This is a genomic window from Mesorhizobium sp. P160187 (genome assembly GCF_057766425.1).
In genome coordinates, this window is sequence record NZ_JBYMDX010000002.1 from 1 (window position 1) to 57,671 (window position 57,671).

The 57,671-nt window shown below is 58.7% G+C and carries 50 protein-coding genes and 4 pseudogenes (1 of these 54 running past the window's edge); 18 read left to right on the plus strand and 36 right to left on the minus strand.

Going from position 1 to position 57,671, the window contains the following annotated elements:
* Positions 1-367 precede the first annotated feature (367 nt).
* From AC3CCE_RS01240 to AC3CCE_RS01255, 4 genes are read right to left on the minus strand one after another with little or no spacing between them, the layout of a single operon-like run.
* Positions 368-1,294, minus strand: coding sequence for an ImmA/IrrE family metallo-endopeptidase (locus tag AC3CCE_RS01240; protein ID WP_023731944.1), 927 nt, complete (start codon positions 1,292-1,294; stop codon positions 368-370).
* A 4-nt stretch (positions 1,295-1,298) separates the two neighbouring features.
* Positions 1,299-1,802 carry a helix-turn-helix domain-containing protein gene (locus AC3CCE_RS01245; protein ID WP_023686069.1) on the minus strand — a complete coding sequence of 168 codons (504 nt, stop codon included), beginning with the start codon at positions 1,800-1,802 and terminating at the stop codon, positions 1,299-1,301.
* A gap of 13 nt (positions 1,803-1,815) precedes the next feature.
* Complete coding sequence (locus AC3CCE_RS01250; protein ID WP_023808456.1) at positions 1,816-2,445, minus strand: hypothetical protein; 630 nt, start codon at positions 2,443-2,445, stop codon at positions 1,816-1,818.
* A 4-nt stretch (positions 2,446-2,449) separates the two neighbouring features.
* The gene (locus AC3CCE_RS01255) at positions 2,450-2,665 is read right to left on the minus strand and encodes a ribbon-helix-helix protein, CopG family (protein WP_031209255.1); all 216 of its coding nucleotides are present in this window, start codon (positions 2,663-2,665) and stop codon (positions 2,450-2,452) included.
* 135 nt (positions 2,666-2,800) lie between these two features.
* On the opposite strand from AC3CCE_RS01255, the gene AC3CCE_RS01260 reads away from it, so the two are divergent.
* The 5 genes and pseudogenes from AC3CCE_RS01260 to AC3CCE_RS01280 all read left to right on the plus strand — a co-directional run bounded on the left by AC3CCE_RS01260 (position 2,801) and on the right by AC3CCE_RS01280 (position 7,604).
* Positions 2,801-3,523: a multiubiquitin domain-containing protein gene (locus AC3CCE_RS01260; protein ID WP_023686066.1), complete on the plus strand. Its 723-nt coding sequence runs from the start codon at positions 2,801-2,803 to the stop codon at positions 3,521-3,523.
* A gap of 1 nt (position 3,524) precedes the next feature.
* Positions 3,525-4,046 carry a hypothetical protein gene (locus AC3CCE_RS01265; protein WP_023731941.1) on the plus strand — a complete coding sequence of 174 codons (522 nt, stop codon included), beginning with the start codon at positions 3,525-3,527 and terminating at the stop codon, positions 4,044-4,046.
* On the plus strand, positions 3,997-4,569 hold the full coding sequence (locus AC3CCE_RS01270) for a Mov34/MPN/PAD-1 family protein (protein WP_155927479.1): 573 nt from the start codon (positions 3,997-3,999) through the stop codon (positions 4,567-4,569). The genes AC3CCE_RS01265 and AC3CCE_RS01270 overlap by 50 nt, the downstream gene beginning before the upstream one ends.
* Entirely contained in the window at positions 4,566-6,068 is a 1,503-nt protein-coding gene (locus AC3CCE_RS01275) for a ThiF family adenylyltransferase (RefSeq protein WP_023731939.1), read from the plus strand. The genes AC3CCE_RS01270 and AC3CCE_RS01275 overlap by 4 nt, the downstream gene beginning before the upstream one ends.
* Positions 6,069-6,543: 475 nt before the next feature.
* Positions 6,544-7,604: pseudogene (locus AC3CCE_RS01280) on the plus strand (IS256 family transposase).
* A gap of 150 nt (positions 7,605-7,754) precedes the next feature.
* Here the strand turns inward: AC3CCE_RS01280 and AC3CCE_RS01285 are convergent.
* From AC3CCE_RS01285 to AC3CCE_RS01350, 14 genes and pseudogenes are all read right to left on the minus strand, one after another.
* Complete coding sequence (locus AC3CCE_RS01285) at positions 7,755-9,068, minus strand: HlyD family type I secretion periplasmic adaptor subunit (RefSeq protein ID WP_023808461.1); 1,314 nt, start codon at positions 9,066-9,068, stop codon at positions 7,755-7,757.
* Entirely contained in the window at positions 9,055-10,542 is a 1,488-nt protein-coding gene (locus tag AC3CCE_RS01290) for a type I secretion system permease/ATPase (protein ID WP_352521693.1), read from the minus strand. The genes AC3CCE_RS01285 and AC3CCE_RS01290 overlap by 14 nt, the downstream gene beginning before the upstream one ends.
* 500 nt (positions 10,543-11,042) lie before the next feature.
* Positions 11,043-11,834, minus strand: a complete 792-nt coding sequence (locus AC3CCE_RS01295) for a calcium-binding protein (RefSeq protein ID WP_352520210.1) — start codon at positions 11,832-11,834, stop codon at positions 11,043-11,045.
* 334 nt (positions 11,835-12,168) lie between these two features.
* Complete coding sequence (locus tag AC3CCE_RS01300; RefSeq protein WP_352580024.1) at positions 12,169-13,902, minus strand: type I secretion system permease/ATPase; 1,734 nt, start codon at positions 13,900-13,902, stop codon at positions 12,169-12,171.
* A 383-nt stretch (positions 13,903-14,285) separates the two neighbouring features.
* Complete coding sequence (locus AC3CCE_RS01305; RefSeq protein WP_352520210.1) at positions 14,286-15,077, minus strand: calcium-binding protein; 792 nt, start codon at positions 15,075-15,077, stop codon at positions 14,286-14,288.
* Between the two features lie 165 nt (positions 15,078-15,242).
* Positions 15,243-15,502 (minus strand): annotated as a pseudogene (locus AC3CCE_RS01310) (hypothetical protein); the annotation flags it as partial.
* Positions 15,503-15,510: 8 nt separating this feature from the next.
* The gene (locus AC3CCE_RS01315; RefSeq protein ID WP_023806356.1) at positions 15,511-16,485 is read right to left on the minus strand and encodes a LysR family transcriptional regulator; all 975 of its coding nucleotides are present in this window, start codon (positions 16,483-16,485) and stop codon (positions 15,511-15,513) included.
* Between the two features lie 64 nt (positions 16,486-16,549).
* Complete coding sequence (locus AC3CCE_RS01320; protein ID WP_023687364.1) at positions 16,550-17,338, minus strand: ABC transporter permease; 789 nt, start codon at positions 17,336-17,338, stop codon at positions 16,550-16,552.
* Positions 17,339-17,341: 3 nt separating this feature from the next.
* A complete protein-coding gene (nodI, locus tag AC3CCE_RS01325; RefSeq protein ID WP_023706355.1) occupies positions 17,342-18,253 on the minus strand; it encodes a nodulation factor ABC transporter ATP-binding protein NodI in 912 nt (303 codons plus the stop codon).
* A gap of 54 nt (positions 18,254-18,307) precedes the next feature.
* Positions 18,308-18,541, minus strand: a pseudogene (locus tag AC3CCE_RS01330) (carbamoyltransferase N-terminal domain-containing protein); the annotation flags it as partial.
* A gap of 35 nt (positions 18,542-18,576) precedes the next feature.
* Positions 18,577-19,185, minus strand: coding sequence for a nodulation methyltransferase NodS (gene nodS / locus AC3CCE_RS01335; RefSeq protein ID WP_352520143.1), 609 nt, complete (start codon positions 19,183-19,185; stop codon positions 18,577-18,579).
* A gap of 35 nt (positions 19,186-19,220) precedes the next feature.
* The gene (nodC, locus tag AC3CCE_RS01340) at positions 19,221-20,579 is read right to left on the minus strand and encodes a chitooligosaccharide synthase NodC (protein ID WP_023806352.1); all 1,359 of its coding nucleotides are present in this window, start codon (positions 20,577-20,579) and stop codon (positions 19,221-19,223) included.
* Between the two features lie 14 nt (positions 20,580-20,593).
* Positions 20,594-21,253 (minus strand): chitooligosaccharide deacetylase NodB, encoded by a 660-nt coding sequence (gene nodB, locus AC3CCE_RS01345; protein ID WP_023806351.1) that lies wholly within the window; start codon positions 21,251-21,253, stop codon positions 20,594-20,596.
* Positions 21,250-21,843: a NodA family N-acyltransferase gene (locus tag AC3CCE_RS01350; protein WP_023694280.1), complete on the minus strand. Its 594-nt coding sequence runs from the start codon at positions 21,841-21,843 to the stop codon at positions 21,250-21,252. Before AC3CCE_RS01350 ends, nodB begins: the two co-directional genes overlap by 4 nt.
* A 237-nt stretch (positions 21,844-22,080) precedes the next feature.
* On the opposite strand from AC3CCE_RS01350, the gene AC3CCE_RS01355 reads away from it, so the two are divergent.
* Positions 22,081-23,106, plus strand: coding sequence for a LysR family transcriptional regulator (locus AC3CCE_RS01355; RefSeq protein ID WP_023807977.1), 1,026 nt, complete (start codon positions 22,081-22,083; stop codon positions 23,104-23,106).
* A 735-nt stretch (positions 23,107-23,841) separates the two neighbouring features.
* Here the strand turns inward: AC3CCE_RS01355 and AC3CCE_RS01360 are convergent.
* Together AC3CCE_RS01360 and AC3CCE_RS01365 are read right to left on the minus strand one after the other, a co-directional pair.
* Positions 23,842-24,873 carry a LacI family DNA-binding transcriptional regulator gene (locus AC3CCE_RS01360; RefSeq protein ID WP_023672231.1) on the minus strand — a complete coding sequence of 344 codons (1,032 nt, stop codon included), beginning with the start codon at positions 24,871-24,873 and terminating at the stop codon, positions 23,842-23,844.
* 304 nt (positions 24,874-25,177) lie between these two features.
* The gene (locus AC3CCE_RS01365) at positions 25,178-26,506 is read right to left on the minus strand and encodes a dicarboxylate/amino acid:cation symporter (protein WP_352626906.1); all 1,329 of its coding nucleotides are present in this window, start codon (positions 26,504-26,506) and stop codon (positions 25,178-25,180) included.
* Between the two features lie 1,158 nt (positions 26,507-27,664).
* Here AC3CCE_RS01365 and nifA point away from each other — a divergent pair.
* The 7 genes from nifA (at position 27,665) to AC3CCE_RS01400 (ending at position 37,972) form a co-directional block, all read left to right on the plus strand.
* Positions 27,665-29,431, plus strand: coding sequence for a nif-specific transcriptional activator NifA (gene nifA / locus AC3CCE_RS01370; RefSeq protein ID WP_352626904.1), 1,767 nt, complete (start codon positions 27,665-27,667; stop codon positions 29,429-29,431).
* Positions 29,432-29,598: 167 nt separating this feature from the next.
* A complete protein-coding gene (uidA, locus tag AC3CCE_RS01375; RefSeq protein ID WP_257825605.1) occupies positions 29,599-31,410 on the plus strand; it encodes a beta-glucuronidase in 1,812 nt (603 codons plus the stop codon).
* Between the two features lie 19 nt (positions 31,411-31,429).
* Positions 31,430-32,851, plus strand: coding sequence for a levansucrase (gene sacB / locus AC3CCE_RS01380; protein WP_001022105.1), 1,422 nt, complete (start codon positions 31,430-31,432; stop codon positions 32,849-32,851).
* 178 nt (positions 32,852-33,029) lie between these two features.
* Positions 33,030-33,824 carry an aminoglycoside O-phosphotransferase APH(3')-IIa gene (locus AC3CCE_RS01385; RefSeq protein ID WP_000572405.1) on the plus strand — a complete coding sequence of 265 codons (795 nt, stop codon included), beginning with the start codon at positions 33,030-33,032 and terminating at the stop codon, positions 33,822-33,824.
* A gap of 1,418 nt (positions 33,825-35,242) precedes the next feature.
* Positions 35,243-35,467 carry a helix-turn-helix domain-containing protein gene (locus tag AC3CCE_RS01390; RefSeq protein WP_488376919.1) on the plus strand — a complete coding sequence of 75 codons (225 nt, stop codon included), beginning with the start codon at positions 35,243-35,245 and terminating at the stop codon, positions 35,465-35,467.
* Between the two features lie 235 nt (positions 35,468-35,702).
* Positions 35,703-36,842 (plus strand): histidinol-phosphate transaminase, encoded by a 1,140-nt coding sequence (gene hisC / locus AC3CCE_RS01395; RefSeq protein WP_352626902.1) that lies wholly within the window; start codon positions 35,703-35,705, stop codon positions 36,840-36,842.
* An 89-nt stretch (positions 36,843-36,931) separates the two neighbouring features.
* Positions 36,932-37,972, plus strand: coding sequence for an LLM class flavin-dependent oxidoreductase (locus tag AC3CCE_RS01400; RefSeq protein ID WP_352626900.1), 1,041 nt, complete (start codon positions 36,932-36,934; stop codon positions 37,970-37,972).
* 605 nt (positions 37,973-38,577) lie between these two features.
* Here the strand turns inward: AC3CCE_RS01400 and AC3CCE_RS01405 are convergent.
* The 11 genes and pseudogenes from AC3CCE_RS01405 to AC3CCE_RS01455 all read right to left on the minus strand — a co-directional run bounded on the left by AC3CCE_RS01405 (position 38,578) and on the right by AC3CCE_RS01455 (position 50,032).
* Positions 38,578-40,470, minus strand: a pseudogene (locus AC3CCE_RS01405) (ABC transporter ATP-binding protein).
* Complete coding sequence (locus tag AC3CCE_RS01410; RefSeq protein ID WP_352626898.1) at positions 40,470-42,338, minus strand: ABC transporter ATP-binding protein; 1,869 nt, start codon at positions 42,336-42,338, stop codon at positions 40,470-40,472. Before AC3CCE_RS01410 ends, AC3CCE_RS01405 begins: the two are co-directional and overlap by 1 nt.
* 73 nt (positions 42,339-42,411) lie before the next feature.
* Positions 42,412-43,317 (minus strand): SIR2 family NAD-dependent protein deacylase, encoded by a 906-nt coding sequence (locus AC3CCE_RS01415; RefSeq protein WP_352626896.1) that lies wholly within the window; start codon positions 43,315-43,317, stop codon positions 42,412-42,414.
* A 32-nt stretch (positions 43,318-43,349) separates the two neighbouring features.
* Positions 43,350-43,562, minus strand: coding sequence for a putative nitrogen fixation protein NifT (gene nifT, locus AC3CCE_RS01420; protein ID WP_023672220.1), 213 nt, complete (start codon positions 43,560-43,562; stop codon positions 43,350-43,352).
* Positions 43,559-43,879, minus strand: a complete 321-nt coding sequence (locus tag AC3CCE_RS01425) for a nitrogen fixation protein NifZ (protein ID WP_352626894.1) — start codon at positions 43,877-43,879, stop codon at positions 43,559-43,561. The genes nifT and AC3CCE_RS01425 overlap by 4 nt, the downstream gene beginning before the upstream one ends.
* Before the next feature lie 98 nt (positions 43,880-43,977).
* Positions 43,978-44,172 (minus strand): 4Fe-4S dicluster domain-containing protein, encoded by a 195-nt coding sequence (locus AC3CCE_RS01430; protein WP_023672218.1) that lies wholly within the window; start codon positions 44,170-44,172, stop codon positions 43,978-43,980.
* A gap of 31 nt (positions 44,173-44,203) precedes the next feature.
* Positions 44,204-45,682 carry a nitrogenase cofactor biosynthesis protein NifB gene (gene nifB, locus AC3CCE_RS01435; protein WP_352626893.1) on the minus strand — a complete coding sequence of 493 codons (1,479 nt, stop codon included), beginning with the start codon at positions 45,680-45,682 and terminating at the stop codon, positions 44,204-44,206.
* A 742-nt stretch (positions 45,683-46,424) separates the two neighbouring features.
* Positions 46,425-46,724, minus strand: a complete 300-nt coding sequence (locus tag AC3CCE_RS01440; protein ID WP_023750031.1) for a ferredoxin family protein — start codon at positions 46,722-46,724, stop codon at positions 46,425-46,427.
* 11 nt (positions 46,725-46,735) lie between these two features.
* Complete coding sequence (locus AC3CCE_RS01445; RefSeq protein WP_023712672.1) at positions 46,736-48,043, minus strand: FAD-binding protein; 1,308 nt, start codon at positions 48,041-48,043, stop codon at positions 46,736-46,738.
* Positions 48,044-48,053: 10 nt separating this feature from the next.
* The gene (locus AC3CCE_RS01450; protein WP_023685019.1) at positions 48,054-49,163 is read right to left on the minus strand and encodes an electron transfer flavoprotein subunit alpha/FixB family protein; all 1,110 of its coding nucleotides are present in this window, start codon (positions 49,161-49,163) and stop codon (positions 48,054-48,056) included.
* Between the two features lie 17 nt (positions 49,164-49,180).
* Entirely contained in the window at positions 49,181-50,032 is an 852-nt protein-coding gene (locus AC3CCE_RS01455; protein ID WP_352520149.1) for an electron transfer flavoprotein subunit beta/FixA family protein, read from the minus strand.
* Here AC3CCE_RS01455 and AC3CCE_RS01460 point away from each other — a divergent pair.
* Complete coding sequence (locus tag AC3CCE_RS01460; RefSeq protein ID WP_488377094.1) at positions 49,956-50,165, plus strand: hypothetical protein; 210 nt, start codon at positions 49,956-49,958, stop codon at positions 50,163-50,165. The genes AC3CCE_RS01455 and AC3CCE_RS01460 overlap by 77 nt on opposite strands.
* 52 nt (positions 50,166-50,217) lie before the next feature.
* On the opposite strand, the gene nifW is transcribed toward AC3CCE_RS01460, so the two are convergent.
* From nifW to AC3CCE_RS01485, 5 genes are read right to left on the minus strand one after another with little or no spacing between them, the layout of a single operon-like run.
* Positions 50,218-50,598, minus strand: a complete 381-nt coding sequence (nifW, locus tag AC3CCE_RS01465) for a nitrogenase stabilizing/protective protein NifW (protein ID WP_023687348.1) — start codon at positions 50,596-50,598, stop codon at positions 50,218-50,220.
* Positions 50,595-51,803, minus strand: coding sequence for a homocitrate synthase (gene nifV / locus AC3CCE_RS01470; protein ID WP_352626890.1), 1,209 nt, complete (start codon positions 51,801-51,803; stop codon positions 50,595-50,597). The genes nifW and nifV overlap by 4 nt, the downstream gene beginning before the upstream one ends.
* 25 nt (positions 51,804-51,828) lie before the next feature.
* Positions 51,829-52,995, minus strand: coding sequence for a cysteine desulfurase NifS (gene nifS / locus AC3CCE_RS01475; protein WP_352626888.1), 1,167 nt, complete (start codon positions 52,993-52,995; stop codon positions 51,829-51,831).
* Positions 52,996-53,031: 36 nt separating this feature from the next.
* Positions 53,032-53,382 carry a hypothetical protein gene (locus tag AC3CCE_RS01480; protein ID WP_155921674.1) on the minus strand — a complete coding sequence of 117 codons (351 nt, stop codon included), beginning with the start codon at positions 53,380-53,382 and terminating at the stop codon, positions 53,032-53,034.
* A gap of 55 nt (positions 53,383-53,437) precedes the next feature.
* Positions 53,438-53,758 carry a HesB/IscA family protein gene (locus AC3CCE_RS01485; protein ID WP_352626886.1) on the minus strand — a complete coding sequence of 107 codons (321 nt, stop codon included), beginning with the start codon at positions 53,756-53,758 and terminating at the stop codon, positions 53,438-53,440.
* Positions 53,759-54,302: 544 nt separating this feature from the next.
* Between AC3CCE_RS01485 and hemP the strand changes: the two genes are divergently transcribed.
* From hemP to AC3CCE_RS01505, 4 genes are all read left to right on the plus strand, one after another.
* Entirely contained in the window at positions 54,303-54,407 is a 105-nt protein-coding gene (gene hemP, locus AC3CCE_RS01490; RefSeq protein WP_023685012.1) for a hemin uptake protein HemP, read from the plus strand.
* A gap of 30 nt (positions 54,408-54,437) precedes the next feature.
* Complete coding sequence (locus AC3CCE_RS01495; protein WP_352626884.1) at positions 54,438-55,529, plus strand: hemin-degrading factor; 1,092 nt, start codon at positions 54,438-54,440, stop codon at positions 55,527-55,529.
* An 844-nt stretch (positions 55,530-56,373) separates the two neighbouring features.
* Positions 56,374-57,591, plus strand: coding sequence for a cytochrome P450 (locus AC3CCE_RS01500; protein WP_352626882.1), 1,218 nt, complete (start codon positions 56,374-56,376; stop codon positions 57,589-57,591).
* Between the two features lie 40 nt (positions 57,592-57,631).
* On the plus strand, positions 57,632-57,671 hold the 5' portion of the coding sequence (locus tag AC3CCE_RS01505) for a ferredoxin (protein WP_352461019.1). Its footprint extends 161 nt past the window's final position; only the first 40 of its 201 coding nucleotides appear in the window; the start codon lies at positions 57,632-57,634; the stop codon falls past the right edge of the window.

A 57,671-nucleotide genomic window follows, 5' to 3' on the forward strand; every position in this document is an offset into this window, starting at 1 on the left:
GAATCCAAGTGGAGAAAATCCCGCTTTCGTTTCAGAGACTTATGCGAAGGTTGGCCGCATCTGCTACCAACAGAAATACCAACAAAATATTTCTGTGGATTGGTTCGGTTCCTGATATTTCTCTCAATGCCTCGCACCTGCACCTTGTCTTTTCCGGTTCGGTCTAGATCCTTCTTGGTTATTTATCATCATGCGGGGGGGTCAAGTGAAGACCACGGCTGGCCAAGACGACTCAATGAAAACGATGGCCGCCTGCGACCCTAATGCGCCCTGGTATCGGCCGTTCGTTCACGCAGCTTAAGCCTGGAAGCTTCCGTTCCCTGACCAGCGGACGTAGCCGGGCGAGCTTATTAGCGCCGCAGCGGTATCACTTAACCGGTGTTATCAACGGAGCCGGGCGCCTGTGTACGGCATAAGTCAGGATCGCGTGGTGGTTGCAGAAGCATTCGATCGCGAACTCGTGTCGGACTCCGTTCGCGTCCGTCAACACGACGGTTCCGTCGAAAATCGGACCTCTCCTAGCCCGGCCGGCACTGGCCCTGAGAAAGTTCCAACAGAATTCCTGAGTGATCCCCGGAAACCGCGTCCTGAACGCGGGTGAGCGGATGAAGTATCGCACGTCCTTGCCGCCGGGGTCGCGGCCGATATCGTCGTGGTGCGGATGGGCGCTGACCATCCCGAATGCCGGCGTTTCGCCATCCCGCTCCTCGACCGTGCGCCATAACGTGGTGGTTATCGTATTGCCGTAGCGCTTGGCCAGATTCTGGATGGACTTGAAGGTAATCTCGACGTCGCGAGCCTCGCACGCGAAACGGTCCTGAAGGAACAGCAAGCGTGCGGCGGCGAAATTAGCCTCCGCCTCCACATTGGCGTGGCAGTTCGGATCGAGCGTGTACTGATCGTCGCCGAACAGGAAATCCTTGTGCCAGGGAATGAAACTATGCCCAACCTCATGGGCCTCGATCCATCGTTTCTTCGCGTCGGGAACCTGTTGGTCGATCAGGATGCGATTGCCGTCGGGTATCCATAAGGCGGAGAGGTTGGCCTTCTTGATCACGTCGATCAGAATGGTCGGACGGGCGATAACCTGCTTGCCCGCCACCTTCATCCTATGCGCGACTTCCTGCAGGAGCGTCGGATTGGACAAGCTATAGTACTTGAGGTCTAGCGCGAGCAACTGCCGGACCTCCGGGAGACGGAGGGGCGGTTCGGGATTGCCGAGTTCGCGGAGAATCCTGTCAACGAGTCCTCGGATGTCGTCCGCCTCATATGCTCCGACCGTCCCCTCCATCATCGGTTCATTTCTGCCCCAGCACCAGAAACTTGACGAAACTGTCCAAGACCTGTTGCTCGTGCTTACTGAGCTTGGACAAATCATCGGACTTAGCCGCGAACTTCTGGGCCTCTTCCTGCAGGACCTCGTCTCTAGTAACAGTAGCGCCAGAGAGCTTCATCAGCGCTCGTGGCGGCATCCTAAAAAACTCGGCCAACTGGTGAACGGTCCTCGGCCTGGGTTTGTAGTTGGGGTCCCGTTCGATCAACCTGATCTCGGCGGCCTCCACCCGCGCCTTTGCGCCCAAGGTTTCAACCGACAATTGGTCGCGTCGTCTCAACTGGCGTATGAAGACCCCGAAGGCGTGCTTCATTTCGACCACGTTGCCCGCGTCCGACACAAGTTCGGACGGCAGGAACATCCCTATATTGTCGATGGCTTCCAACGGCCATCCCGCGTCATGGTCCGTATCCGGATCGGACTCGATCTTTCGCCGGAGCCAGTCGCGTGAGATAAGCATCTCCATCATCTGCTCCTTCTGTTTAAGTGAGGAAGGCGCGCGCTTGTGCTTCGGTCATCTCAAAGTAGCGCATGCGCGTGTCGTCGATTTCCAGGTCGGTCATTCCAACCACATCTCGATACCAAGCTTCGGCCTGTGGCAAGGCGTGCAGGCCTACCCGTCCCCTGAATTCCTCTTGAACACTCAAGCTGATCGCGGCAACCATCATGATGCGCCCCACGCCCTTGAAACGAGGGGACGCATCGAAACGCGGTCTGTTCCAAGGCGCGGTAGCTAGCAGGTCCACCGTGACCAGCGGCTTGCCGCGTTGCGAGGGTTCTTTGGCAAAACCTGCAGTCGTCACGAGCATCAGGCCCTGTGTGGCACCTTCCGCCACGATCGCGAACGACTGCCGGTCAAGCCGGTTTGACGCCATGTCGACTTTCTCGGACCATCGCCAATGAGCGTCCTGGATGTCGTTATCGCCGAGGAATTGCAGGTTGTATTGGCCGGCGGCTTTCAGTTCCGCAATCCTGGCTTCCATGAGCGGGCGCCACGAGCCGTCTATATCGGCGACATTGCCGGCATCCGCGGGGCTGAGGAGATGGGATTCCGTGAACTTGCCGGTCCGACGGTCTAACAGGTCGTAGGTACCGATGAGGCTACCCGACATGGCTTCAGTTCAGCATCATGAGCTCGGCCTTTTCCTTGGTGGAAGGGTGTTCGAAGAATACCTTCTCGCCGCGTTCTATTCTGTCCGTGATGGATTGGTAGAGCCTGAGGGCCTGTCGGACTAGGGCGGTCTTGGACAAACCTTTTTCATCGGCGAGGCGATCGACCAGATCCATCTCCTGCGAACTCAAATTCAGCGTCATCGTACGTTTTTCAACCATAGGGTCCTCCTTGACGGTCGCGCGTTCATATCATTATCCACGAGGCTAGTCAACAATTAATAGCTACACATCACGTATTGACTAGCTAAGAAATAGCTACTATTTGATGTGATATCGAGACGCAGGAGAAACCAAATGAACGACAGCGATCCCATTCGCAGCATCCATATCGCCGGCACCGACCTGGTGTTCCGCGCGGTTCCCGTAAATGACCAGACCCCCTCAGGGGACCAGATCGCCCTCGCCGCGGGGTTTTCGTCCGACGATTACAGCTATGTCCTGCAGATGCGGGACAACGGCGAACTTGAGGACGTCCGCAGCCGCGAATCCGTGCCCTTGTCCGACGGACAGCGGTTTATCGTCGCCCTGAGCGACCGATCCTACCGGCTTGCCTTCGCCGGCGGCCCCCTGGATTGGCCCGCGCGCTTCATCACGGCCGGAACCTTGCGCAAGCTGAAGGGCGTGGCTGCCGACAAGAGCATCTATCTGGAAAAGACGGACGAGCCCGACTTTCCCCTCGATGAAGACGACGTCATCGACCTGGATGAAGATGGCGTCGAAAGCTTCAAGGCGGGCAAGCTTGCGGGGCCAAAGAAGCAGACGGTGCGCGTCAAGCACCTGGGTGAACTGGAAACGGTGCGCTTCAAGGTCGAGTCCGGTACTACTCTGCAGTCGATCTGGGACCGGGCCTACGAGGAGCTCGACGTCATGCGCAACGAGCGTGACGTGTTCCAGGCCGAGACGGACGTCGGGACAGTGAGCCTGATGGACCACCTCGGCCTTCCTCTCGAGACGGCCCAGCAGGAAGGTTTGTGCGACAAGAAGTTCGAGATCGCGGCCAGGACCGGGGGGGCCTGAAATGGCATCGCATGGCGTCCGGCCCACCATTGACCTGCAGGCAGGCACGCAAGTGCTAGGCCAGCACTTGCCGCGGGTGCTGTCCTTCAGGGGCCAGACGATAGAAGAGCTCGGCTGGAGCCGGCCATCGGACCGGACGCTGCTTGTCCCCATGCGCGGCACTTTCGGCGGAAATACCGAAGAGTATCTTCTCCGGCTCGATTTTCTTGCCGGTTCGGACTGGCCGCCCAGCGCCAGGTTCGTCAATCCGGCGACCCTTGACTACGCCGGCCTAGCCGAACAGCACCATCTGCCCCAACTGACCTCGCCGGAGGTCCACGTCCATCCGGCTTACCAGAACCCCAGCGGGCAAAAGATCCAGCTCGTGTGCTGTTCCGCTGTGTTCGAATACTACGACGTCAATCACGGCGGCGAAGACACCACCCTCTGGCGCACGGGCGATACCTTTAATCATACGTTGGTGGCGATCGAACGTGCTTTCCGCAACCACTATTCGGGAAGATTCGATCGTCATGCAGGATGAATACCTATTGTGGCGCGACCCGGCACCCGGGCCCTATGTGCCGATCGGATCCGTCCTTCGCTTACCTCCGACTGCGATTTCGGCGACAAGCGAACTGCTTCAGCGCGCAGGCCGCCGGGAATCGTGTGTTTTCTGGTACGGCGAGCGGGACGGCGATACCGCCCTTGTGCGATCGGTCCGGGCGCCCACGCAGCGATCTATGCCCGGAAACTATCATGTGGAGCCGGATGCGATCAGCGAAATGGTGCGCGATCTGCCCGAAGGGTGGAAGCCCTTGGCTCAGATTCACAGCCATCCCGGCATGGGCACGGAACACTCGCGATATGATGACCGCATGATTTCGAGCCGCCGGATTCTTTCGCTCGTATTCCCGATATACGGCGTCCCGGCCGCGCCCTGGCCGCAAGGCATCGGCGTGCACGAGTGGCAGAACGATTATTGGCACATGCTATCCCCAGGGCAGGTCCATGGCCGCCTTGAGGTGATCGCCGCACCGGCAGTGGACAGAAGGGATTTCCGATGAGTGGCTTGGCATTGGGGGATCGTCATTCCCGACCGTTGGATGGTTTGGGGGACGTCGCGTCGCCTAAAACGATCCTCATTCGTGCCGGCGACGTATCAGGGGCAGTCAATCGCCAACACCTTCTGGTCTGTCTCGTCAATCTACTGGCTAGGCTGCATGGCTTGGTCGGTTCGATCCGGGTCGCGGTAAAAGGCGAGATGACGGTCGTCACGCCGAACGGGGCCGGTCCGGCAAATGCCTTCCAGGCCGTCGAGAACCTCGCGTCCTGGGCCAACGGCGGGCGGATACCGGTGCTTCCACCCGATGGCGTGGAGGACTTGACCATAGATATGACCGGTCAGATGCGTGGAGGCGCGAGCATCTATGTTTGGGGAGAGGGGTGGAAAGCCTGGATCGGCTCCGCTCCGCGAGCCTTCGGTGGTTCTTTCGGCCGGCGCGATTGCCTCGGCCCATACCTGGCAGCGGCCTTGGCAGCAGGCGAGGTCTTCAAGCACGCCAAAGGCTTGAAGAAAGGACGCTTCGCCCGGGATGACGCGTATTCCCTGTGGTCGGGGGAATCCGGCCGCTGGGAAGTATTGGAAGACGGTCCAGCCGTATCGGACACGCGCTTGCCCCCTTTGTATGTCGTCGGGGCAGGCGCCGTCGGTCAGGGGATCATCCAGGTGTTGGGCGCCAGCGAATTGGCAAGCTCATTCCTCGTTACCATCGATCACGACCGCCACGACCTCGAGGGCACCAATCTTAACCGGTGCTTTTTGGCCGGCCTCGACGATCTCGACCGACCTAAGGTCGAGGCCGTGGAGCGATACAGGACCTTCAGCGGACTGGGGGGCTTGGAACATTCCGGAACGCTTCGGGATTACATCCTCTCGAGCCGGTCAGGCCTGCATCCGAAGCTCGATCTGGCGGAAGCGCGGGACTCGTACGAACTCGTGGTATCGGCCGTGGACATCAATACGTCCCGTCAGGACATCCAGGGTCTGTGCCCCCGCGTCGTCGTGGGCGGAAGTACAGACGGCTTAAGGGCTCAAGCGGTGATATACGGCCTCGTCGAACAAGCCGAATGCCTGGGCTGTTGGAACGTGCCTGACGACGGAAGGGCCAAGGCCGCTGCCCGGGAAGCGGCCCTACGGGCAATGTCGCCGGAAGAACGACGGAAGGAATTGGCCGGACAGGTCGAAAACCTTGATGCAGCCTTGTCCTATCTCGCTTCTGCCGAGCCCAGATGCGGACAGTTGGGAGAAAGCGATGTCAAGAGCTTCGTAGACCGGATGCCTCCGGAGTTTTCGGCTTCGTTCGTGTCCATGGCGGCCGCCACGATGGCCGCAGCCAGCCTATTTCGAGTTACATCGGGATTGTCTTCAGATGTGAACTTGCAACCCAAGACAATTCTCCAGTTCAAGAACTTGTCGATGGCTAAAACGGTGACTGCGCGACGGAGCGGTTGCGCGCATTGCTGTGTTGTCCGTGAGGCCGGTTCTCCGGCGAAACTCGGCTAGTACTTGGCCGCGGTCGATAACTCGGTCCCCTTGGACACTACCGAAACATTTGGGCCCTGATACGCCACCACCCGGGCAGGCACGCCACCCCAGAGTCGCGTCGGTACCCTCATCGCTGAACAGACAACTGACCTTCTGGACCTTTGGTACCGCAAGGTGAAGCGACACAGAGGGCGCTGCACTTGTTCAACGCTATCCATTCTTCGGCGGCTTCCAAGGCAAGGGTTGCCAAAAGTAGACGGTCGGCTCCCGGCCCCCCTCCTGAACGTTTGTGCTCTGGCCAATAGCGGCCTGAGGAGAAACGATATGGGACATTCGCAGTATGACCTCGCCGGACAAGGCCGTCCCGGTAGTGTGCTGAGAGTTCTGCAAATTCGCGGTAGTGTGCTGAGAGTTCTGCAAATTCGCTGAGAGAGGGCGGTCATGGCAGGCTGGTGATGTTCAACGTCACCGATTCCCTGGAAGGAACGCCACCATGACCAAGACAGAAGGTAAATCGACCAGCGCTGCCGTCAAAGACATTCTGCTTTCGAACCCGGAGGGGCTGCACGAAGTGATCCGTGCGGTAATGCAGGAGGTTCTCGAGGCCGAGATGGAGGAGGCGCTGGGTGCTTCGAAGGGCGAACGCACGCCTGAGCGCCTTGGGTATCGCTCGGGTTACTACGGCCGCACCCTGGTCACCCGGGTGGGCAAGCTTGAGCTGCGGGTTCCACAGGACCGGGCGGGTCACTTCTCCACCGAGCTGTTCGAGCGCTACCAGCGTTCGGAGCGGGCCTGAAGGCGTTTGCCGAACGACCGCTTCAGGAGCCATTCCCCTACCTCATTCTCGATGCCCGCTACGAGAAAGTGCGCGAAGCCGGCATCGTGATGAGCCAGGCGGTGCTGATCGCGGTCGGCATCGACTGGGACGGGCGCCGGCAGATCCTGGCCGTGGAGATGGCCAATCGCGAGAGCCGCTCGGCCTGGAAGGACTTCCTCGTCGGCTTGAAACGACGCGGTCTCAAGGGCGTGGAACTGGCCGTGTCCGACGACCATGCCGGCCTGGTCGCGGCGATCGGCGAGGTGATCCCGGAAGCAGCATGGCAGCGCTGCTACGTCCACTTCCTCAGGAACGCGCTCGATCACCTGCCCAGGAAGCACGGCGACGATTGTCTGCAGGAACTGCGCTGGCTCTACGACCGGCGCGATCTCGCCGAGGCCAAGGCCGATCTCGCCGCGTGGCTGTCCAAATGGTCCGCCCGCTACCCGCGGCTGACCACCTGGGCGGAAGAAGCCATAGAACAGACGCTGACTTTCTTCCGGCTGCCGCGTCAGCATCACAAGCACCTCAAGTCCACCAACATGCTTGAACGGCTCAACGAGGAAATCCGCCGGCGCACCTATGTCGTGCGCATCTTCCCGAACGCCGAAAGCTGCCTGCGCCTGGTCAGGGCGCTGGCCGTCGAAACCAACGAAAACTGGATGGAGGCCAACCGCTATATCAACATGGATGATCTGCGCGAGCACAAGAAGCTCGCTCTGCGCCAAGCCGCATGACCAGTTTCATGATCGCCCATTTTGCAGAACTTGACGCACACAACCAAATTCGCTGAGAGGGGGCGGTCATGGCAGGCTGGTGATTGTTCACTTCACCTGATTCCCGCGAAGGAACGCCACCATGGCCAAGACTCATTTCTCTGGGTTATTTCATTCCTCCCGGAATGTCCGACTGATTTGGTCCGACAGCGGCTTCACGAAATAGGAAAGCGCCGTACGCTCGCCCGTCTCGACCATCGCTTCGGCCGGCATACCGGGCACGAGCGTCAGGCCCTTGAGCTTCGTCAGTTCCGCCTGCGGAACCGACAGGCGCACCAGGTAGTACGAAATGCCGTTTTTTTCATCCGTCGCCAGATCGGCTGCGATCCGGCTGACATATCCGTTCAATATCGGCGTGGTTCTCAGATTGAAGGCTGACATCCGCAGCACGGCCTTGTGACCAAGCTGGATTTGGTCGATGTCCTTCGGGGTGATTCGTACTTCAAGCGCAAGATCGTCGCCTTCCGGCACGATTAGCATGATCGGATCGGCGGGCGTAATCACTCCGCCGACCGTATGAATTGCGAGTTGTTGAATGGCGCCTGACTGCGGCGCGACGATATCGATCCGCCGCAGTTCCTGCTCAACCGCCACCTTGCGCTCAACATACTCCCCGACCTGCGCCTGAACCTCTCTGAGCTCCTGGCCGACTTCCGACTTGAAATCCTGATCGATCTGCGGGATCTGCAGGCGCGTTTCGGCTATGCGGGCTGCCGTCTGTGCCTGATCTGCGATCTTCTCACCGCGCTCGCCACCGAAAGTGGCAACCTGGATCTTCAGGCTGTTCAACCGTTGGTCCGAGACAATGCCTTTCTTGCGCAGCCCACTTAGAACAGCAATTTCCTTTTGGAGAACCTCGATCATTTTTTCACAGGCAATTTCCTGCGCCTTGAGTCCTTCGATCTCGTGGTGATATTGAGTAATGCGTTCCGCCAATTGCGCCTGCTTCCCGTCGCGGGATTGCCTGCGGAATTCGAACAGCAGCGTCTCGCTATCTATTGCCGAAGCTACGTCTGGAACATCTCTTCGGGCGAGTAGCCAGTCCGGGAAGGCGATTTCAGCGAGATCGTCACGCTCAGCATCGAGTCGTGCCAGGTAGGCGGCCAGCTCATCGAGCCGCTTGGTGACTATGGCGAGATTAGCGCGCGTCTGGGTAGCATCGAGCCGCATGAGGATGTCGCCGGCTTTTACTTTATCCCCTTCGCGCACCAGGATTTCTCCGACCACCCCGCCAGTCGGGTGCTGCACCTTCTTGACATAGGAAACGACGACAAAGTGTCCGGACGCTACAACCGCACCGGAGAGATTCGTGAAGGTCGCCCAGGCTCCGGCTCCTCCCACAAAGATCACGCTCGCCAGAAGGCCCGCCACCAGGTGGCGGCGAATGGAGCTTGAAACGTCATTGTTCTGATCAATGCCGGACACCGGTATCCTCCATGTCAGCGCGCTCTGCCACGTGATCCTGTGTAGACTCGATGGCCTTCAGGACTTTGGAACGCGCACCGAATGCTCGCTGCCGTCCACCTTCCATCACCAACACCAAATCCACGGCGCGGATGACGCTCGGCTGATGGCAGACGACAACCGCAATGCCCTTGCGCTCGCGCACGGAGGCGATCGCCTTAGCGACTGCAGCTTCGCCTTCCGCATCGAGATGGGTATTGGGTTCATCCAGCACAACAAGGAAAGGGTCTCGATAAAGGGCACGGGCAAGACCGATAAGCTGGCGCTGCCCGGCGGAAAGTGCCGATCCGGCCTCACCAATCGGAGTTTCGTATCCGTGCTCAAATCGGAGGATCAGTTCGTGCGTGCCCGCTGCCTTCGCCGCGGCGACAATAGCCTCAGGGTCAGGATCATGTTCAAAACGAGCAATGTTTTCGGCAATGGTGCCGTCGAACAGCTCAACACCTTGTGGCAGATAGCCGATATGACGGCCTAGTGCTTCCCGGTCCCATTGATCGAGGCTTGCGCTGTCAATGCGAACCTTCCCGGCGACCGGCGTCCATGCGCCGACGATGGCGCGCGAGAGTGTCGACTTGCCCGAGCCCGATGGACCGATGACCCCGAGTGCGCTTCCCGCCTGAATGACAAACGCAAGGCCGGTCACGGTCAGCTTGCTTTCGCCGGGCGGAACGATTGTCACGCTTTCCAGGCGCAGTTCGCGTTCAGGTGCAGGCATAGGCACAACAGGAGCGGTTTCAGGAACCTTTTCCAAGAGGTCCTCAAGCCGCGCCCAACTCTGGCGCGCAATGAGGAAGGGTTTCCAGCTTGAAATGGCCAGATCGACCGGAGCCAGCGCACGCCCCATCATTATCGAACTGACAATCATGACCCCGGCCGTAGCCTCCTGCCTGACGACAAGGTACGCACCGACGGTAAGAATGGCCGATTGCACCTGCAGGCGCAAGTCGGCATTGCAACGCGCTGCTTGCAGCAGACCATTGCGTGCCATGTTGTGGGCAACGGTATCGCTTATCGGCCCTTGCGAGAGAGTGTTGGCAAGGAGTGTCAGAGATGTGAGACCGACCGCCCCGATAAGTGCCGTCATGCCGATCCAGAAATGAAGGAGGAAGCAAATGCCGAGATAAAACAGCATCCATGGCAGATCGAAGAACGCTGTCGGACCGTTTCCACCTAAGAAGCCGCGAACATTGTCGAGATCGCGAAGCGGCTGCAAGCCGTCGCCCGGCATGCGCGTTGAAAGCGGAAGGCGAACGATCGCATCGTGAACGCGTCCGGAAAACTGTCCATCGAAACGCTCGCCAATCCGCAGCAGCACGCGGGCGCGCAAAATGTCGAGCAGGCATTGGAACGCATAGAGCCCCGCAGCAAGCACGACGAGCCCCACTAGCGTGGATACGCTGCCACTTGCCAGAACGCGGTCATAGACCTGAAGCATGAACAGCGGCGAGATCAGCGCAATCACGTTGACCACGCCGCTGATCAACACAATGCCCCAAATCGCGGAAGTCAGAGGGAAGGGTCTCAAAGCTGAATCCTTTGGAATGGTTGTCACGTAAGTCTCCGGAGGCTGGCGACCCGGCTCCCTATATTGCTCCCCGACCGGCAACCGACTGCATCCGCTTGCTGGTCCAGGATCAGTGCTCCCGCCGAATATGTTTGGTCCCGGCATTTAATGGAGCGGGTCAACAACACCGTCCGGCTGAAGGTTTGGAAGGGATTCATCGTGGTCGGCCGCAAGGGCCCGAACAGGCTTCCGCCTCCACACCTTCAGGAGATTTCGGTGCACGACCAGCGCGACGCGCAGGGCTTGGTCAAGCTGTCAACGCTGCGACTGCTCCCGGGCGCCCCTCGGGCGCCCCGGCCCAGGCAAGTAGCGGAACGGGAAAGCGCCCGCCCAGGGGGCGGGGCGGGCGCGGTTCCGTATGGGTTTCTGGATCAAACGAAGGTGAAGTCCGACGCGGTCAGGCCTAGGTCGGCCACGGTGACCACACCGCCCAGGTGGGCGAACTCGTGCGCGCTGCCGTCGGCGGTGACATAGGCCAGAGTTGCAACTCTGTCAGCGTAGCTGCTTTGGTAGACAATGATGTCGCCGGCGTGCTCGCCGGAGATCGCACTCGCCGCCTCATTAGCAGAGTTGAAAGATTCGCCAGTGATCACCACGACGTGTTCGCCGTTCGCACCCGAGGCCGCACCGCTGTAGAAGCTGCTCACCGGGTAGCCGGACTGTATGCTGGCGTTGTTGACGAAGTTCGCGCCAAAACCGTCGTTGTAGAGGCCTACCGCATCGAAGGCGAACTTGTCCTCCGCCGGGTTGAAATCGGTGATAGTGGTAATGTCCGACGTCGACCCGACAACCCCAGGCACCGGATTGTGGAACTGGAACACGAACGTGTCACTGTCGGTGCCCCCGGTCAACGTGTCCTGGCCGTCACCCACGTAGAGGACATCCTGGCCGGGACCGCCGCTGAGCCTGTCATTGTCCTCACCGGAGACGCGCGCGTTGAAGCGGCCGTTGTCGCCGGAGAGATCGTCCCAGCCATCTCCGCCGAAGATGCGGTCGTTACCCTCGCCGCCGATGGCTCGGTCACTGCCCGCGCCACCCGAGATCTCGTCGTTGCCGCCACGACCGTCAATCCAGTCACCGCCCTGGAAACCCTCCATCCAATCTTCACGCTCGGTGCCGATGAGTGTTTCGGCACCCGCGCCACCCTCGATAATGTTTGCCATCGAAAAATACTCCTAATGATGTCCCTGCCTGAGTCGTTCATATTCGTCATCGGACAATTGGAGAAATCGATTGCTTGGATAGGCATACATTTACGAAATGAATGCATTCTCGTTCACTTCGCCCTTCGCCGAGCCGTTGCGGGCTCGCAGGCGGCGGGGACGCGCCCAGGCAATCGGCCGAACATTCACACTCAAAGAACGGTCCAGGAAACTTTGTAACCGGTCGTTCTGGTTGAGCCGCCCTCGGAAGAACGGGCATGGGGATGTGTTGCCGAGTCGCGCCGGCACTGCCCATTGCGAGCAAGGGAAGTGGCGGCGAATGGAGCTCGGAACGTCATTGTTCTGGTGAATGCCGGACACCGGGATCCTCCATGTCAGCGCGCTCTGCCACGTTATCCTGTGTAGACTCGATGGCCTTCAGGACTTTGGAAGGCGCACCGAATGATCGCTGCCGTCCACCTTCCATCACCAACACCAAATCCACGGCGCGGATGGCGCTCGGCCGATGGGCGACGACAACCGCAATGCCCTTGCGCTCGCGCACGGAGGCGATCGCATTAACGACTGCAGCCTCGCCTTCCGCATCGAGATGGGCATTGGGTTCATCCAGCACAACAAGGAAAGGGTCTCGATAAAGGGCACGGGCAAGACCGATAAGCTGGCGCTGCCCGGCGGAAAGTGCCGATCCGGCCTCACCAATCGGAGTTTCGTATCCGTGCTCAAATCGGAGGATCAGTTCGTGCGTGCCCGCTGCCTTCGCCGCGGCGACAATAGCCTCAGGGTCAGGATCATCTTCAAAACGAGCAATGTTTTCGGCAATGGTGCCGTCGAACAGTTCAACACCTTGCGGCAGATAGCCGATGTGACGGCCTAGTGCTTCCCGGTCCCATTGATCGAGGCTTGCGCTGTCGATGCGAACCTTCCCGGCGACCGGCGTCCATGCGCCGACGATGGCGCGCGAGAGTGTCGACTTGCCCGAGCCCGATGGACCGATGACCCCGAGTGCGCTTCCCGCCTGAATGGCAAACGCAATGCCGGTCACGGTCGGCTTGCTTTCGCCGGGCGGAACGATTGTCACGCTTTCGAGGCGCAGTTCGCGTTCAGGTGCAGGCATTAGCATGACAGGAGCGGTTTCAGGAACCTTTTCCAAGAGGTCCTCCAGCCGCGCCCAACCCTGGCGCGCCATGAGGAAGGGTTTCCAGCTTGAAATGGCGAGATCGACCGGAGCCAGCGCACGCCCCATCATGATCGAACTGGCAATCATGACCCCGGCCGTAGCCTCTTCCCTGACCACAAGGTACGCACCGACGGCAAGAATGGCCGATTGCAGCAGCACGCGCAGCGACTTTGAAATGGCACCCAGCCCACCTGCCACGTCCCCAGCTTTCCGGTTGGCGGCCAGACACTTGGCATTGGCCTTTTGCCATCGGGCAGCGATCCGCTTTCCAAGACCGAGAGCTTGCACGACCTCGGCATTGCAACGCGCTGCTTGCAGCAGACCATTGCGTGCCATGTTGTGGGCAACGGTATCGCTTATCGGCCCTTGCGAGAGAGTGTTGGCAAGGAGTGTCAGAGATGTGAGACCGACCGCCCCGATAAGTGCCGTCATGCCGATCCAGAAATGAAGGAGGAAGCAAATGCCGAGATAAAACAGCATCCATGGCAGATCGAAGAACGCTGTCGGACCGTTTCCACCTAAGAAGCCGCGAACATTGTCGAGATCGCGAAGCGGCTGCAAGCCGTCGCCCGGCATGCGCGTTGAAAGCGGAAGGCGAACGATCGCATCGTGAACGCGTCCGGAAAACTGACCATCGAAACGCTCGCCAATCCGCAGCAGCACGCGGGCGCGCAAAATGTCGAGCAGGCATTGGAACGCATAAAGCCCCGCAGCAAGCACGACGAGCCCCACTAGCGTGGATACGCTGCCACTTGCCAGAACGCGGTCATAGACCTGAAGCATGAACAGCGGCGAGATCAGCGCAAGCACGTTGACCACGCCGCTGATCAACACAATGCCCCAAATCGCGGAAGTCAGAGGGAAGGGTCTCAAAGCTGAATCCTTTGGAATGGTTGTCACGTAAGTCTCCGGAGGCTGGCGACCCGGCTCCCTATATTGCTCCCCGACCGGCAACCGACTGCATCCGCTTGCTGGTCCAGGATCAGTGCTCCCGCCGAATATGTTTGGTCCCGGCATTTAATGGAGCGGGTCAACAACACCGTCCGGCTGAAGGTTTGGAAGGGATTCATCGTGGTCGGCCGCAAGGGCCCGAACAGGCTTCCGCCTCCACACCTTTCGGTGCACGACCAGCGCGACGCGCAGGGCTTGGTCAAGCTATCCACGCTGCGACTGCTCCCGGGCGCCCCTCGGGCGCCCCGGCCCAGGCAAGTAGCGGAACGGGAAAGCGCCCGCCCAGGGGGCGGGGCGGGCGCGGTTCCGTATGGGTTTCTGGATCAAACGAAGGTGAAGTCCGACGCGGTCAGGCCTAGGTCGGCCACGGTGACCACACCGCCCAGGTGGGCGAACTCGTGCGCGCTGCCGTCGGCGGTGACATAGGCCAGAGTTGCAACTCTGTCAGCGTAGCTGCTTTGGTAGACAATGATGTCGCCGGCGTGCTCGCCGGAGATCGCACTCGCCGCCTCATTAGCAGAGTTGAAAGATTCGCCAGTGATCACCACGACGTGTTCGCCGTTCGCACCCGAGGCCGCACCGCTGTAGAAGCTGCTCACCGGGTAGCCGGACTGTATGCTGGCGTTGTTGACGAAGTTCGCGCCAAAACCGTCGTTGTAGAGGCCTACCGCATCGAAGGCGAACTTGTCCTCCGCCGGGTTGAAATCGGTGATAGTGGTAATGTCCGACGTCGACCCGACAACCCCAGGCACCGGATTGTGGAACTGGAACACGAACGTGTCACTGTCGGTGCCCCCGGTCAACGTGTCCTGGCCGTCACCCACGTAGAGGACATCCTGGCCGGGACCGCCGCTGAGCCTGTCATTGTCCTCACCGGAGACGCGCGCGTTGAAGCGGCCGTTGTCGCCGGAGAGATCGTCCCAGCCATCTCCGCCGAAGATGCGGTCGTTACCCTCGCCGCCGATGGCTCGGTCACTGCCCGCGCCACCCGAGATCTCGTCGTTGCCGCCACGACCGTCAATCCAGTCACCGCCCTGGAAACCCTCCATCCAATCTTCACGCTCGGTGCCGATGAGTGTTTCGGCACCCGCGCCACCCTCGATAATGTTTGCCATCGAAAAATACTCCTAATGATGTCCCTGCCTGAGTCGTTCATATTCGTCATCGGACAATTGGAGAAATCGATTGCTTGGATAGGCACACATTTACGAAATGGATGCACTCTCGTTCGCTTCGCCCTTCTGCTGAGCAGTTGCGGGCTCGCAGGCGGCGGGGACCGGAAACAAGCGCTCTCGCAGCCAATCGTCCAGCCCGTCAACGCGGTCGGCCGAACAGGTTTACCAAACGGAACGGTCCCGCCGTGGCGGAGATACCGACGCACCGTGTTGCGCGCGCACCCGAATTCCTTCGCCCATCGGTTCGCTCCACCAGCCAAGTTCATGCAGCCGCAGCATCGCTGCTACCTCTTAGGCTGAAGCATCAGCTCTCTCCACATCGTTCTCGACAATGCAGGAATCTCCCAATTCCAATCGCCATCCATGCCTCCTCTCATAGTCGAGGGGGGAGCAGTTTCTCAATTTGCGGACAACTGAGACGTCCGGTGCTCTTAGGCAAAGGAATCATACGAGATCCCTCCTGCAACATCATTTCACGCATCCACAAGCTTGCCGGATCACTATTGTGGAGCGCAGGCCATTGGATGGCCTCCGTGAATGCGGGAGGAAGTGGTGGCGGAAGTTGGACAATCCGCAGGGGTGTTGTTTTTGCGAAATGCTGCGCCAGCCGTAAGGGCATGGTCCCGATGCGGCTGGTGCCGGATACAACGGGCGGGATCAGGCTAAAGCCGTGTACGACAACTTCGATACGTCTCTCGAAACCGTGCTCAAGCAGATACCATTCCTCGACGGAGAGCTGCCGGGTGTCCCCGAATTTGAGGACAACCTGCCCCATCGATAAGTATCGCTCCAATGTAAGTGGCTCTGACAGCTGCTTGTTCGTGCGGCAGCCTACGCATACGAGCTTATCTTCGAACAGGGCTGCGCGAGGATGTTTCGACATGAATACTTCCGGCATGATCAGAAAATCAACGTCGCCGCGCCGGAGAAGCTCCTCGGGGTCGTCGGAAATAGGGAGACATTCAAAGCGGACGGCGGGAGCTTCCCGCGCAGCACGTTCTACGATCTTCTTAAAAAATACGAGCGTGATGTAATCGGAAAGGATGATCCGGAAGCGACGATCCGATTGGGCTGGGTTGAAGGCGTCCCAGGAAATAATCGATAGCTGGATGTGCAGCAATGCCTCCCTGACTGCTGGGGCGAGCCCCTCAGCGCGCGGTGTCAAAATGAGCTCGCGGCCGCTCATCGTAAATAGCTCATCGCTGAAATAGGCGCGTAACCGAGCAACGGCGGCGCTCATTGCCGGCTGGCTCAGGTTAATACTGCGGGCCGCCGCGGTGACTTTACGTTCCCTGACCAGAGCGTCCAACACAACGAGGAGGTTCAGATCGAGTCCTTTAAAACGCATGTCTTGATCTAGGCGGCGTGTGAATGGGTTGCGCCCAAACATCCAATTCGAATGGTGAGTAGCGTCAACGCATCAGCCTTCGACGAAAAAGAGCAATCGAAAAGAAGAAGGGCAAAACCGTGTATATGCAAAGCGCGCCGATATGCAGGCCCATTTTGTCAATCGGACGGCCAAGCATCGCTGGACGAATGAGGTCGATTGCATGTGCGAGCGGCAATAAGGAGGCAGCATACTGAAAAGCGCCGGGCAATTGGTTGACCGGAAACATCGCGCCGCAAAGGAACAGCATGGGTGTAATAACAAGCGTATTATAAAATATGAAATATTCATAGCTGGGCGCAAGCGCCGTGACGACCATCGCTAGACTCGCGAAGGCGAGGCCATTGAGAGCGATGACTGGCAGCAAGCAGAGGATGGATGGCCACGATGCGTATCCGAGCGTGGTGGCAACAATAGTGATTGCTGTGCCCGCCATGAGGGCCTTCGTGGCTGCCCACGCCAATTCGCCGAGTAAGATATCGCCGAGCGTCAGCTGAGTGCATAGCATTCCTTCCCAGGTGCGCTGGTCGCCCATGCGGCCGAAACTCCCGTAGACCGTTTCAGCGGTCGCCGATGCCATCACGCTTGTGGCAACCATGCCAGCCGCGAGAAACGCAATGTACGAAGTGCCCTCAACAGGACCTATCATTGTTCCGATGCCAAAGCCGAGACCGAACAGATAGATCATCGGATCGGCGAGGTTGCCGAGAACCGATGCAAGCCCGATTTTCTTCCATCCAAGATAGTTGCGGCGCCAAACCGCGACCCAATTCCACGCATTGGCGGGCATGCCCGCCGCATAACGTTCGCCCATTGTTCAGTCCTCCATCTCGCGCCCGGTTAACCGCAAAAACACATCCTCGAGATTGGGGGGACGCTGCAGAAGGCGTAGACCCGTGCGCCCGCGTAGCTGCGCCAGCACCTGCTCCGGATCGGGTGCATAGCAAAAAAGCGTCTCACCGCTCACCTCGATGCGCTGTGCGTACGGCCGGATCAGCGCACCCAGTTCATGCGGATTGCCGCCGTAGACCTCGACCACGTCACAGCCGATCTGCTCGTCAATGAGTTCGGACGGGCGACCTTCGGCGATCTTGCGCCCCTCCTCCATAACGCACAGCCGATCGCACAGCCGCTCGGCCTCTTCCATGAAATGGGTAGTCAAAAGAATAGTCTTGCCCCGCGCCAGCAGCGATCGCAGCCGATCCCAGATCAGGTGGCGGGCCTGCGGATCGAGGCCGGTGGTCGGCTCGTCCATCACCAGCAAGTGCGGGTCATTGATCAGCGCACGCGCGAGCGTCAGGCGCCGCTTCATGCCGCCGGACAGTTCGGCGACGCGCGCATCCGCTTTGTTCTCGAGGCGGGCGAACTCAAGCAGCGATGGTATGACCGCATCGATCTGGCGTCTGCTCATCCGGAAGTAGCGCCCGAACACCAACAGGTTCTCGCGTACAGTGAACGCGGCATCAAGATTGTCGAACTGCGGGACCACGCCGATGCGCATACGTGCCAAACGCGCGCGCGCCGGCACTGGAGCGCCGAGCACAGTAATCTTCCCCGCATCAGGCGATGTCATGCCGAGGACCATACGCGCAATCGTGCTTTTGCCCGCGCCGTTCGGTCCCAAGAGCCCGAAGCATTCCCCCGCCGCAACGCGGAACGACAGCCTGTCGACAACGAGCTTGTCATAAGTTTTGCTTACGTCAGTAAGGTCGATCGCTACCATGGACATGGGTTCATTTTACCGAGAGGGACGACAAAACTGGCGGTTGCTTGGTTGCCTGCCGACCTGAAACTGTGACTCGTCTTCGCCATCCCCGCCGTCGATAACGAACTGATCGACATCACAAGGATCTAGCCGCTGCTCCGCTAAAGCGGCAACAATTGCGTCGAGATTATCGATGGATTGGTAACGCGGATCGTTGTGCCGCTTTTCCTGGTCAACGCAGAAGACGAGCCGTCCATCCTCGACCAGGGCGATCGCCCCATCATGGGTCAGCTTGGTACCACAGATGCGCATAGTGTCTCCACGTTAACGGCGATAGATTCGATTCATCAGGAAGCGGAAATCGGGTTCCGGAAACGGACGAGCAAGCAGTCTTCGTTGACCGACTCGCCCCGACACTCAAGACGCTCTACCTCGATCAACGTTTCGTTCAGCATGGCGATGACCGGCTCAGCACCAGCGGCGTGACCCCAGCGACGGCAATTAGCATCCCTTGCCGATCCGAAGATCAGATGCCCGCCTGGCGCAAGCACCCGCACTAGGTTTTTGACGGCCGCGCGCATCTCGGCTATGTCTCCGAGGTAGTAGAGGACCTCCGCCACAACGATCAGGTCAAACAACTCGTTGGTCGAAAACTGTTGAACATCGGAGACTATCCAGTTGATGCGCGACGGCTCCTTTATCCGTTGACGTGCTCGAGCAATCGCTTGCGCCACGACATCGATGACGGTGAGCCCTTGGCAGTAGGGGTCTAGTTTTTCCGTGAATGCGCCGGCAGCGCACCCGACTTCGAGGGCATTTGTAATGGAGCCTTGGGCAAGCGCCAGCTGGAGCATTTGCGTGTGGCGCTTCTGCTCGAACGGATTGCCGTCGAGGCGCCACGGATCGTCTGCGGCCAATTCCCGATCAAGCAACTGATGATTCGCGTTCTGGGTCAAACTCGTGCACCTCTCGTCCATCAGGTAAGTAGCGATCACTCGTCGCCGCAAATGTTGTCCGACAGGACTAATTCCGAAGAATCCCGCGCAAGATTGAGCCTGCGAAGCGGAGCCGAATGGGGCGAGAATTCTGCCCTGCTGGAACCAGTGATCGGAGTTTGGGTGGGGGCCTGTTTTCCCCCAGTGTTCGATGTAGCGACAGCAGAGCTTCGTGACAGCCAATCGCTATTGCTCAAGGTACACAGCGCGTAGGCCTTCAACGGAAGCAAGAGAAAGACGTTGATGAACGTGTGCAGCGAAAAGCCAAGAAATCGAAATTGTCGAGCACGAAATGCTACCACGCTGCATCGGAGCATGGTCATGGACACAATCATCAGTCCTGTCCACCAAGGCACAGTGCCTGTCAGTGCGAAATGTGCGAGGCCCGTTAATACCGATAGGGCGAGGAGTAGCGCGCCGAGATTCTGTCCGACCACGTCCAACGTGAGATAGCTATTTAGGCTAGGCAGCAAGCGCAGCCCAAGCAGCGTGTCCCGGAATGTGCTTCGTGCCCAACGGAGTTGTTGGCGCAGATACGGTCCGAGTCTGTTCGGAACGACTGTGGCCGCGATGGCGCTCGGAACGTATTCGGTTCGAAAGCCTGCTTTCAGCATCAGGATAGTGAGATGGCGATCCTCACCGAAGTCGCTTGGCTTGCCCCGAAAAAATTGCGACTCGTACTGGTCCAGTAACAAAAGGAGCGCAGACCGGCGGTACATGGCACATGGGCCGCAACAGCACATAACGGCACCGAAGCGAGCCTGTGCCGCGCGCTCCTCGTTGCAAGCCAGCCAGTACTCCATGTCTATCAGCCTGGTCAGCCAGCTCTCGGTTCGGTTACTGGCCGTCAACTGACCCATGACTGCGCCGACCGCTGAATCTCGCATCTTCGGTACAAGCTTGGAAATGACGTCGGGTGCGAGTACCGTGTCTGAATCAACGTTAAGCACCAGATCCCCTGATGAGCGGCGTATCGCGGCGATCTGCGCCTTGCGCTTTCCAACATTCTCGGGAAGCAAAATGATGTCGAACCTGGGGTCGCGCGCGTAGTCTTCGTGGACAGTTCCTAAGGCTTCGCGATTTCCAGAACCGTCATCAACCAAATAGACCCGAAGTCTTCCGGCGTATTCTTGGTCTGCAATGGAAGCCAGGCACTCTGAAAGCGTGCGCGGATCCTCGTTGAAGCAGGGGACGATGACATCCACGCTGGGCAGTTTGTCGGAGCCGACGAGAACCTCCAATGCCGACGAATCCTTTGTCGGCATAGCATAAAGCCCTTGCATGCTCTTATAGGCAGTCGAGAGCAGTGCATAAAGCGAAATGGCCACAGTGCTGGTTGTACCAAGAAGTGTCATGGGATCTCGTTTGTTCAGTGATGTTGAGGAAGTGAGCGGATTACAAATCCGCGCTCACGCAGTGCTGGAATCAGCCGGGACAGCGCCGTGACCGTCTGGTCGCGCATGCCGGCGTGAGCGCCCTGGCTCAACTCGCCGGGAGGGCATCCGTCGTGCAAGAGTACAATTGCGCCCGGCCGGACAGAGGCGAGCACTCTATCAATAATCGCCTCGACTCCAGGGCGAGACCAATCTCGAGGGTCGACGGACCAATGAAGGGCCGCCAGCCCGGCGATCTGTGATGCTGTGCAGACTTCTTCGCTCCAGGCGCCGTAGGGCGCGCGAACAAAGCGGACCGAGGCCTGCGGGCACGCTCTCATGATGGCGTCGTTCGCTTCAAAGACCTCACGTTGCACTTCGCCGAAACCGCATTGGTACAGGTCCGGATGAGACATCGTGTGGTTGCCTACCTCGTGCCCTTCTGCGATCATCCGTTGGATTAGATCTGGGTGCTCTAAGGCGTAGGCGCCGATGACGAAGAAAGTCGCCGGCACCCGCTGCTCTGCCAGCACGTCGAGAATCTCCGGTGTGAAAAGTGGATTGGGACCGTCGTCAAACGTCAGATAAACGCTTCGACGGCCGGTGCCGTCAGAGCACTCACGGCGCACTTCGTACAAGCAATCGGACCAGCTCATAGCTCTGGTCCGTTCCGATCTATCATCGTGCCCGTGGGCCATTCGCTGATCGGCCGTCCAACTGGCAGAACAATGGTGAGTGCGTCATCGATGCGTGTGGGCGGCAGGTCGAGGCGGGCCTCTGGTCGGGTGGAGCGCACGCGAATTCCCGACAAAACGGCCATAGGGCTGTATCGCCGTCCGAACCTCTCAACATGATTCCGCAGCGCGTCCCTGACCGTTCCGAAAGCGAATGGAACGCCAAGCTCCTGCAGTATTGGAAGCATGACATGGATTGAATGGGCGATTCCCAGACCCTCAAGGTCCGGACGTACCCCGTACAGGCCCAGCTCAGCCACCAACAGGTCGACCGCGTCGACCTTGATGAAACGGCGCAGTATGCCCATGTGAGCCGCTACACCGCTTGAATCATAGGCGATTACGCGGAGTTCAGGCCTGGCTCCGGCCCAGCTTCGACTACCTTCGAACGGTTCTGCGTTGGACGCCCCAGTCGGCCCGTACGTATCACGAAAGAACTCGGCGAGCTTAACGTGATCGGAGAGCTGCAACTCGTTTTCCCAGCACAACTTCCACTGCACCTGATGGCGCATTCAGGACCTCTCTTCATATTGGTTTTTGCGGCCGCATTACTCGACCAAAGCGGCGTTGGTGGCTGCACTCAGCCGTTGTCGTTGGCGAAGGTGAGCCAGACGCTCTCTCGAGTTCCGGCCCGTGTCGTCGATTTGAGCTTGACGTCGCTCACTTTCCGTTCCTCTAATGCATGGCTCGTAAATTCGTAAAATTGATTGTTTGAATGATACGCATCCACACGTTGGATAGAACATGACATGCGTTTTAAAGGGCTGGATCTAAATCTCCTCGTTGTGCTGGACGCTCTGATGAGGGAGCGTAAAGTCACTGCCGCGGCTCGCAGTATCAACCTGAGCCAGCCGGCCATGAGCGCCGCCGTTGCTCGGCTACGCGCCTATTTTAACGATGAGCTATTTACGATGAACGGCCGCGAGCTCATTTTGACGCCGCGCGCCGACGGGCTCGCCCCAGCAGTCCGGGACGCATTGCTGCACATCCAGCTATCGATTATTTCCCCCGACGCCTTCAACCCGGCCCAATCGGATCGTCTCTTCCGAATCATGCTTTCCGATTACATCACGCTCGTGTTTTTTAGGAAGATAGTAGAGCGCGCTGCGCAGGAAGCTCCCGCCGTTCGCTTTGAATGTCTGCCTATTTGCGACGACCCCGAGGAGCTTCTCCGGCGCGGCGACGTTGATTTTCTGATCATGCCGGAAGTGTTCATGTCGAAACATCCTCGCGCAGCCCTGTTCGAAGATAAGCTCGTAGGCGTAGGCTGCGGCACGAACAAGCAGCTGTCGGAGCCACTTACATTCGAGCGATACTTGTGCATGGGACATGTTGTGCTCAAATTCAGGCACACCCGGCAGCCCACCATGGAGGAATGGTATTTGCTCGAGCACGGTTTCGAGAGACGTATCGAAGTTGTCGTACAGGGCTTTAGCCTGATCCCGCCCGTCCTGTCAGGCACCAACCGCATCGGGACCATGCCCTTACGGCTGGCGCAGCATTTCGCAAAAGCAACACCCCTGCGGATTGTCCAACTTCCGCCGCCACTTCCTCCTCCTGCATTCACGGAAGCCGTCCAATGGCCTGAGCTTCACAATAGTGATCCGGCAAGCATGTGGATGCGGGAAATGATGTTGCAGGAGGCATCTCGCCTGGCGCCTTTGCCTGAAATCATTGAGCGTCTCGGGCACGCCGATCCGACCTTTCGTTTCTTGGTACCGACTGCCACCTCGAAATCGCGTGCGAAGTCCCGGAAGATGTTAAGCCCCACCTAATCGCCCCCTGTAGACGGGCCGATCAGCATCTCGACAAGCGCCGGCGCGGCGCGTGTTGCCTACGTTCTGGGGCTGATCTCAGGCGAGTTGCTCGTCGAGGATGTGTGGCAGAGTGATGCCAGCTGCCTTGATTGCCCGCCTTGGCCGTAGGTGGTGACGACGCGAGCATTCTTTCGATGGCGGCTTCTGGAGGCGGACGCGATCGCGTCGGAGCGGTTGCCCTTCGGGCGTTGGGCCTTTGGCCCGGCAGAGCGGCGCAGTTCCTTGCTAAGTGCGAGGGGCCGGAACGAGCAGAACACACGCCCGGGCTGCTACTGAATTGACTGCCGCCTCGATTTGCGTGCGAAGTCCCAGAAGATGGTTAGCCCCGGCTAAATTCCTACCTTGCCGGCTGTGCCGCGGCTTTTCACGTGCAGCCAGGCGAGGAGATGGCGGTCGACGAGGTCGATCCCAAATGGACTGTGCTGGCCTCGGTCGGCTATTGCCGTGCGGAATCATTGACCACACCCCCTGCACGAGAACGTCGGGCATGTTGGCAAGTGAAGCCGGTGGAGGTTGACGCTGCGGATCCAGGCAATCTACCTCGCGCTTCCGCCTTAAGGGGCGGCCGTACCCAATTTGGCTCTTCGTCCTGGGCCGCGGCTAAAGCCCGTGGGTGCGCCCACCCGTGTGGAGGGACCATCATTCAACTTTCTCTCGTTATGAAAGGAAACTCCCCGCTTAGGATAGAGTCCTTCATATATTTTCCGGCAGATGGATGTCGAACGGCAGAAATGTCTGTCCGGGTGTTTCAGCGGTGCCGGTCTCGATAGCCCGTGTCATCAGCGTTATCAGCTCCTGGCAAAGCCGGCGCATTGGCGTGGCGACCGCCATCGTGACGATGTTATCTGCGAGCGCTGCCCGAGACTCAGGTGTGATTTCATTCACGATCGCGACGAGATCCCGACTTTTGCCCTCTTCTCGGAGCGCGGAGATGGCGCCCTCCATGCCGCCGCCGGCGACATAGAAGCCGACGAGCTCGGGCTCCCGCTGCATGAGATCAAGCGTTGCCTCGTAGGTGATCTGCCGTTTCTCGAGGTTCATGACCGGATCCAGCACCTCGAACGTGGGCGCGTTCTCACGGCAATAGGAGCGAAAGCCGACGTCACGGAGCTCGTGACCCTGGAAACGATGGCTGCCGACAAACACCGCCACTTTGCCGGGCCGTTTTGCGACCTTGGACACCATCCAAGCGGCCGTGCGCCCCACCTTGCGGTTGTTGAGGCCGATATACCCCTGTCGCACGCCGGCGGCGAAGTCGGAAAGCAGCGAGAAAACCGGAATGCCCTTGGCCTTGAGGTCCTCAACCGCTGCTGTGATTTTCGGGTGGTCCGGTGCCACCATCGCGATTGCATGGCAGCGTGCGCCCAACTCCTTGAGCGGCGCGATCAGGTCGCTCGGCATATGAGACGGGGCGAATTCGACGAGCGGAATACCGTGGAAGGACTGGGCCAAATTGACCGATGCTTCGACCTCGCGCGCAAAATCTTGGTAGAAATGCTGGGCCGGTTTTCTCAAGATGAAGCCCAGACGGTAGTGCGGTAGGTCTCGCCGCAACCGCTGCTTGATTAGCCCGGCAGCATGATAGCCGATCGCCTGGGCGGCGTCGTGGACCCGCCGCGCGGTCTCCTCGCGCACCGGATGGCGGGCGTTCAGAACCCGATCGATCGTTGCTACGCTGACTCGGGCTTCGCGGGCGAGATCGGCAATTGTGGGGCGCTTGGTCATAGGTCCTATTCTGATTGGTTTTTGACGCGGGCCGGCTCTCTGTCCGCCTAACGCGTTTCGGTTTCGGGTAGCAAAACGAAGACGTCCCCATACGAATGGGCACAGCGTGTTGGACGAACATCATTGCAGACGTAAACCGGTCGGGTATACTGAAAGGCTCATTCGCTTAAAGGGCGGTGAAGATTTGCACTCACACATTTAGCGCTTCTGATACATGGTCCGTGAGGAGCCGTTTAGAGGCTGCGGGTCGGTCGTTCAGTTATGTGACCAGCTAAGCGACTTGACAGGTCGTGGGCCGCCCACCTTACTTGCAGGAGGGTAGCCGGTTTGATGCCTCGGTAAGCTGATGACCGCTGAAGGCAGCTTTCATCTGTGCTCGGTCCAACTCTCCTTCCCAGCGTGCGACGACGAGGGATGCCACTGCGTTGCCGACGCAATTGGTCAGCGCCCGGCATTCGGACATGAATCGGTCGATGCCGAGTATCAGTGCCATCCCAGCAACGGGAACACTCGGAACTACCGCGAGCGTAGCCGCCAGGGTGATGAAGCCCGCACCTGTCACACCTGCAGCGCCCTTGGAGGAAAGCATTGCTACGAACAGCAGCAGCACCTGATCGCCGATGGACAGATCCGTGTTCGTCGCCTGTGCGATGAAGAGAGCCGCTAGCGTCATGTAAATATTCGTGCCGTCCAGATTGAACGAATATCCGGCCGGGATGACGAGACCCACAACCGAACGCCTGGCGCCCGCCTTCTCCATTTTCTCCATCAGCGACGGGAGCGCCGCCTCCGAGGAGGACGTTGCGAGGACAAGCAGAAGCTCTTCCTTGATGTAACGAATGAGAGAACAAATCGAAAAGCCGTTGTAGCGGCAGACTGCGCCGAGAACCCCGAACACGAAGAGGAAGGCGGTGAAATAGAACGTCGCGACCAGCATCGCGAGGTTGACTACCGAACCGATGCCATATCTGCCGATGGTGAAGGCCATCGCGCCAAAAGCGCCGATCGGCGCGGCCTTCATCAGAATTCCGACGAGCTTGAAGACAGGCACAATGAGCGCCTGGAGGAAGGAAACGACAGGCTTGCCCGTCTCTCCGGCCATCGCAAGCGCCATGCCGAACAGAACCGAGAAGAACAGCACCTGCAGGATGTCGCCTTCCGCGAAGGCACCGACGATCGTTGGCGGGATGATGTTCATCAGGAAGCCGGTGACCGACTGCGCTTTGGCTTTTGCGGCATAGGTATTCACGGCCTGGACATCGAGCGAGGCCGGATCGATGTTCAGGCCGTCGCCAGGCTGGACGACATTGGCGACGATGAGGCCGACGATCAGCGCGAGCGTTGAGAAGGTGAGGAAATAAACCATTGCCTTGCCGGCGACCCGGCCGACCTTATGAAGATCGTTCATGCCGGCAATGCCGGTCGCAATTGTCAGGAAGATGACAGGCGCGATGATCATCTTGACCAGCTTGATGAAGGCATCACCCAGCGGCTTCAGGCTCTCGCCGGTCTCCGGATAAAAATAGCCAATTGCGACGCCGAGCGCGATGGCGGCAAGCACCTGGGCGTAGAGCTTGGTGTAGAAGGGTTTGCGGGGCGCGGGACTCGCGCCGCGGACTTGTGCAGCTGACACTGTTTCTCTCTCCCTGACCGGATCGAGGTGGCGTGACTTCTCCCGGGCTTCTCCCTATCGCGGCGCTCCGGTCGAACGCTGCACCAACGCCGCCGCAATACCCATGCCAGATGAATCCCACCTGAACTGACGTGGGCTCGCCAATGATGGAGGAATGCGGTGTCAGACCAGCGGGCAAGGCCGCGGTCCGAACGCCCTTGATGGTCTCTGGCAGAGTGCTGCCGGTCGATCCCTCTGGCTAGCGGTTTGCTGCACAGAGCGTGGTGGGTTCCTCATTAGCCGGCTTTGGACCGGGCCCCATCGTTGGCGCCAGCGCGTACCAATAGGTCGCCTGTTCAAGGCCGTCCAGATGACAGGCTAACTTACCCCTGTTCGGAAGCGCTCGTTTCTGGACAGCCTACGACCATGCAGCCACTGCAATGCACAGAATAAATTCGGACGGTCCTTTTGGACGACCCATTTTGCAAATCAACGCCCGCAGCAGGGGCAGCCGTTTTCAAGCGGTCGCATCGTAATCTGTTCAGACTTTTCGATACGCTCATTGAGTGTGCCGATTTCGGCCCCAGGCTGGTGATGGTGCTGACCACGACGATGCGATTCAGAAGTTGCGAGCACCGCCTACGAAGTCGTACTCGACGCCAGCTTGGCGCCTTCACACGCAACATCGCCGCCGCCTGATCAACTCGAGAAAGATGGCGGTTGCCGCAACCGACCAGTGCCGTTGGCCCGGTTATTATCGCTCCCGCCCCTCCTTCGCTGGCGCTGGTGAATGGCACGGCCCTGCATTCACACTCCGCGCGGTCAGCCGCTCGGGCAACGCATGGCCGGCCCAGGTATTTCTGCTTCAACGCAAAGATAGAACTGATGAATCCTATCATAGGCCGCGAGGTTTCCTTTCACAGATGAAAGAAAGCTCGATTGACTATGCCGCCTCGCTCCAGTCTTTTGAAAACAACGTGTGTTTGCCCGGGGCAAGCCAATAACATGGCCAAGCCTCGTGGAGGGAGTAGCCAAGCCATGCGTCAGGGCTAGACCCGCTTTGCACTCGACCACACGGCGGCGGCACGAGTTCACGTCGGAGCATTTTCGCGCGTGCCCGCGACGTCGCGGGCGCACATGCCGCCAGCCTAGATTTGATGGCGCGAGATCGAGGATCACATGCACCACAACATTAGCAAGTCAGAACAGAATGCCCGCGACCGCGGCATATCGCTGCCGAATGCGATAAAGGGTTGTCCAAAGTCCGACACGAATCCTGCGAATGTGGCATTGCACGAGCGCGCGCTAACCGGCATCTTCGAAATATCGAAAGTACTCGCCGATGCCGCCCGGCTCGAACTCAAGTTGGCCAAGGTAGTCGATCTCCTGCACTCGTTTGTGCAGATGCGGCACGGCATCATCGCTCTCTGCGATGCCGAGGGCGGACTGGACATCACAGTGGCCAGCGGCTGCGGCACGAACGGCAATGAGCCCTCCCGGTCGCGCCTGCCGCGCAACGCCATCGATCAGATTGTGACGACCGACACGCCGCTCGTCGCCGACGACATAGCGATGCATCCGACCTTCACTGCCGCTGATATCGAGGTGCTTGGGCCCTCCGACACCGTGTCGTTCATCGGCGTTCCCATTCGTGTTGATGGGAACGCCATAGGCGCGCTGACTTTGGACCGGGTTTTGGAAAGCAGGTCAAGCTATCGGCTCGACGATGATGTCCGGCTGCTCACCATGATTGCCAACATGGTGGGACAGACAGTCAAGTTGCATCGCTTCTCCGCGGCCGACCGCGAGCGAGCGCCGGAGCTGGAACATCGGCTGCAAACGAAATTTTCTGATGTTAAGCACCCTGCACCCCGGCGCAAAAAGGTTCACGTCGAGGGGATGATTGGTGACAGTCCGGCGATAAGCGCCCTGCTGGAGAAGATCGCGGTCGTAGCGAAGGCAAAAACCACAGTTCTGTTGCGAGGTGAGTCCGGTACCGGGAAGGAGCTGGCTGCCAAGGCAATTCACGAGTTGTCGCCGCGCGCCAAGCGGCCCTTCGTTAAACTCAATTGTGCAGCGCTCCCAGAGACAGTCCTGGAATCCGAATTGTTCGGTCATGAGAAGGGTGCCTTCACAAGCGCATTCAATTCCCGCAAGGGGCGCTTTGAGCTCGCTGACAAGGGGACGTTGTTTCTGGATGAGATTGGCGAGATCTCGGCCTCGTTCCAGGCAAAGCTACTGCGCGTGCTGCAGGAGCAGGAGTTTGAGCGCGTCGGCAGCAATCAGACCATCAAGGTCGATGTTCGCGTGATTGCCGCCACGAACAGGAACCTGGAAGAGGCGGTTGCAAGGAATGAGTTCCGCGCCGACCTATACTACCGCATCAACGTGGTTCCCTTGCTGGTACCAGCATTGCGCCAAAGGCGCAGCGATATTCCGCTCCTCGCAGCTGAGTTTCTCAAGAAGTTCAACGACGAGAACGGCTGTACGCTCACCTTCGATCCGCGTGCGATTGAAGTGCTGATGAAATGTGAGTTTCCCGGCAACATTCGCGAGCTTGAAAATTGCGTGCACCGGACAGCGATCCTGGCCGAGGGACTGTCAATCGGGAGAAACGACTTTGCCTGCTCCCAAGGCCAATGCTTTGCCGAGGCGCTGTGGAAGTGCAGATCGGGCAAGGCCGCGCTGCAACCACCGCCGATCCTGCCGGAGTCAGCGAATTTGGCCACGCCCTCGGACGAGGCCGCCAGTTCGGCCGCGACTACAGGCCCGCTTGCCGGCGCAACCCACCCAATTGGCGCGAGGACGCCCGACATAGAGCGCGTCATTGCTGCCATGGAAAGATGTGGCTGGGTGCAGGCAAAGGCAGCGCGCTTGCTTGGGCTGACCCCGCGCCAGATTGGCTACGTGCTGAGGAAATACGGCGTCGAGATCAAGCGTCTTTGAAAGCATGACCCTGGGCATGAGCTGAGCCGCTTAGCGCCTTGGCGCCGCGCAGCGATGCAGATCCGCGTGCGCGTCAACTCGATTCGACCGAGGACAGCGTCGACTTACTTGACTTGTGAGCGGATAACTTCTATATGATGTGGACACTTTAAGAAGGAGGTATAACCATGGTCCGTCCTGTAGAAACCCCAACCCGTGAAATCAAAAAACTCGACGGCCTGTGGGCATTCAGTCTGGATCGCGAAAACTGTGGAATTGATCAGCGTTGGTGGGAAAGCGCGTTACAAGAAAGCCGGGCAATTGCTGTGCCAGGCAGTTTTAACGATCAGTTCGCCGATGCAGATATTCGTAATTATGCGGGCAACGTCTGGTATCAGCGCGAAGTCTTTATACCGAAAGGTTGGGCAGGCCAGCGTATCGTGCTGCGTTTCGATGCGGTCACTCATTACGGCAAAGTGTGGGTCAATAATCAGGAAGTGATGGAGCATCAGGGCGGCTATACGCCATTTGAAGCCGATGTCACGCCGTATGTTATTGCCGGGAAAAGTGTACGTATCACCGTTTGTGTGAACAACGAACTGAACTGGCAGACTATCCCGCCGGGAATGGTGATTACCGACGAAAACGGCAAGAAAAAGCAGTCTTACTTCCATGATTTCTTTAACTATGCCGGAATCCATCGCAGCGTAATGCTCTACACCACGCCGAACACCTGGGTGGACGATATCACCGTGGTGACGCATGTCGCGCAAGACTGTAACCACGCGTCTGTTGACTGGCAGGTGGTGGCCAATGGTGATGTCAGCGTTGAACTGCGTGATGCGGATCAACAGGTGGTTGCAACTGGACAAGGCACTAGCGGGACTTTGCAAGTGGTGAATCCGCACCTCTGGCAACCGGGTGAAGGTTATCTCTATGAACTGTGCGTCACAGCCAAAAGCCAGACAGAGTGTGATATCTACCCGCTTCGCGTCGGCATCCGGTCAGTGGCAGTGAAGGGCGAACAGTTCCTGATTAACCACAAACCGTTCTACTTTACTGGCTTTGGTCGTCATGAAGATGCGGACTTGCGTGGCAAAGGATTCGATAACGTGCTGATGGTGCACGACCACGCATTAATGGACTGGATTGGGGCCAACTCCTACCGTACCTCGCATTACCCTTACGCTGAAGAGATGCTCGACTGGGCAGATGAACATGGCATCGTGGTGATTGATGAAACTGCTGCTGTCGGCTTTAACCTCTCTTTAGGCATTGGTTTCGAAGCGGGCAACAAGCCGAAAGAACTGTACAGCGAAGAGGCAGTCAACGGGGAAACTCAGCAAGCGCACTTACAGGCGATTAAAGAGCTGATAGCGCGTGACAAAAACCACCCAAGCGTGGTGATGTGGAGTATTGCCAACGAACCGGATACCCGTCCGCAAGGTGCACGGGAATATTTCGCGCCACTGGCGGAAGCAACGCGTAAACTCGACCCGACGCGTCCGATCACCTGCGTCAATGTAATGTTCTGCGACGCTCACACCGATACCATCAGCGATCTCTTTGATGTGCTGTGCCTGAACCGTTATTACGGATGGTATGTCCAAAGCGGCGATTTGGAAACGGCAGAGAAGGTACTGGAAAAAGAACTTCTGGCCTGGCAGGAGAAACTGCATCAGCCGATTATCATCACCGAATACGGCGTGGATACGTTAGCCGGGCTGCACTCAATGTACACCGACATGTGGAGTGAAGAGTATCAGTGTGCATGGCTGGATATGTATCACCGCGTCTTTGATCGCGTCAGCGCCGTCGTCGGTGAACAGGTATGGAATTTCGCCGATTTTGCGACCTCGCAAGGCATATTGCGCGTTGGCGGTAACAAGAAAGGGATCTTCACTCGCGACCGCAAACCGAAGTCGGCGGCTTTTCTGCTGCAAAAACGCTGGACTGGCATGAACTTCGGTGAAAAACCGCAGCAGGGAGGCAAACAATGAGCTCAAGGAGACATGAACGATGAACATCAAAAAGTTTGCAAAACAAGCAACAGTATTAACCTTTACTACCGCACTGCTGGCAGGAGGCGCAACTCAAGCGTTTGCGAAAGAAACGAACCAAAAGCCATATAAGGAAACATACGGCATTTCCCATATTACACGCCATGATATGCTGCAAATCCCTGAACAGCAAAAAAATGAAAAATATCAAGTTCCTGAATTCGATTCGTCCACAATTAAAAATATCTCTTCTGCAAAAGGCCTGGACGTTTGGGACAGCTGGCCATTACAAAACGCTGACGGCACTGTCGCAAACTATCACGGCTACCACATCGTCTTTGCATTAGCCGGAGATCCTAAAAATGCGGATGACACATCGATTTACATGTTCTATCAAAAAGTCGGCGAAACTTCTATTGACAGCTGGAAAAACGCTGGCCGCGTCTTTAAAGACAGCGACAAATTCGATGCAAATGATTCTATCCTAAAAGACCAAACACAAGAATGGTCAGGTTCAGCCACATTTACATCTGACGGAAAAATCCGTTTATTCTACACTGATTTCTCCGGTAAACATTACGGCAAACAAACACTGACAACTGCACAAGTTAACGTATCAGCATCAGACAGCTCTTTGAACATCAACGGTGTAGAGGATTATAAATCAATCTTTGACGGTGACGGAAAAACGTATCAAAATGTACAGCAGTTCATCGATGAAGGCAACTACAGCTCAGGCGACAACCATACGCTGAGAGATCCTCACTACGTAGAAGATAAAGGCCACAAATACTTAGTATTTGAAGCAAACACTGGAACTGAAGATGGCTACCAAGGCGAAGAATCTTTATTTAACAAAGCATACTATGGCAAAAGCACATCATTCTTCCGTCAAGAAAGTCAAAAACTTCTGCAAAGCGATAAAAAACGCACGGCTGAGTTAGCAAACGGCGCTCTCGGTATGATTGAGCTAAACGATGATTACACACTGAAAAAAGTGATGAAACCGCTGATTGCATCTAACACAGTAACAGATGAAATTGAACGCGCGAACGTCTTTAAAATGAACGGCAAATGGTACCTGTTCACTGACTCCCGCGGATCAAAAATGACGATTGACGGCATTACGTCTAACGATATTTACATGCTTGGTTATGTTTCTAATTCTTTAACTGGCCCATACAAGCCGCTGAACAAAACTGGCCTTGTGTTAAAAATGGATCTTGATCCTAACGATGTAACCTTTACTTACTCACACTTCGCTGTACCTCAAGCGAAAGGAAACAATGTCGTGATTACAAGCTATATGACAAACAGAGGATTCTACGCAGACAAACAATCAACGTTTGCGCCAAGCTTCCTGCTGAACATCAAAGGCAAGAAAACATCTGTTGTCAAAGACAGCATCCTTGAACAAGGACAATTAACAGTTAACAAATAAAAACGCAAAAGAAAATGCCGATGGATCCACAGCAAGCGAACCGGAATTGCCAGCTGGGGCGCCCTCTGGTAAGGTTGGGAAGCCCTGCAAAGTAAACTGGATGGCTTTCTTGCCGCCAAGGATCTGATGGCGCAGGGGATCAAGATCTGATCAAGAGACAGGATGAGGATCGTTTCGCATGATTGAACAAGATGGATTGCACGCAGGTTCTCCGGCCGCTTGGGTGGAGAGGCTATTCGGCTATGACTGGGCACAACAGACAATCGGCTGCTCTGATGCCGCCGTGTTCCGGCTGTCAGCGCAGGGGCGCCCGGTTCTTTTTGTCAAGACCGACCTGTCCGGTGCCCTGAATGAACTGCAGGACGAGGCAGCGCGGCTATCGTGGCTGGCCACGACGGGCGTTCCTTGCGCAGCTGTGCTCGACGTTGTCACTGAAGCGGGAAGGGACTGGCTGCTATTGGGCGAAGTGCCGGGGCAGGATCTCCTGTCATCTCACCTTGCTCCTGCCGAGAAAGTATCCATCATGGCTGATGCAATGCGGCGGCTGCATACGCTTGATCCGGCTACCTGCCCATTCGACCACCAAGCGAAACATCGCATCGAGCGAGCACGTACTCGGATGGAAGCCGGTCTTGTCGATCAGGATGATCTGGACGAAGAGCATCAGGGGCTCGCGCCAGCCGAACTGTTCGCCAGGCTCAAGGCGCGCATGCCCGACGGCGAGGATCTCGTCGTGACCCATGGCGATGCCTGCTTGCCGAATATCATGGTGGAAAATGGCCGCTTTTCTGGATTCATCGACTGTGGCCGGCTGGGTGTGGCGGACCGCTATCAGGACATAGCGTTGGCTACCCGTGATATTGCTGAAGAGCTTGGCGGCGAATGGGCTGACCGCTTCCTCGTGCTTTACGGTATCGCCGCTCCCGATTCGCAGCGCATCGCCTTCTATCGCCTTCTTGACGAGTTCTTCTGACCCGGTACCTCAGCGCTAGCGGAGTGTATACTGGCTTACTATGTTGGCACTGATGAGGGTGTCAGTGAAGTGCTTCATGTGGCAGGAGAAAAAAGGCTGCACCGGTGCGTCAGCAGAATATGTGATACAGGATATATTCCGCTTCCTCGCTCACTGACTCGCTACGCTCGGTCGTTCGACTGCGGCGAGCGGAAATGGCTTACGAACGGGGCGGAGATTTCCTGGAAGATGCCAGGAAGATACTTAACAGGGAAGTGAGAGGGCCGCGGCAAAGCCGTTTTTCCATAGGCTCCGCCCCCCTGACAAGCATCACGAAATCTGACGCTCAAATCAGTGGTGGCGAAACCCGACAGGACTATAAAGATACCAGGCGTTTCCCCCTGGCGGCTCCCTCGTGCGCTCTCCTGTTCCTGCCTTTCGGTTTACCGGTGTCATTCCGCTGTTATGGCCGCGTTTGTCTCATTCCACGCCTGACACTCAGTTCCGGGTAGGCAGTTCGCTCCAAGCTGGACTGTATGCACGAACCCCCCGTTCAGTCCGACCGCTGCGCCTTATCCGGTAACTATCGTCTTGAGTCCAACCCGGAAAGACATGCAAAAGCACCACTGGCAGCAGCCACTGGTAATTGATTTAGAGGAGTTAGTCTTGAAGTCATGCGCCGGTTAAGGCTAAACTGAAAGGACAAGTTTTGGTGACTGCGCTCCTCCAAGCCAGTTACCTCGGTTCAAAGAGTTGGTAGCTCAGAGAACCTTCGAAAAACCGCCCTGCAAGGCGGTTTTTTCGTTTTCAGAGCAAGAGATTACGCGCAGACCAAAACGATCTCAAGAAGATCATCTTATTAAGGGGTCTGACGCTCAGTGGAACGAAAACTCACGTTAAGGGATTTTGGTCATGAGATTATCAAAAAGGATCTTCACCTAGATCCTTTTAAATTAAAAATGAAGTTTTAAATCAATCTAAAGTATATATGAGTAAACTTGGTCTGACAGTTACCAATGCTTAATCAGACTAGAGCTTCCATCCGCTTGCCCTCATCTGTTACGCCGGCGGTAGCCGGCCAGCCTCGCAGAGCAGGATTCCCGTTGAGCACCGCCAGGTGCGAATAAGGGACAGTGAAGAAGGAACACCCGCTCGCGGGTGGGCCTACTTCACCTATCCTGCCCGGCTGACGCCGTTGGATACACCAAGGAAAGTCTACACGAACCCTTTGGCAAAATCCTGTATATCGTGCGAATTGTCTAGACATTCGCGAGCTTGAAAATTGCGTGCACCGGACAGCGATCCTGGCCGAGGGACTGTCAATCGGGAGAAACGACTTTGCCTGCTCCCAAGGCCAATGCTTTGCCGAGGCGCTGTGGAAGTGCAGATCGGGCAAGGCCGCGCTGCAACCACCGCCGATCCTGCCGGAGTCAGCGAATTTGGCCACGCCCCCGGACGAGGCCGCCAGTTCGGCCGCGACTACAGGCCCGCTTGCCGGCGCAACCCACCCAATTGGCGCGAGGACGCCCGATATAGAGCGCGTCATTGCTGCCATGGAAAGATGTGGCTGGGTGCAGGCAAAGGCAGCGCGCTTGCTTGGGCTGACCCCGCGCCAGATTGGCTACGTGCTGAGGAAATACGGCGTCGAGATCAAGCGTCTTTGAAAGCATGACCCTGGGCATGAGCTGAGCCGCTTAGCGCCTTGGCGCCGCGCAGCGATGCAGATCCGCGTCCGCGTCAACTCGATTCGACCGAGGACAGCCTGGCTGAATTCCCATGTCAGCCGGCGCTGCGACCATTGTGTGAAAGGCAACCCTGCCATCGTCAATCCCGTCCGCCATGTTGCTCTCGTTGCGAGCTCATACGGATGCCCCCTGTGTGACTGAAACGGAGTTAAATATGTCCGACGCAAAACTGCAAACTGTGCTTTCGGCTCTTTCGCAAGTGACACGACAGTTGGATGCTCTGCCGTCCAACGGACCAGCGCCGGACGCAAATTTTATCAAGCTGAATACGAATGAGAACCCGTTTCCGTTGCCGCCAATCATAATGCAAAGTGCAGTGGCGGCCCTCAAGCGCCAGTATCTATATCCGGATGACGATAACTTCAGATTGAGAGAAGCAGCGTCCAGCACCTATGGCGTCTCCAGGGATCAGGTCATCGCTGGCAACGGGTCGTCTGAACTGCTCGGACTGATCTACAGAGCTTTCCTCGCACCCGGCGACAAGGTTGCGATGATGTCGCCAGGGTTTTCGTTCAACCGCAAACTTGCCATGCTTCAGGGCGCTGAGTTCCTCGAAATCGGATGTCAAGCTCATTCCCTGCCAATGGAGCAATTGCTTTCTGGTCCGGCAAAAGACGCCAAATTTATTATGTTGGCCAATCCAAACAATCCGACCGGAACATTCCTCCCGATAAGCGATATCGAACGCCTCGTAGCACAATCGGACCGCTTGATTGTCCTCGATGAGGCCTACGTCGACTTTGCACCCGATCACGGACTGCGCCTCATCAACGGGTATTCGAACCTTCTGATCTTGAGGTCATTCTCGAAAAGCTATGCCGCCGCCGGCATTCGCGTCGGTTTCGGTTTCGGTCACCCTGAAATTATTGGAAGGCTGCGAAACATCCAGAACGTCTTCAACATGAACGTGATCGGGCATGCCGTTGGTATCAGCGTGCTTGCGCATCGCGGCGCCTACGCAGACAACCACAAGCACATCAAGGATGAACGAGAGCGAGTGACACTTGCACTATCGCAACTCGGATTTTCCGTAACACCCTCCCGCGCAAATTTCTTGCTGGCCCGTGTGCCCGCGGGACAGGACGGCTCATGGTGGCAAGCAGCATTGGAGAGGCAAAAGATACTTGTCGCGTTTTTTCCGGACAAAGGCTTGGAACACTGTATCCGCGTCAGCATCGGCACAAAAGAGCAGATGGATGAATTTCTTGCTGCCGCTGGCGACATTGCTGGAAGCTTAATGGTGCCAAGCTCCAGGGGCAGGGAAGCGTCAGGCTCTGCTTCTTCGTTACGCTGACGCTAATCGGCGATCACACACATCTCTTCCGACTTGCTTGGTGATCCCAGCAAGAAAACAGCCTGCTTTTAAAATCGGGGACTTAAAGAGTGACAAACGTCTTTCCTTCAAACTTGGCTTTCGGCATCTTCGATCATTTGGATGAGGATGGCCGCGATATAGGCCGGCAGTACGAAGATCGCCTGATATTAGCAGAGGCGTGCGATCAGCTAGGGTTCTATGCCTATCATCTCGCAGAACACCACTGTACTCCCCATGGGAGAGGTCCATCGCCGAATCTGTTCTTATCGAGCGTCGCCCAGCGCACCCGGCGCTTGCGTCTCGGACCCTTGGTGATGCTGCTTGCGCTTTATCATCCGCTGCGTGCGTTCGAAGAGATCTGTATGCTGGACCAGTTGAGCGGTGGCAGGCTCGAACTGGGCATAGGGCGCGGTGCTCTCCCGACCGAATTGGGCTACTTCGGGATTGGTGCGGACGCGGTGCCGGGCCGTTATGCCGAAGCCAGCGAAATTCTTATGCAAATACTTGTTAATTCCAGGGAGGTCGGCACGCTATGCTATCAAGGCCGCCATTTTGATCTCAATGACGTTCCTTTGACGCTAAGACCTCATCAGCGTCCACATCCGCCCACATGGGTCGCTGCCAATCGACCCGAGTCCGCAGCCTGGGCGGCTGCGAATGGAACAAATATCGCGTGTGTAGGACCTTCCTCTTCTGTTCGCAAAACTACTGATGCGTTCCGCGCCTATCGAGAGGACAACGCAGGCGCGGGGGATCAAGGGCGATTTGTCGGATTGCTCCGCATGGTCGTGATTGGGCGTTGTGACACACATGCCTATTCGCTCGCGGCACCTGCTTACCAACGCTGGCTCAAGAGCTTCCAATTCCTTTACGAGCTTAACGCTATCCCCACTCCACCAAACCTGCCGCTGACCTTCGATGCGGCAGTCGAGAGTGAATTGTGCGTGGTAGGATCAGCAGAGTCTGTGCGAAAAGCTCTGCTAGATCAGTTGGAAGAGGCAGGTGCCAACTACCTGCTTTGTCAAATGGCATTTGGAAATCTGCCGCTAGATGCTTCCCTTTACACCGCGACGACCATTCAATCCGAAATCATGGCTCGACTTGGCTGACCATGAAATTCGCGGCCTGAGGTTACATCCTTGTGCAGCGCTCCTCACACCCACGTGCTCGAGCGTGCACGTGGTGGGGCGGGCAATCGGGAGGAGGCCAAACTGACGACGAGCAGGCGGCACAGAATACCAGCTTTGTGCGTTGGCTGGCGTCTGGGCCATCGCGTGAACATGCACGATCCTAAGGAGAGGGTAGCCGAGCGCGTCGCGATGCCGGCACGCGCCTGCTCGTCGCGCTGGCGCTAGTCGTTGCCCATAGCCAGCCGCAGGAGGTTCTTCTCGCCCAGGGCGGCGTCGGTGCGGCGCCCACTAATCCAGCTTCATCAGTGGCCCGTCGGTAGCAAAGCCGTCACTCGCTACGGCGCTATTGAGGGCGCGCTCGCGAGCGGCTTTGCGACGCCCAGCCAACACCTCGAGCGAGCTCGCCCGATGATGGTGGTGCACCGCGGTCGGATACGATGCTGGAGGAAATCGTTCGCAGCCGGTCTTCACGAACTGCGAGGAGTGCTCGTTCTTGAATGCTGGCTGCTGGCCGGACGCGGTGGCCTGAGTGGTCTGCCGACACGCCCGAAAGCCAACGCCACTACCACAAGGCCGCCAAGATGTCAGGTCTGAGAGCCAGCTTGGACGGTGGTATCGTGTTCGGGAAGGTCGTCGAAGGAGGCGTAGTTGAGATAGTAGAGTCTGGAATACAGGCCGCCCATGGCTATTAGCTCATCGTGGTTGCCAGTCGCAACAACTTGGCCATTCTGAAGCACGATGATGCGGTCGGCCCCCCGGACGTGGCGAGACGGTGGGCGATGACGAGGCCAGTCCGCCCTTCAAGCAGCTTGATCAGAGCCTTCTGAATCTGCAATTCCGTGTAGCTGTCGATGTTGGCGGTAGCTTCGTCGAGCACGAGGATCTTGGCGTCAGCGACGAGGGCGCGGGCGAAACTGATAAGCTGGCGCTGGCCGAGAGATAAGTTGTCGCCGCGTTCGCCAAGTTGGGTCTCATACCCGTCGGCGAGGCTCATGACGAAGTCATGCGCGCCGACGGCCTTGGCCGCCTCGATCACCTTGTCGCGCGTGGCTTCCGTCTTCTGGTATCGAATGTTCTCGAAGACCGTCCCGGTGAACAGGAATGGCTCCTGCAGCACCATGGCGACCTGGCGGCCGAGCGATTCCTGGGTGAGGTCGCGTACATCATGTCCGCCGACCAGCACCTGACCCTGCTGAACATCATAGAAGCGGTGGACCAGGGCCATCGAACTCGATTTGCCAGAACCGCTCGGTCCGACTATTGCGACCGTCTCGCCCGGATTGACCTTGAACGAGACATTTTTCAGAACCGAACGGTTCGGATCGTAGCCGAAGGTGACGTCCCTAAACTCGACCGAGCCGTCCATTTCGGGCGAAAGCACCTCGGCATTGGGTTTGTCCTTAACATCGATCTTGACGTCGAGCACATCGGTCAGGCGCTTGCCTGAGGCCATGGCGCGCTGCATGACCGAATATTGCAGGGTGAGTGAGCGGATCGGGTCAAAGAAGCGCTGGATGTAAAATAGGTAGGCTACCAACACGCCCACATCTATACGGCTATTCATGACCATCGAGCCGCCGACCACAATAACGGCGGCCAAGGCGAGGCCGGTGATGCCATCGACGATGGGCACCATGACCAGTGCATATCTGGCAGCGATCAGGTGGGTCCTGAGGTTGGCATGGGCCCGATCGTCAAAAAGACTGAAATTCACCTGCTGGCGGTCCATTGACTGTATGGTCCGCACGCCGTGAATGGCTTCGGCCAGCGCGCCATTGACGACGGAATTGGTTTCGTGTGCAGCCATGAAGGCGTCGCGGGCACGCGGCAACCAGACAATGCGGACGATCACCAGGATCGGCAGAACCGATAGCGTCAGGAGGCCGAGGCGAAAGTCGAGCCACAGCATTACGAAAACGATGCCGAAGAGAAGCGCAACATCGCCTAGGGAATATACCGAGGTTTCCAGGAACTCCTGTATGGAGTTAACGTCGCCTTGCAGGCGCGACATCAGGCGTCCGACCTCGGTCTTGTCCATGAAAGAGAGCGAAACCTTTTGCAGATGGCCAAACATGGCGCGGCGGATGTCGAACAGGACAGTTTCGGCCATTTTCCCATCCAAGGCTTCCTGCATGTAGCCGGCGGCGAAATTGACCAAAATCGCCGAAAGGAACGCGCCGACGGCCGCAAGCTGGGCTGAGCGATCGGGCCTTGCCGGGTTCATGCCGAGGTCGATCGCGTAGCGGATGATCAAGGGGATGAGAAGCTGCGTCCCGGTGAAGATCAGCATCGCGACAATCGTGACAACTACCTTTGCCCGGTAGGGATGGACGAAGCCCCAGATGCGACGGAGGATGCTCTTGTCGAAAGCCCGGCCGAACATCTCCTCCTCGATCCCGGTGCGAGCCGACGACCGCGCGCGGAGGGCGTCTCCCGTCGTCACGTTCGGCTTCGAGTTCGCCGCGGCCCTGGTCCATCAGCGGGCGCCCCCATCCTGGCTAATAATGCTATCACCCGGGCGCGTCTGGAGATCGTAAAGGGCCCTGTAGCGTCCCCGCTTCGCCAGAAGCTCTTCATGCGTGCCGCGTTCTACGATTTCGCCTTTATCGACAAAAAGGATTTGATCGGCATGCTTAAGCGCACTCAGCCGGTGCGCGATGATGATCGTCACCCGATCCTTTGCGAAGCGCCGCATCGCCGCGCGAATGCGCAGCTCGGTGCCGGCATCGATCGCGGCCATCGAGTCGTCGAAAATGATGACGGAGGGGCGCAGCATCATGGTGCGAGCAATCGTGAGACGCTGGCGCTGGCCGCCAGAGAGAGAAACGCCGCGTTCGCCCACGACCGTCTCATACCCTGCCGGGAGCCCGAGGATGTAGTCGTGGAGCTGGGCGAATTCTCCAGCGCGTTCAATTCGCTGTCTCTTCGCCCAGGGATCGCCATAAGCGATGTTGTTCTCGATCGTTGTGGTGAATAGGAACGCATCCTGCTGTACAACCGCGACCGCCTTGCGAAGGCTCTCGAGGGTGACATTGCGTACGTCCTGGCCGTCCAACGTGATGGCGCCATCGGTCACGTCGTAAAAGCGGGGGACCAGATGAGCCATCGTCGATTTGCCGGAACCCGGCGGACCGACGATCGCGATCGTCTCGCCTCTCCGGGCCTCAAAGCTGAGGTTCTTCAGAATGGCGCGGTTTTCGGCGTTGGGGTAGGCAAATGAGACATTGTGGAAGCGCAGAGTGCCGTCACTTATCTCAAGCGGTCTGGCCTCGAGAGCATCCCTGATTGTGATCTCCTGATCGAGGAGACCGAAAAGCCGCGAACCGCAGCTAGAAGCGCGGGCAAACGCATTGACCATGAGACCGATCTGGCGGACTGGCATTTGCAGCATGGTCATGAAGGTCAGGAAGGTCGCCATGGTTCCGACGCTGATCTCGCCAGCGACGAGCTTGTTGCCACCGATCCCAAGCACCAATCCCATTGAAAAAAAGTAGGACAAGGTCATCGCCGACGTGTTTGGTACGTAGATGTCAACGAGATCGTTGGCGAGGTCGAGCGCGTTCTTGGAAGCGCCGTCGAACTTCAGCATCTCATAGGATTGAGCCGCAAAAGCGCGGACCACACGGATACCTGCGAGATTTTCCTTCATCACGCGGCTTAGTACCGAAAGGCGCTCATAGAGGTCGAGCCAGGTGGCGCGCAGCCTAAGCTGTGTGGTCGATGAGCGCCAAGCGACAAAAGGCACGAAGCTGAGCGCGGCCAAGCCGAGCACGGGATCGGTCGAGATCATCATGTAAGCGCCAATCCCGATCAGCATCGCCAGCAGGAGCACCCGCATGAGCCCGGTGGAAAAATACATCCGCACGCCTTCGAGATCGAGCATTCCGGCGGTTATCAGATCGCCTGAATGGACCCGGTCGTGAAAGGAAAAGCTGAGACGCTGGATCTTGTCGTAGTAGGCGAGCCGCAATTCGTACGCGACATGATGCCCGACGGCTTCGGCAAAATAGTTCTGCGCCATCGTGAAAACGCCGCGTAGCGCGCTGACGGCGAGCAGCAGGAGAGCCGGGGCCCAGAGCGCTTGTCCTGCCGCGGCCCCCGCGACACCGCCCCCGATAGCTGTCTGGGTCTGGTCGACAGCCCGGCCGAGAAGCTGGGGAATGAGCAACTGGAGGATTGCCGCCATGATCGTCGAGCCCATAGCGAGGGCAACCTGCCACGGATGGCGCAGATTCATACGCGTGATGCGCAACAGCGTACTCAAATCCCGGCCCCAGCGCGCCGCTTCAACATGGGCCAACGAATTCAGTGCGTTCGTTGCGCCGCTGACAGCTTCACTGTTCACGGGTGTATTCCCGACTGCATTTTGCGCCTTCGAGGAAAGCCGAAGCAGACATCATCAAAGGCATCCGCCATTGTTAATCCCGTCCTGAACCTGCAGCCGTGCCCGTTCCCACAAGCCGAGCCGCCGCTTGACTTAGTGGCATGTCGATCACCGTGATTCCGCTTGCCGCAAGGAAACGCGCTTCGTTTCTGGTCAGGGTTTCCGCGTCCATTACGGTGCAATAGGGACCGCGGGAGCGCTTCATGATCTGTCTGGCGTAGGTGCGCAGCATCTGATCGTTGAAGCGGCAGCCAACGAAGAAAAATCCACGGGTGATGCGCCGTTCCTTCACAGCGTCTGGGATCGGTGTCTGGATATCAATTTCGGACAGGACTTCGACGTAGTCGGAATCTGCGACGAGAAAGTTTTGCGCGGGCGTAATACTCCCGTGAGGTGAATAGAGAACCGTCTTGGCCCCCAATCGGGGGTCGAGCTCCCTCCCGGACAAATCGTAGGTTTTCGTCCAAATGTTGCCGATTTCATTCGCGCGCGTGACGCCTTGTATCTCAACGACGTCCGTTCGGCCCGTCTCTACCAGAGCCGTGCGCATCGCGCTGTCATACCAGCTGTCGATGATGAGGGAGAGTGGCAGCCTTGCGAGCCAGGCGTGGAAGGGGGTCGGCCCCACCGGCGCTGCGAATATGTCGGTCATCCAAGCTTGAAGGGTCCGGCGATGCCGGCGCTGTTCGATGAACTGCGCAACCGACCACATATTGGTGCGGATCCTGGAAGGGGCAGGAGCCCGTGCGTTGAGTGCCGCGGCAACAACCTCCGGGGTATGCGGCACAGGCGGTTCCACACAGTTCAACTCAAGAAGACCCGGACCGAGATAGGGGATCACCTCATCGGCGGCGAGCGCTCCCTTCGCCAGGTCAAGCAGCTTTTCAGCAAAACTGTCCCGCACAATGACGAGGTGGCCCGATGTCAGGATCGTGTTCATCTCGTTTCCTCGCGACGCACCTAGGGGCAGCATCAGCCCTCTTCGGAAATCTTCCTTGCCTCGACGGTGATCGGCAGACGCGTATCATGTGGGAGATCGGGTAGGAGGAGCCGCCACCCGTTCCTGAGCGTGACCGTTCCGCCCCACAACTCTTCCTTCTCCAGTTTGATGATCGGCTCTTCGAGGTCCTTTTTGGGGACATACGCCGACAAACCAGCATCGGTCCTGCGGATCATGACTTTCATCTGGCCGTCCCTTCATTGGTATTGCTTTCAGCACTGCAGGGCGCCTCGGCCTTGTCGAGGCTCATCAGTTCACGCGCTCGCATACCGACGACGGTGCCACGGTCGATCCACTCGACCGCATAGATGAAGAACTGCTGGAGAAAGGTGCCAATGTCGCGCACATATCCCTCGTCCCCCTTCCGCACGAGATTTTCGCCGATCTCCCTGCCAGGATAGGTGCCGTCATTCTTTATGTGGCGAGTGGCACGTACCCGCTCTCCCGGCATGAATCGTGGAGACCTGCGGATTTCGATCTCCTCTTCGCGTCCGAGCGACATGTCCGTTCCCTGATTTCTCTTGCGGCTGAGATTGCGAACAAGGCGTTCCAGGCGTCCTGCGTAGGCAGCCCCCAACCATGTCGGCAGTCCAATGTCCGTTACGCAGGAACGCAGGTCTTCGGCACCGGACATACCGAGGCACATTGCTGCGCATCGAAGACCCCCTCGCATTCGGTGCACTTCTGTGACTCGATCACGTAGCTCTCGCCTTTGAACTTGATCGCGCCCGAAGGACATTCGAATTCGCAGGCGCCGCATTGGGTGCATTGGGATGCGATGATCTTGAAAGCCATTTTAACTCCTGGTCCGAATGAATGAGACAGCTCAGGCCGTCGCCGCGAGTGTGGGGGTCCCAGACGCGGCGATGTAAATCGCGCTGATTGCTGTCTCGATATAGTCATGGGCACAGGCGTCGGTGGCTCTGATTCCGGCCTCCGCGAGCTGATCCTGCGGGCAATTTCCGATCTTGGCGCACAGCACGATATCTATGCCTTGAAGCGCTGCGATGACGCCATCGAGGGCGGCTTCTGCGCCCCAGCCGCCGAGGCAATACTTGTCCACCTCCCGATGCCCGACGAAGCTGATCCCTTTCAGCGAGGCTTGATAAACCTGGAATTCCTTCGCATGGCCGAAATGCTCATTGACGCGGCCGCCGCCCTTGGTCGCCACCGCGAAGAGAAGGGACTTGCCGCGGCTCGCTGCCTTGACCAATCCGATCGCTTCTCTCCTAGCCTCGACGTGATCACGGCGCTCCTCCGCGACCAGCTCCCGATAGGCCTTGCGTTTGCTGGCATCGTAGGTGACCTCGCCGGGAATCCGGTCGACTGTGAATTCCTGGCCACGATCTTCTCCGAGCAGGCCCACGGCATCTGCCCGGCACTGCCGGCAGTGCCGCATCAACTGGGCGCCACCTTCGACACGATCCTGAAGAGCCTTCATCTCCATTGCGTTTGGGCCGCGCTGCCCGCTCAGTCCGTAATGCGTGCCGTGTGCCGGGTCCGAAATCAGCGGCATAAGGTTGTGCAGGAACGCGCCTCGCTCCTTAACCCATCTATTCACCTCGATCAGATGCTCATCGTTCACGCCTGGGATCACCACCGAGTTGATTTTGGTGAGGATGCCCCGCGCGGTCAGCATCTCCAGGCCCAACATCTGCCGCTGGTGCAGGATCCGGGTGGCTTCAATGCCGACGTAGCGGCGATGATCGTGAAAGATCCAAGGATAGATCTTTGCACCGACCTCAGGGTCGACCATGTTGATCGTGATCGTCACGTGATCGACATTCATGTCAGCAAGCTCATCGACACGGTCGGGCAGCGCCAGCCCATTCGTGGATATGCAAAACTTGATGTCTGGGATTTCCCTGGCGACCCTGGCGAAGGTCGCCTTCGTCTTCTTCCAGTCGTAGCAGGCGTCGCCCGGTCCGGCGATGCCGAGCACGGAAAGCTGCGGCACCTCGTTGGCGACCGCGATCACCTTGCGTAGCGCCTGTTCGGGCGTCAGCTTTTCAGAGGCCACCCCAGGCCGGCTTTCGTTGGCGCAGTCATATTTGCGATTGCAGTAGTTGCACTGGATGTTGCAGCCCGGCGCGACCGCGACGTGCATACGCGCGAAATAGTGATGCGCCTCTTCTGAAAAGCAGGGGTGATCCTTGATCTTCTCCCAGACAGCCGGATCCGTGTCGTCGGGCTTTGTCGACGAGCCGCAGGACGAAGACGCGCAGCCACCGGGTTTCATGGTGCCAAGCAACTGGTCACCGAATGTCGTGCTGAGGCTCTCAAGCGAAATTGCCGGTGCAGACATGAACGGCTCCGTTGCTGCGTGATGTCGCAGTTCAAAGCGCAAGAGCTATGCCAGCTCAAAGAGCTGTTTCGGTTCACGAATAGGCTTCTCGTGTCAGATTCCTTCGGATTGCTCCGACACACCTTTGTCGGGCTTACGACAGTGGACAGGCAAATAGGGTCGCGAAGCTAGCAGCCTCGGGCGCGCAGAGTGTGAGCGAGACCACTCCGGGCTGCTTACGCTTGACGTCATCACGACGTCTGGAATTTCTTCACCTTGTTACCATGCCGGCGCAGGGCGTAGCCGATTTTCCAGGGCGTGAGGCCAAGGATACGAGCCGCCCTGGCAAAACCCAACCGGCCTTGTCAATCGCGTCGATCAGCCACTAGCGTTCCGTCAGATGCGGGCGACAAGCGCCATGGTTCGGACGCCGGCCGTAAGGGGGAGATACCTTGCTGCGGAGGCGCCGATGCGACTGGCCGGCAGCCGCAATTCGCTTGATGTGTTACGGCCAGTGGTATGAGGTGGCGAGTGGCTGATTGAGGTGCGTGGGTATTGCCGGCAGTGGCGGCAATCTCCGGCTCTCCTTCAGCGTCCAGACGACGACTTCTCCATCACCCGTCTGCAGAAACGTGGGCAGGACGTTCACGACAATTGGCCAGCGTATGGCGAGCGCAATCTCCAGCTCGCTTGGCGCGGTCAGCACCTTCACATATCGTAGAGTCCCTGAGCGCGGTATCTGCTTAGGTCATGCGTGCGCCGGTCATCCGAATTTAAAGAGGATTCCGAAACCGCCGCGTGGATAGTTCCACTCGATCTCACCACTCGTCCCGCACAAAATCCGGCAGGTGCCGCACTCCATGCAGCCGTCGGCAGTGATCTCCACTTGACCCTTGTCGTTCAACTCATAACATTTCGCCGGGCAGACGTGGGTCAGCGCGAGCAAATTCGCGCTCGGCTTCTGGTGCGGTCGCACTTTGATGTGCGGGCGGCCGGAATCCACCAAGTAGCGGTTCTGGTAAAGCTTGTCCTCGACACGTGACTTCGTCGCTGCGCTGGTCATTTCGTCTCCCCTCAGCGCCACGCCAATGCAAGGCGGACCGCGTCGCTGACCAGCCCCCAGCGCGAGCGCGCCTTGATGAAGGCCGCCGTGGTCGCCTTTTCCTTCTCGATCTTCGGCGTGCCGTCGACACGCATGAAGTTCTGCGCAGCTTGCGACATCAACCGCGGATAAGTCGTGAAATAATTGCATGAATTGGTGTGGAGCAAGGCCGGCATGTCTTTGTATTTCCTCAGGTCCTTGACCACGAAGGACTTGTCCAGCATGGCTTTGTAAAGGGCGAGATTCCGTTTGTTCATCGGACCGTTGCGGCTCTTGACCTCGACGATTGCCTCAGCCGCAATGCGGCCGGAGGTCATGGCGAGGTTCGAACCCTCGCGGTGAATGGCGTTGTTCAGTTGCGCGGCATCGCCGACCACGACCCAACCATCGCCAAAGAGCTGCGGAATAGCCTTGTAGCCGCCTTCGGGAATGAGGTGTGCGGAATATTCTTTCACTTCCGAGCCGGCGATCAGCGGCCGGATCGAAGGATGGCTCTTCAAGGCATCAAGGAGAACGTAGGGGCTCTCGACCATCGCGGCAAAATCGGAGACGAGGCAGCCAATGCCCAGTGAGATGGACTCCTTGTTGGTATAGAGGAAGCCGAGCCCGGCCATGCTGCGGGAGGTCGTGCCCACCGCCTCGATCACGCAGCCCTCATCGCCCTTTACGCCGAACCGCTGCTCAATGACCTCTTCGGGCAAGAAATGCATTTCCTTGACGGCGAGGGCCACGGTTTGCGGCTTTGGCATCTCGCGCAGGCCGGCTCGAGTGCCAAGCAGTCCGCAGACACCTTCTGCGAGAACGACCACGTCCGCGTAGATGGCTCCGCCCGCCCGGTCTGTGCGGACGCCGATCACCCTGTCATTGGCATCACGGATGAGTTCCGTCACGGTCGTCTCGCACAGAACGGTCGCGCCGGCCGCGCGCACCTTACGCGAAAACCATTTATCGAACTGGGCACGGATGATCGTGTATCGGTTGGGCTTCGCCTCATTGAAGTCGTCCGACCTATAGTGAATCCCTGTATGGGATGTGTCGTCCATCACCCAAAGCCGCTGTTCAACCAAATGCCGCTCGAGAGGCGCATCATCCCGGAAATCCGGGATGATCTTCTCCAGCATGTTCGCGTACATGATGGCACCCTGGACATTCTTGGAGCCCGGATATTCACCGCGCTCCAACTGCAGCACCTTCAGGCCATGGCTGGCCATGGTGTAAGCAGCTGCGTTTCCGGACATGCCTGCCCCAACAACAATGGCGTCGAAGTTTTCCTCGATCATGTCCATCCCCTTAGCTCGAAAGCTTATCGCGACTGTGGGGCGACAGCCGCCGGGTGAAGGCTTCCGTCAGTGCGGGCAGGAAGCGGATCGCGTCGGTGACGATTCCGAGGTGAGCGAAATCGAAAATCGGCGCGTTCGGGTCGGTGTTGATGGCCACGATGAGATCCGCCCCCTCCACGCCAACCCGATGCTGGACGGCGCCGGAAATCCCGGCCGCTATGTAAAGCTTCGGCCGGATCGTCTTGCCAGTTTGGCCGATCTGCCGATCAGCTGGCATCCAGCTCTTCTGGACCAACGGACGCGAACAGCCGTGCTCGGCGCCGATTGCTCGTGCGAGGTTCTTCACAAGCTGCAGGTTCTCCGCCGCGCCAAGACCAAGGCCTCCCGCAACCACGACGTCGGCATAGGCAAGGTTTGCCTTCGCCGACTGATTGTCCGGCAGGAAGCCGAGGACTTTGGTAGCAATCTCGTCCTCGGCAAGCGAAAGCTTGTGCCGGATGACACGCCCGACCGGTTTATCCGTCCGCTGCGGCATGGGCATGACCCTCGGCCGCACGGTCGCCATCTGCGGGCGGAAATTGAGCGTATAGATCGTGCACAACAAGGAACCGCCGAAAGTCGGACGCGTGGCGGCGAGCGAACTGTCGGTATCCACATCGAGTTCGGTGCAGTCGGCCGTGAGCCCCGTCTGCAAGGTCGTCGCCACGGAGCCGGCAAGATCCCTGCCCAGTGTGGTGGCACCGAGAAGAAGGATTTCGGGTTTGTGGGTATCGACCAGATCCGTCAGCGCCTTGGTGAAAGGTTCATTCCGATAGTCGGCGAGCAGGGGCGCCTCGGCGATGTAGACAAGGTCAGCGCCATACGCGAATGCTTCGGCAACGGCGTTCCCGACGGCCTCTCCCGGCGGTCCAAGCACGACGCCTGCAAGCTGGACCTGAAGCTTGTCTGCTAAGTTGCGGCCTTCGCCGAGCAGTTCGAATGACACCGGATGGACCTCGCCACGTTCGAGCTCGATGAAAACCCAAACGTGCCGATAGTCCTTGAAATGGGCGGGCAACTCCTTCTTTATGCCGGCGCGGCCGGCGGCAGGGCGAGGGGTTTCTCCGTTCGCGGTCGACATCGTTTTGCTCCTTGCCGTCACGCGCCGCCGTTAAAGGCGAGCTCATGTTCCAGCGCCGGCTGGCGGGTGAAGATTGCGGTGATGAGTTCGTCAGCGACATCGCGCAAGGCCTTCTCGGCGGTGTCGATTTGTGTCGCCTTTTCAGCTCGAGCAGGAGGGGCGAAAACACGTTTGACGACCGTCGGTGAACCGCGCAGGCCGCATTTGGTGAGATCCTCAATGCCGGCGTCGGCCGCGCTCCATTTCAAGACCTGGCTGCGCGCGGCGCACAAGGCGTCCTGGATCGACCCCCGGCGGATCTCGTTTGTGCCTTCCAGCATGGTGATGAGGCAAGGGAGCCTGCTCTTCAGCATCTGTGTGCCGCCTTCGGAACGGCGCTCGACCTTGATCTCGCGTGCAGCAAGGTCGACAGAAGGGATCTTCGCAACATAGGTCAGTTGCAGGAGTCCGAGGCGCTTGGCGATGCCGGGCCCGACCTGGGCGGTGTCGCCATCGATCGTCTGCTTGCCGGTGAAGACGAGGTCTGGCGTGCCGAACGTCTCGCCAATCTTCGCGATTGCCTGGGAAAGGGCGAACGAGGTTGCCAGCGTGTCGGAGCCGGCAAAATAGCGGTCGGTCAAGAGCACCGCTCGGTCGGCGCCGTAACCGAGCGCCTTGCGCAGCGCGTCCTCTGCCATGGGCGGACCCATAGTGAGCACAGTGACTTCGCCGCCATGTGCGTCGCGCAGTCTGAGCGCTTCTTCGAGGGCGAACAGGTCGTAAGGGTTGATGATGGTCGGAACACCCTGGCGCATGATCGTGTTCGTGACCGGATGGACCCTTATCTGTGCCGAGTCCGGCACCTGCTTGATGCAGATTACGATGTGCATTGGCGGTTTCTCTAGGCTCCTGTCCGGGTCCGGCATTGCGGTTATCTCCTTGATCCGCATTATTCGTGCCAAGTCTCTTGCGCTCCCCCTTACCTACAACTTCGGCTGGTTGCTTCTGACGGCGCTGTGGTGATGATCGGATTTGGCGGCTGCTCGACATTGTCGCGTCGCACCCTTGTCGCCGATCATTCCCGTCCGAACCGCTTCAGTACCGAGTCGAACGGAACAAAGGTGTGACCCGGCGCGGCAGGTTTGTTCGGATCGTGGTCCTTGAGCACCTTGAAAATCCGATGCGTGAGCGGCGAGGAAATCGCAAAGTCCTCGTAAGCTCGTTCGAGCGTCGCGCGCACCCTCGCGGCAATCACCTGGTCGGGCAGACCGGAGAAATCTTCTTCGGCGAGGTATTGGCCCACACGCTTCATGATATGGAGCCGCGAGACATTCAGTACCTTCGGGTCATAAGCGACGCCTAGGACTGAGAAGAATTCCTCTGCAGCCGACAAGCGCTTCAGTCGTGCGAGGATGTCGGTGACATCCATGGGGCGGCTGTCAGCGGAACAATTCATTGCATTCTTCCTGGTCGCAAAACTATGGCCTCTGTGCGCTCGCGCACGGCTGACTTGGACCCGCACAGCTCGATGAGGGATGCCTCGCTGCACATTCCATCGTAGAGCTCGACCAGTCGAGTTGCAGTGACGGTCGATTTGGTCTCGGCCGCCTCGCGTCGGACGCGGGCCACCATCGCGGCTGCCAGATCCGGGTCGAGATCGCGACCGCTTTCGCTCAGCACATGGGCAATCGCAGTGGCGCCGGAATGCTTGCCGATGACGATCCGCCGGCAGCGGCCCACGAGAGTCGGATCGAGCCCCTGATAAGTACGCGAGTCCTTCAGCAGCCCTGCGACGTGAATGCCGGATTCGTGGGTGAAAACATCGGCGCCGACGACCGACTTAGTGGCTGCGGTCTGCCGGCGGGCGGCCCAAGCCACCTGGGCGGCGAGGCCGGGCAATGCGGTCAGCTCAATGCCGGTGTCTGCGCCGTCGAAGACCGCCATTGCGGCGGCCACCTCCTCCAGCGCGGCATTGCCCGCACGCTCGCCGAGCCCCAGGACGGTGACGGAGGCATGGCGCGCGCCTGCGCGGATCGCCGCCAGCGTGTTGGCGCCCGCAAGTCCGAGATCGTTGTGCGCATGAAATTCAAGGTCGATTGGAGACTGCACCACGAGCTGGGCGACAAGTTCGAAGGTCGAAAACGGGTCGAGAACACCGACTGTGTCGGCCAGCCTCACGCGGCTTGCGCCGGCGCGTGCGGCCGTCTCGATGACGCGGGCGAGATGATCCCGATTGGCCCGCGAGGCATCCTCGCAGCCCACCGCGACGAAGAAGCCGGCATCGGCGGCGCGCCTGACCATATGATCGATGACCTGGAGCGCTCCCGCCTTGTCGAGGCCGAGCTTGGCGGCAAGTTGGATGTCCGACGCAGGCAGCGACAAATTGACCGCTTGGACGCCGCTCTCGATCGCTGCATCGAGATCCAACGACGTCATCCGGCACCAGGCCATGAGCCGAACCGGAAGACGCCGCGCTACCACGGCGCGAATTGTTTCCATCTCGTCGACGCCCATGACCGGCGTGCCGATCTCGATCTCTGTCACGCCGGCCGCCGCAAGAGACTCAGCGATCTCCAGCTTTTCCGTCGTGGTGAAGGCGACGCCCGGCGCCTGCTCGCCATCGCGCAAGGTCGTATCGTTGAGGGAGACATGACGGGTCATGACAGGTAGCCTGTTCTTCTGCGGCTCACGCATAGACCGGATTACCCGGCCCAGAACCGGAAAAGCTGCGCAGCTTCCCCACGATTCCCGGCATGACCTCGAGCACCCGGTCGATGTCCTCTTCGCTGTTGTCCCGCGCCAAGGAGAAGCGGACTGCCGCGTGTGGCGTTTTCATCGCGCTTAGGACATGGCTTGGTTCCAGAGAGCCGGAGGTGCAGGCCGAGCCAGAGGAACACGCGATGCCAATGCGGCTGAGGAGAAGTGGAATTCCATCACTTTCGACATGTTCGAAGGAGATGTTTGCGGTGTTGGGCAATCGTTGCAAGGGATCACCAGTGACACAGGTGCTTGGGATGCGCTGGAGGATCCCGCCCTCCAGGCGATCGCGGAGCGACTTTACCCGTGTGGTCTCGTCGTCCATGAATTTCAAGGCGAGTTCGGCCGCCGTGCCGAGCCCGGCTATGCCGGGCGTATTCTCGGTGCCAGCACGCCGGTTGTGTTCTTGGTGACCCCCCTTGATCAGCGAATGGAAATCGACGCCACGTTTGACGAAAAGCGCACCGATCCCTTTCGGCCCGTGCAGCTTGTGGCCGGAGAGCGACAGCATGTCGATTGCGGTCGACTTCAGGTCCATCGGAAGCTTGCCGACCGCCTGCACAGCATCGGTATGGAATAGGGCGCCCACTTCCTTGGCCAACTCGGAAAGCCTTGCCACGGGGAAGATCACACCAGTCTCGTTGTTCGCCCACATTATTGATACGATTGCAACCTGTGGGGTGAGGGCGGCCATATAGGCGTCGAGATCGAGCCGACCACGGCAATCCACCGGGATCCTGTGCACCTTGAGGCGGCGGGTCTTCTCAAGATGCGCGCAGAGCGTCAGCACGGCGGGATGCTCGACCGCGGACGTCACGATCTCGGTTCGGTTGGGCGCCGCCTCGAGCGCTGAAAGAAGCGCTGCATTGTCGCTTTCTGTCCCACCCGAGGTGAAAGTGATCTCATCCTCGAACTCCGCGCCGATCAGCGCTTGCAACTGCCTCCGCGCCTTTCTCACCGCCGCACTGACTGAGGCGCCAAGAGCGTGTGACGACGAAGGGTTGCCGAATTGATCCCTAAAGAACGGCAACATCGCTTGCACGACCTCAGGATCGACCCGTGTGGTTGCGTTGTTGTCGAGGTAGACAGGCTTCATAGGTGCGATCCTCAGTTAAACAGAATGACGCGAGCGCTAGACCGACTCGTTGAGCCTCTGGCGCATGCCGTTGATGATCATTTGAACTGGCAGCGCGCGCAGGCGCCCGGAGTGTTTGACGTAAACCGGATCTCCGTCGATATGGACATGTTCGCAGTGGCCGTAGGTCAGCCCGCAGGTAAGGACGCCCGAACGCGATAACGCTACCGATGAGCCGAATTTGGCGCAGCGGCGCGATTTGTCCGCAAGCAGCTCGGGTGCCACCAGGAACCGAGCTGCTTCGGGAGGCGACGTTCTTTGAATCCTACTGGGAGCGAATGGCGGTCCCGAGATCGGCTTTGACCTTGTCTTGTTTTTTAGGACGGGGACATCTGTTGTGCCGGCCATATAAGTCTCCTCTGCCGCAAAATCACTCTGTCGGCCGCACAGGCGCTTCGGGCGTTTAACTGAAGGACTTGCCGCAGCCGCACTTTTCGCGCGCATTGGGGTTATCGAAGACAAAACCGGAAGATTGGAGCCCGGTGAGGAAGTCGACGGTCATGCCGGCTACATGGGGTTGGGAGCCCGCGTCCACGAACAGCTTGACCCCATCTGTGTCAGTGATCGCGTCGCCCTCGCGCGACACGCTCTCCAGGCCCATTAAGTATTTGAAGCCGGCGCAGCCGCCGGCCTCGACCATAATGCGAAAGCCTTCCGCCGGCTCGCTGGCGCGGGACAGAGCAGTCTTGAAGGCGGCAACAGCGTTGTCGGTGAGCGTAATCATGGCTCCATTCTCCTCAGTCCGGGACCTGCTTGCCCATCACGTCGCATGCACCGTGCCAAAGCCAAAAAACGTTTCAACACAGCGCGGCATCTCTCACACTGGTGCTTCTTGTGAGTGCATTGCTGAGAAGGTGTCGGCCAATCGACACGTGCTGTCGGGTTTGTCGGGTCCGGCACGAGGGATGTTGGCCTGAGTTCTTGGGTGAACTCACATCACCAAGGACAGAACTTCTTCTGAGCTTGCCTCGGCGCAATTGGCACGGTTTTTGAAGCTCCGTTTGGCGAGACGGCAAGAGCATGCCGATCCACAACCATGCCGTGGGTGCCATCGCGATGGATGGGGCGAAGCAAGGGAGTAACATGTCAGGACCGTGGTCAGATACGCGTTGTTTGGCAAAGCAGCGCCGCCCATGGCATCCGAATGCCCGCTTGGCCGATTGCGACAACATCCACACTCGCTCACCACCGCCCAGTAGCCGCCGACCGGCTCGATGGCATGCCATCGGCATGTGGCTGCTCGCTGGTTTTCGCACGGGTGCGACGCCGTGCGCACGCTGTCCAGCGACACCTTGTTCATGGGCCAGCAGCAGATCAGGATCGAGCATTTCGGCGCGCCTTATCGGCTGAAGATTCCCGGGCAGGGCAGATGATCCTCACACGTCGTAGAAACAGGGGTAAGCATGGACCAACGCGAGAAACCGTCCCCCGACGAAATCCGGCGGGCGTGCAAAGACAATCCGAAGATCCGGGAGCATGATCTCGCCGCTCGATTGGGCATTTCGGAAGCCGAGTTGGTCGCGGCGCATTGTGGTCACGGCGCGGTGCGCATCGAGCCGCGCGTCGATGATCTGCTGACCGGCCTCGAAGCGGTCGGCGAGGTGATGGCGGTCACCAGCAACGAAAGTGCCGTGCACCAAAAGATTGGCGTCTACGGCAAAGTGGTCACCGGCGACCAGCATGCCATACTGCTCGGCGACGAGATCGACCTGCGCATCTTCCCGAAAGCGTGGGCGTATGGCTTCGCCGTCGAGAAGCGCGAGGGGGCCGAGATCCGCCGCAGCCTGCAATTCTTTGATGCCACCGGCGAGGCGATGCACAAAGCTCATCTCACGCCCGCCTCGAACCTGCAGGCCTATCAGGATCTGACGGCAGAGCTTGTATCCCCCGACCAGGAGCCGATCATATCGCTCGAGGCGAGCGGGGCGCGCGATAACGCAGTGAGTCCAGACCACGCCACCACGGTCGACGACCTACGCGAGCACTGGGGCCGGCTAAGCGACGTGCATCAGTTCTACCATATGTTGAAGACACTGAAGCTCAGCCGCTGCCAGGCGATGCGTATGGCCGACGAGGATGACGCCTGGCTACTCGACAATGATGCCATTGGCGCCCTGTTCCAACAGGCGGCCGAAGACGAGATGCCGATCATGTGCTTTGTCGGCAATCGTGGTTGCATTCAGATCCATTCCGGCCCGATCAGGTCGGTCAAGCAGATCGGGCCGCGGATCAATGTGCTCGAAGAGGCCTTCCATCTGCATCTTAGGACCCATCGCATCCGCGAGGTCTGGGCCGTGCGCAAGCCGACGAGGGATGGTCACGTTACGTCCATTGAAGCCTATGGCGCGGACGGCAAGATGATCATCCAGTTCTTCGGCACGCGCAAGGAAGGCGAACGCGAGGGCAGCGACTGGCGGTTTCTGGCCGAGAGTCTGCCACGCGTTCCCGGTCCGACCTCCAGGGGTGTGTTGACTGCCGACAGGTCCTCGGATTGAATTGGCCGCGATAGGACTCAGCACCACGTTCCGACAGCGGCTCGCGAGCAAATCTAGGTCCATGAGCGGAAAGGATGCCGTCGTAGCGCATGCGCATGGTCAGGTGATGCACGCCGGAATGGACCGCATCTATACAGTCAAGCTGGTCGCCGGTCGGCCCCGGTGCGCACGAGTGCATCGCCGTCTGCCGGAAAAGCCTTGCAGCGCCTGCGAGCGATAAAACGCATACGCCATCAGCGCCGAACCGAAGCGCGGCTTGACCTTTTTGATATTTCCGATCGTCTCGCGCAAGCGCCGTCGGGTCTTCTCGGACCGCACCCGATCCTTGCGCTGGATCGCGTCATTGCTCAATCCGGGCCGTGCGAGCGATCTACTCGCTCGTCGACCGGCAGGCTGTGCAGCAACAGCCAAGCCGAACAGCCCGATGTCGCGGGCTCGACAAAACCGACCACGGATGTCGGTTGTCGGACGTTGTCATAAGAATGATGGACAGGTGATCATCAGCGGCAGACCCAGCGCAGGCTGGCATTGCTTGGTGCACCGCCATGGCTACCCTATCCGGCACGCGACTTGCTTCGACAATTTGATCAGCAGGGCAGAGGTGATTGACCAGTCTCTCAACCCTAACGGGGAAGCGGCCGCTTTGCTTCATGACCGGAGCGCGGCGGAGATGCCCCTCTGATCGACTTCGCAACCCATCTCATCCGCGCTGGTGCAGGTGGGCTGTATCAGGCGACAGAATCTAGAAGGCGCCCGACAAGAGACGTGCCCATGCTGGAAATCGACTTTATGAACAGCGGTGCAATCTCAATTGAGCCATGAACGCCAATGTAGAGAAAACAAAATGGCGACCAACCCCGTTCCAGATCATGTCCCGCCCGAAATGGTGAGGGACTTCAGCCTGTTTACATCGCCAGGGATGCCACCAACACCCAACGGGGATGCACACGCAGCTGTCGCTTGCGTACATGACGGGCCTCCGATCTTTTACTCCCGCTACAACACGCAAGATGGCCGGGGTACCTGGGTCATCACCCGTGCCGCGGACCAGCGGAAGGTGCTGCAGGACGCAGAGACTTTTTCCAGCCATCGCAGCATCTTCTCCTCCATACTGGGTGAGAACTGGCCGACGATCCCGCTTGAGCTCGATCCACCGGCCCATGGCGTCTTTCGCTCACTGCTTAATCCGCTGCTTTCGCCAAAGCGGGTGTTGGCTTTGGAACCGGCTGTCCGCGAACGGGCGGTCGAGCTGATCGAAAGGATCGCCGCGTCGCGCACAAGCTGCGACGTGATGAAGGATTTTGCCTTTCCTTTCGCGGTGAGCACCTTTCTTCGCTTTCTGGGGTTGCCTGATGACCGACTCGATACATTCGTCGGCTGGGGGAAAGATCTGCTCCACGGCGACGATAAGGAACGACCTGTGGCTGCCCGGACGATCGTGGCATTCATCGACGAACTTGCAGCCATGCGCCGCGATGAGGCGGTTGACGATTTCATGACCTTTATAGTGCAGGCACAGGTCGAGGGCCGCCGGCTGACTGACACCCAAGTCCGCGGCATCGGCGTGCTCGTCTTCGTCGCTGGGCTCGACACGGTCGCAGCAGCTATAGGCTTTGACTTGGCGTACCTCGCACGCAACCTCAAAGATCAGCAATTGCTGCGGAGCGAACCGGACCGCATCCCGCTCGCAACCGAAGAATTGCTGCGGGCCTATCCGCCCATTCAGTTGATCCGCGTGGCCACGAAAGATATCGACTTCGAAGGCGCGCCGATCCGGAAGGGGGACTATGTTTCCTGCGCCACGATGATTGCCAATCGTGACCCGGCGGAATTCGAATGCCCCAACACGATTGATTTGGAGCGGGAGGACAACCGCCACGCAGCGTTTGGCTATGGTCCCCACCGTTGCCTTGGCTCACACCTTGCCCGGCGCGAGATTGTCATTGGCCTGGAGGAGTGGCTGGCGCGCATCCCGGCTTTCAGGATCAAGCAGGGTACGGCGCCGATAACTTCTGGCGGCCATGTGTTCGGGATCGAAAATTTGATCCTGGACTGGTCTTAGGCCCGCCCCGAGCCCGGGCACAGACAATGGAGGCAGCGCCATGCGCATCATCGTCCAAAAGGCCAAATGCCAGGGCCACG

Coding starts and splice junctions, on each gene's coding strand:
- AC3CCE_RS01240 (WP_023731944.1), bottom strand. CDS start 1,294: ATGATGGAGGGGACGGTCGGAGCATATGAGGCGGACGACATCCGAGGA.
- AC3CCE_RS01245 (WP_023686069.1), bottom strand. CDS start 1,802: ATGATGGAGATGCTTATCTCACGCGACTGGCTCCGGCGAAAGATCGAG.
- AC3CCE_RS01250 (WP_023808456.1), bottom strand. CDS start 2,445: ATGTCGGGTAGCCTCATCGGTACCTACGACCTGTTAGACCGTCGGACC.
- AC3CCE_RS01255 (WP_031209255.1), bottom strand. CDS start 2,665: ATGGTTGAAAAACGTACGATGACGCTGAATTTGAGTTCGCAGGAGATG.
- AC3CCE_RS01260 (WP_023686066.1), top strand. CDS start 2,801: ATGAACGACAGCGATCCCATTCGCAGCATCCATATCGCCGGCACCGAC.
- AC3CCE_RS01265 (WP_023731941.1), top strand. CDS start 3,525: ATGGCATCGCATGGCGTCCGGCCCACCATTGACCTGCAGGCAGGCACG.
- AC3CCE_RS01275 (WP_023731939.1), top strand. CDS start 4,566: ATGAGTGGCTTGGCATTGGGGGATCGTCATTCCCGACCGTTGGATGGT.
- AC3CCE_RS01290 (WP_352521693.1), bottom strand. CDS start 10,542: ATGCTTCAGGTCTATGACCGCGTTCTGGCAAGTGGCAGCGTATCCACG.
- AC3CCE_RS01295 (WP_352520210.1), bottom strand. CDS start 11,834: ATGGCAAACATTATCGAGGGTGGCGCGGGTGCCGAAACACTCATCGGC.
- AC3CCE_RS01305 (WP_352520210.1), bottom strand. CDS start 15,077: ATGGCAAACATTATCGAGGGTGGCGCGGGTGCCGAAACACTCATCGGC.
- AC3CCE_RS01315 (WP_023806356.1), bottom strand. CDS start 16,485: ATGCGTTTTAAAGGACTCGATCTGAACCTCCTCGTTGTGTTGGACGCT.
- AC3CCE_RS01320 (WP_023687364.1), bottom strand. CDS start 17,338: ATGGGCGAACGTTATGCGGCGGGCATGCCCGCCAATGCGTGGAATTGG.
- nodI (WP_023706355.1), bottom strand. CDS start 18,253: ATGTCCATGGTAGCGATCGACCTTACTGACGTAAGCAAAACTTATGAC.
- nodC (WP_023806352.1), bottom strand. CDS start 20,579: ATGACACTTCTTGGTACAACCAGCACTGTGGCCATTTCGCTTTATGCA.
- nodB (WP_023806351.1), bottom strand. CDS start 21,253: ATGAGCTGGTCCGATTGCTTGTACGAAGTGCGCCGTGAGTGCTCTGAC.
- AC3CCE_RS01350 (WP_023694280.1), bottom strand. CDS start 21,843: ATGCGCCATCAGGTGCAGTGGAAGTTGTGCTGGGAAAACGAGTTGCAG.
- AC3CCE_RS01355 (WP_023807977.1), top strand. CDS start 22,081: ATGCGTTTTAAAGGGCTGGATCTAAATCTCCTCGTTGTGCTGGACGCT.
- AC3CCE_RS01360 (WP_023672231.1), bottom strand. CDS start 24,873: ATGACCAAGCGCCCCACAATTGCCGATCTCGCCCGCGAAGCCCGAGTC.
- nifA (WP_352626904.1), top strand. CDS start 27,665: ATGCACCACAACATTAGCAAGTCAGAACAGAATGCCCGCGACCGCGGC.
- uidA (WP_257825605.1), top strand. CDS start 29,599: ATGGTCCGTCCTGTAGAAACCCCAACCCGTGAAATCAAAAAACTCGAC.
- sacB (WP_001022105.1), top strand. CDS start 31,430: ATGAACATCAAAAAGTTTGCAAAACAAGCAACAGTATTAACCTTTACT.
- AC3CCE_RS01385 (WP_000572405.1), top strand. CDS start 33,030: ATGATTGAACAAGATGGATTGCACGCAGGTTCTCCGGCCGCTTGGGTG.
- hisC (WP_352626902.1), top strand. CDS start 35,703: ATGTCCGACGCAAAACTGCAAACTGTGCTTTCGGCTCTTTCGCAAGTG.
- AC3CCE_RS01415 (WP_352626896.1), bottom strand. CDS start 43,317: ATGAACACGATCCTGACATCGGGCCACCTCGTCATTGTGCGGGACAGT.
- nifT (WP_023672220.1), bottom strand. CDS start 43,562: ATGAAAGTCATGATCCGCAGGACCGATGCTGGTTTGTCGGCGTATGTC.
- AC3CCE_RS01425 (WP_352626894.1), bottom strand. CDS start 43,879: ATGTCGCTCGGACGCGAAGAGGAGATCGAAATCCGCAGGTCTCCACGA.
- AC3CCE_RS01430 (WP_023672218.1), bottom strand. CDS start 44,172: ATGGCTTTCAAGATCATCGCATCCCAATGCACCCAATGCGGCGCCTGC.
- nifB (WP_352626893.1), bottom strand. CDS start 45,682: ATGTCTGCACCGGCAATTTCGCTTGAGAGCCTCAGCACGACATTCGGT.
- AC3CCE_RS01440 (WP_023750031.1), bottom strand. CDS start 46,724: ATGACCAGCGCAGCGACGAAGTCACGTGTCGAGGACAAGCTTTACCAG.
- AC3CCE_RS01445 (WP_023712672.1), bottom strand. CDS start 48,043: ATGATCGAGGAAAACTTCGACGCCATTGTTGTTGGGGCAGGCATGTCC.
- AC3CCE_RS01450 (WP_023685019.1), bottom strand. CDS start 49,163: ATGTCGACCGCGAACGGAGAAACCCCTCGCCCTGCCGCCGGCCGCGCC.
- AC3CCE_RS01460 (WP_488377094.1), top strand. CDS start 49,956: ATGATCGTGTTCGTGACCGGATGGACCCTTATCTGTGCCGAGTCCGGC.
- AC3CCE_RS01455 (WP_352520149.1), bottom strand. CDS start 50,032: ATGCACATCGTAATCTGCATCAAGCAGGTGCCGGACTCGGCACAGATA.
- nifW (WP_023687348.1), bottom strand. CDS start 50,598: ATGAATTGTTCCGCTGACAGCCGCCCCATGGATGTCACCGACATCCTC.
- nifV (WP_352626890.1), bottom strand. CDS start 51,803: ATGACCCGTCATGTCTCCCTCAACGATACGACCTTGCGCGATGGCGAG.
- nifS (WP_352626888.1), bottom strand. CDS start 52,995: ATGAAGCCTGTCTACCTCGACAACAACGCAACCACACGGGTCGATCCT.
- AC3CCE_RS01480 (WP_155921674.1), bottom strand. CDS start 53,382: ATGGCCGGCACAACAGATGTCCCCGTCCTAAAAAACAAGACAAGGTCA.
- AC3CCE_RS01485 (WP_352626886.1), bottom strand. CDS start 53,758: ATGATTACGCTCACCGACAACGCTGTTGCCGCCTTCAAGACTGCTCTG.
- AC3CCE_RS01495 (WP_352626884.1), top strand. CDS start 54,438: ATGGACCAACGCGAGAAACCGTCCCCCGACGAAATCCGGCGGGCGTGC.
- AC3CCE_RS01500 (WP_352626882.1), top strand. CDS start 56,374: ATGGCGACCAACCCCGTTCCAGATCATGTCCCGCCCGAAATGGTGAGG.